The organism is TM7 phylum sp. oral taxon 349, from assembly GCA_018127705.1.
In the GTDB taxonomy this organism is placed as follows: domain Bacteria; phylum Patescibacteriota; class Saccharimonadia; order Saccharimonadales; family Saccharimonadaceae; genus Saccharimonas.
The window spans coordinates 1-57671 of the sequence record CP072328.1 but is presented as its reverse complement, the minus strand read 5'-3'; the positions used below and the strand labels follow the sequence as shown (position 1 = coordinate 57671).

Here is a 57671-nt window from a genome sequence, read left to right as displayed (position 1 = left end):
TGATCACACCCATCTCCATGAGGCTTATAACCAGCGGCTTCAAGCTTGTTATTCATGTCGGCTCTGTCTCCGCACCCCGACTGACCAATACCTGCCGCCGGAGGCAATAGCTTATTGTCTATAATCTCTTGCAGGAGCTTAACAGACTCTGGGTCGCCTCCTGTTGTCGCGCCACCGTCTATCGATATGATATCTACTGCTTCTCCAATACAGTGCACGCTAAAAGGATCCCGAGAGCAGCCACTGTAACCCGCCGAGTCATCACGTCCAAGTGCTGTTATTGAGAACTTATGATTTTTACCAAGCGCTACGATGAGCTGCAATAGGCGTGGCTGTAGGGCTACGGGTTTTGCTTCTTTGCCGTCTGCAGTGTCTTGCATTTGTTGTTGCGGTTCGTAGTCCATGCCGGGTGCGAAGGTAATGTTTGGGTTGGCAAGGATCTGCTTAGCCAGCTCTTGCGCGTTATTGTCGGTAGGTAGCGATGTGCTTGGTGATATTGAGCCGCTTGCGGATGATGGAGGATCATTGTCCATACCGTCGGCTTGACGCTTGTCAATTTGGTAGAGCCCGTATAGCGCTTCTTTCCTGGAGCTTACCGTACATTCGGACAACGATGCCGTGTCGCCGTCTGCGTTGCAGCTGTCTATCCATTCCTGAAGGTCACTGTCAGACTTAGGGCTGCCCTCGTCATCTAAATCGCCTGAGTCGTGCAGTTCGTTGACAACATCGTCGGGGTCAATGCCCATGTACTCGGCGGGAATGCCATATTGGACATCACACAATGGGCCGGATGAGACTCCTGATTGCGAAACAAGATAATCAGCTTTGCACATATTGCCTTCTATCTTTGCGGCATGCGATGCTGGCATTAAGAACCGCCCTAACGCTGAGGTTGATATTGAGGCAATTGACGATATCGTTTTAATTGGATTTGAGATTGACGACTGATACGGCAAAAACTGCGTGACGATTGAGCCAAGGAAGGTATTGGGATTTGATGCGTCAAATGGGCTGTGCGTGAGGCGATCTTCCTGCGCCCAGGCAAGCTTTACCGGATTTTTAATTTGCTCGTCGAATGCGGTTTTTTGCGCCGGAGTAAGAGGAAGGTTGCCGCCAGTATTGGCAAGATTTCCAAAATTTAGGATTGCGCCGATAGCAACGACATCGCCGAGATCAACGCCTTTCGCTAGGGCTGCAAAATTACCTAAAAAGTATTCTAGTAGCTTTTTCCAGTCGATGTTGTCGGTAAATAATTTTATAGCGCCGGATACGATTTGCGTGAAGAGAATGTCGAGTAATCCGCTTTGGTCTAAGATGTACTCAGCAACCGTCGCTGCAAACCCGGCAAGGCTGCCGGATTTTGCAGCTCTAAAGGCATCAATAGCTGCCTGCGCTTCGGAGCTTCCAAGAGCCGAACATACCCCCTTTACAAGACCGCTTGATACGATTTTTGTATATTCAGCGAAAGATTCACCTACTGTCGGCAGATACTTTGAATCACTTCCACCCGTACCGAGTCCAAGGCCGTACTTCATCGCATCCGAATCCATAGCTGATAATATTTTCGTTTTATCGGACTTCTCGTATGTTTGTGTTAATAATGATGCAACATTGCTAACTTCTGTATCTGTCGCAACCCCCTCTTTTATCCTGTCTGCTGCGGACAAAACTGCGAAAGCGATTGTTGCAAGCTGAGCAATCCTAAATACCCGAACAACTTTATTGATAAGGATAGGCGCTTTTGACATGAGGCAGGCGCCTTGTGCCCCTAACAAGACAAGATCTCCGCCTGCTCGTTTTTTTGCTTTCTTTGTTTCTTTTTTAGCGAAATCGTCAGTGGCCTCTTGCACAACCTTTTCAACGCCGTCTTTATCCTTACCTGCTGTTGTGAGTGCTTTCTCTTTTGCTTTGTCTAATTCGTCCGGTTTCTTTGCGTTTTTTATGCCGTCCGGAATATTTTTGGCTATACCGTGCTTTTTTAGAAACTTTATAGCGACATCGTCGAACCAATTCATCCAGCGCGGACTATGTGCTCGCCGAAATGCTCGCCGAAATTCAGGGTCGTCTCTAAGCGCTTGCATAAATTCAGACGCCGCCACTTTCTTGCCATCCTTTAGCTGGAATTGAGCGGGACGAGTCTTACCGCTCAAAAAGCCTTGTTTTTCAATTTCGGCGCCGTTGGCGTCAAGCGCTTTTATGCCTTCGGCATTAAGCCTTTTTAAGAGGCGGTCGGAGGGTTTTTGATACCGGCAGGCAAGCTTAATCTTACAAAGACCGCTCGTTGTTTTGCTTGCGAGCCGTTTATTTAAAAGCTTGCGACCACGAACTTCTCCTGTTACGCTCTGTTGGTCATGGTTCTGTACGAAATTTTCCTTTAAATTTATGAGCAGTGACGCTGGGCCTGTTGTGAATGTAAGTCCGCTAATACCGCCGATAAGTAGTGTTCCGATAATACCGGTTGGTCCAAATCGTTTTGCGAACCCTTTTAGTCCAAACTGCGACTTTTTTTTACCGCCATAGCGCTTATTGCCGCCTTCTTCTTTTTCCGATACGTTGTTTTTCCATGTGCCACCAGAGTTGTCTTTTTCGCGGTCGGCAATAGATTTATCGTAATCTGGCGCTGCGCTACTGTTCTCCTGGTTATTTAAATTATTTGCAGTGTTATTTGTGCCTTGAGTGTCTTGATCGTGTGCGTCAGGACGAGCGTTGCCTTCGACTGCTGCATTAAACCTGCGATCGTAGTCACGATCAATCCTGCTTCGTTCGTCAGCATCTGGTCTCTCAAGCGCTTGTTGTGCCATATGTATAGTATACCTGTTTTACATTAACTTTCCGAATCTTGTTGTAATCGTTGTTGCTGCAGGAGCGCCTGAGGATTTGTAGTGATCAGTCTCTGCTCGGTGTCGCTTGCGACAATCTGAATATGAATATGATTCTGCCCAGCGAAGAACAGCCCTTGCCCAACGGGGAAACCAGATAGACGTCGCCGTTCTTCTTCGGTGAGTTTGAAGACGTCGCCAAGCACGTCAACGGCACTTGGCGATTGTTTTAATAGTAACTGCATGCTGGAGTTTGCTACAATTGCGCGTCCCATTTTGCTACCCATAAAGTCTTCAACGTCCTGTGTAATTGTCGTTAGTCCGAGGTAATACTTACGGGCGCGTTTTGCTAAGCTAAACATAAAGTTTGCAGAATCGTCATACTTCATGAGTTGCCACGCCTCATCTACGATAAGCATGCGCTTTTTTTGCTGCGTACGTACGATATTCCAGATATGGCTCAAAACGATATACATTGCCACTGGGCGTAGCTCGTCTTCTAGGTCGCGGATATTAAACACGACCATGTTGTTGTTAATATCAATATTACTCTGTTGGCTGAAGATGCCGGCGAACGTTCCGCTTGTGTATTTGCGTAGGCGCTGTGCAAGCTGCGGCCCAGTGCCTCCCATATGAAGCAATACGTCGTATAGGTTGCTCATTGTCGGTGGCGTGGCGGTGTGCGTGAGCGGGTCGCTGGTGATGCCGGCGCGGGCGTACGTGTCAATTAGTCCTTGATCAAGATCGGCCTCTTCGGACGGACTTAAGCCGACGCCGGCGTTGTTCGCTGACGCGCCGCCGAGCATCAGGCGTAATAGCCCATGCAAGGTTACAAGATTCGCGCGTAAGGCGTCGTCGGCCTCATCGCTATCTATTACGCGAGGTAGATCAAACGGATTAATGCGCGTATCGCTACTAAGGCTTAGTCGAATATAGCTGCCGCCGACAGCATCGCTCAATTTTTGATACTCATTCTCCGGGTCAATGATGAGTACGTCTGCGCCGACCATCATACTGCGCAAGGCTTCTAGCTTGACCGTGAATGACTTACCGGCACCAGATTTCGCGAATACGACCATGTTGGCGTTCTCTAGGCTATAGCGGTCGAAAATAACTAGTCCGCTGTTATGCATATTGATCCCGTACAAAATACCGTTATCCTGCGTAAGATCGGCGCTTGTAAATGGAAAGCTTGTACTAACAGCGCCTGTATTCATATTGCGGCGAATTTGTAGCTGATCGCTCATCTGCGGTACTGTACTATTGAGTCCTTGCTCCTGCTGGCTTGATGCTGTTTTACTATAAACGAGCATTTGTCCGAACATTGATTCAATTTCATTTTGTATGAAGCTCAGCTCGTCAATACTGTCAGCGTAGATTGTCACGTAGAGTCCATAACGGAAGAATCGTTCGCTTCCAATCTGTAACTGGTCGCGCAGCTCTTCAGCGTCGGCAAGGGCTGCTTCTTTTGCCGGGTCGCGCGTGCGACCTTTTTCGGCGTTGATCGACATATCGGCCTCAAGCTGCGTCACTTTCTTGCGCAGATTATTTAACACAACTGCTGTATCAACCGGATACACAAACATACTAACGTCAATCACTTGGTCAATGTTGATGAGCGGCGATAACCATCCTGTATAAAGCGTGCGCGGGTAGCCGTACACATACATCGTCCGTCCGTATTTTGTCCCGATACGGAAATAACTTGAATGGATCTCTAAGCTGCTTGGCGCGATCAGGTCGCGCAGTGTTGTCATACCCTTAAGGAACGCTTGTTCAACTTCAGCTTGCTCGCGGGCGCGCTGCTGTGTAGCAATGTCAATAGGATCCATCTTTTTTGCGCTCATTGCCGGGCTCCTAACGTTGGCGCGTTTCCTTCGCCTTTTCGTATGTATAGCGATGTCACGTCCTCAAAATTACCAAGCGGCTCACGTACTGCTGTATCGGGATTATATATGTTGTAGTACAATTCGCCGATTTGCTTCGTGTTGAGCTGCGTTGCGCGCACGCCAATTTGTGTCAATCCGTGCACAACTGATTCAACGCGATTCCTGATCTCGTCTTTCGCCTTTTCGTAGGTGTCTTTGTCGATCTTCGTGATGGTATTCTTTTTGTTACCGCCAAATATTGAGTTAAAGAAGCCTTTACTTTGTTCAACAACATTTGTGATCTCGCCTGCGGGATAATATGGAATTACGACAAAGAAGCTCTTGTCCATAATATTTGCTTCCTGCGATAATAAATCAATAAAGTTGATATAGTCGTCCATCAATACGCCAAGCAGCATGTTGTCTTGATCGCGCCGCAGGAGTTCAAGTTTATCAAGGTACGGACCAATATCAACTCTTTGCGATCGTACTAAAATTTGAATTGGAAACCGGAGGGCATTCAAAAAATCCTGGTAGTTTGTCTCGACGCCGCCTCGTTCACGTTCGCTCATGAGGTCAAAGTTGATGGACTTGCAGGCAACGATAGCGCGGAATGTACCATCAGACATAACGACCATGCTATCACGCAACTCAGAAAGCAGCAGGCTATTTTGCGTTGAGGCTACATTTTGCTGAGTTTTTGTCTTTTGGGCTGCCTGATTTGGCGTCGCGGCTGCTTGCGCTGGCGCAGCACCAACAGTGCCGCCTGATGTAGCTGGCGGTGTCTGCGACGGATTGACCTGATTGCTCGGCGGCACACCCACTCCTTTCAATTACTCTAATGCAGCGAAATGAACACCTCGCCGTTATCGGCTTCTTGTTCTTTCTGTCGAATACGATTTGCTTCTTGCTGAATTGTTTGAATCGACAAACCGCTATTGTTTGCAAGTCCAATTATATCATCTGAGACTGGTTCGGCGCTAGTAGCTGTTGGCGTAGGGGTGGTTGGGGCGCTGGATGCTTGCTGCGTAACCGGTGCTGGTTGTACTCCTGGCGTCTGATTGCCTAGTGGCTGAACGACTGATTGATGAATCGTCGGGTATGGACTATAACGTGGCGGTACGGACGATTGATTATTTGTAAGCTGCGGTGGTATGGCGGTTTGCTGTCCGGTTGAAAGCGTGGCTGCTTGGCGCATCTGCTCTACCATGTATTGTCTTCGCGTCACGTCGGCATCGGATATTAGCGTGTCGAAATTGTGTGCGACGCTGCCGTCGTCACCGAGTGGATCTTCAGTTTGCTGTGCGGCGAAATATTGATCAGGTTCCATCGCGCTATTGATTTGTGCTTGCGGCTGTGGTGTGACATGGCGAATAGACCAACCCCCCGTGTCGGCAATGTCCGCTAAATACGAAAAGCGCTGTCTAACTTCTTCCTGTGCCAAATCTTTTGTGCGGTTAACCTCTTCAACTTTCGGCGCAGTGATCTGGATAAGTGACCCCCTACCGTCTGGAATCCATATACGTTTGCGCGGCTTTAAGTAAAACGATACAAGCGCTGCCATGTAGATTTCCATTGGCTGATCTTTGCGTAACGGTAAAGCGAGAGCACCGAAGAATAGTATAACTGGCAGTGGTATGATTGCAAGCGCGACAAATATGCGCGCTAGCCCCCATGCTAGCGCGCAGGCGACTGCAACGATAATTAAGTAAATAAATTGGCGAAAGCTGAATGGACCGAGGAGCTTGTCTTCGGCTTCGACATCTTGTGCGACTTTGTATTGAGCCATATTTAGTTAACCTTCTTATTTTCATTTATGGTCTAGGAGGTGGAGGTGGAGGTGGAGGTGCTGAAGATGATGTTCTAGGATGTTGCGAGTTTACTCCGAGCTTTGAAATGTTATGAATCTGCGCCTCTAAGGCACGATTTCCCCTCACATTAGCCATTAGCTTGTCTGAGTTCTTAAGACCGCGTGCGGCAGCTTTGGCGTTTCGAACGGCATCTACAATTTCGTTTTCTCCAGCTTTTGCGGTCATATTATTTTTATATTCATCAGATTGCGCCGCTGCGCTTAGTGATTGAGCAATCTGTCCCGCTGAGAACTCGTCTGCTTTTGATAGAGATTCAGCGGTAATCTTACCTTTTGCAGCTGCTTTCCTTATGGCGTCGTCTTTATTGAACGTTCCCGCTTGTATGTCCGCAAGAGCTGCTCCGCCTAGATATGGGCTACGTTCGCCTGCGCCAGATTGCGCAAGCGCATCAGCGATTTCCTTTCGAACGGTTGCGTCCATTTCTGGATTGGTGGACGACTCAGCAAGTTCAAGTGCGTCCTTGCTTGTGCCCATCGCTGCAGCTTTCTTTATGGCAGCCCTTTGTTCGTAGGAACTGAGTTTTGTGTCGCCAACCTTACCGGTGGTCGCTGCTTCCATTAGCTGCTGTTGGTTGAGATATGCGCCGTCAACTTTCATGTTATTTATACGCGCTTCCGCCATCTCCATTCGCTCGTGATCTTGATGAGCCGCCTCTTTCGTTCCTTCTGCAGCACGCATATCACCGTAGCCACCGCTTATCCTGCTCTGATTAAATATCCTATTTGCTCCTGACCTAAGTCTACGTATTGGGTGCTTACCTTCGTACACTCCCGCCCGTATTTGGGCATTTCGCCGCTCCTTTTTCATCTTTCTGTAATTACCAAATCTACTGCCAGGTTTACCAACCTTTGCTTTTGCCGCGCCGCCAAGAAAGCCGCCTGCTTTACCCTTAATAATCCCGCCTGTTATTGCGGCGATATTGCCGATGCTCATGGCAGTGTTCAGTACTTTTGGCACAAGCAGAAGTGGTACAAACATAAGAACCGCGGCGACGATTTGCATTGCAACTGACGATCCATCTGTGCCGCCATACTGATTTCTAATAATATTTGATGCAAGCGTGCTAGCGCCGTATATTATGCCTATGATAGGGTAGACAAACAGCATAGTCTTGAATGTTTGCCACCATTTTTTGAACAGGCTCTCGGTATTTGGCAATAGCCATGCGACGAACGCGAGCGGCGATATAATGATCGCGAATATAATAATAGCTTGGCGTACACCTAATAGTAGCAGTGTCGTGAGAGCGATCATAAGCACAGTTATGAGCCCGGCTATGAACGCGCCAAGTGCAAAAAACAGGACAGCTCCGCCTACTAATAGTGTAGTGGCTGTAGTGGCCCACCAAGCATCACCAGATGCGGAGCTGCTTGGGCTGGCTCCACCAGAGCCGGCACTCGTGCCAGATGATATGAAGTTATACGCGCTCGCCCCGATAGCGTTCGATAGGTCTACCATGGCTGCGCATAAGTAGAATGATACATTGACGAGAAGCGCTCCAACGACAAGCCTGGGCAGCATACGTTTTATGCCGTAAGTGCTAAGCCCCATACCAGAAATTTGCGAGTAAATGATGATAATGAATGCGATGACAAATAGAACGTTTGCGTAGTTGCGCATAGTAGCCCAATAGCTATAAACGCTTCCGTCGTCGCGTTTAGTTAGCTCGGACGGGTTGAATACGAGATATTCATCAATATTATCTTTCACTGTGTCTGATACTTGAGCAAGGAATGTTACAACAGGACAAACGAGCCAGCCGATACCATCTATAGCGCAGGTTTTCTGTCCCTCGCCGTCAGGTTGCAACTGCTCTCCTTGGGTCTTTCCTGTGGCTGAGGTAGCAGTCTCAGCTCCGTAATGGCAGGCTTTATTTAACTTATCTGGAGACGTGGCGGAAGTACTTGAGCCCGGAGAACCCTTCAGAAGATCGTAAGGATAGGTCTTGTCACAATATCCGTCTACTCCCTTGTTGTTGAAGCCATCAACGCAAGCTGCGTTCTCCTCCTTGTTCTTTTCAGGATCGTATCGTTCGTCACATGTACCGGCGACACCGGTTGAACCTGGTAGATGCTCTTTCACATATTGTAAGTAAGGATTTACGAGATCATCGCCAGTCCCTACCATCCGTTGTGATATTAGCGCTTTACAAGACGTTACATTGATATAATCCGTATTCTTATCGATAGTCTCTACTTCTTTGTTCCATAGTACAATGTCGTGATCCTTGTCTCCTAAAGTGAAAACATACGTCTCAGACTCCTTACCGTCTCTCGGATCTAGGGCTACAACTATTCGATAGTCATTTTCTCCTAAATTACCTGCAAGAATATCTTTCCCAAGGATACCTTTATTAGTAGCTTCGCATTGCTGACTAATTAGTTGATATGCTATATAGTATTTCGTTTCTTTTGATATTCCCGGCTTGCTGTTGATGGCGTCGCGAATTTTTTTCAGGTTAAGCGTTAGATCTCCCGTTTCTTTACTGCACTCCTCGTCTCTTTTATCTGGGGATACGACGACTCCGCTCATGTTGCAGTATATCTCTCGAATCGTTCTCCCTTTGAATTCTATCGTGTTAAACATATTTATTGCTTGGTCTCGACTTAACTGCGTGCAATTATAGTAACCATCTTCACCGCTGATTCCAGTGGTTCCAACAGCAAACCTGATGGGTATAGGTGTAGGGCTATCTTCTATCACTGCATGAGAAAAAGGGTAGTCAGCATTGAAAGCGCTTTCTTTATACTTTTTGTACGAATCAAATACATTCGAAAAACAGGTTCTTAAGATTGTCCTATATTGTTCTCTTGTAGCTTTTTCTTTTGTTCCTGGCGGAATAAATATTCCCGGAAGACCCTCTGCGTAAGCAGTTTTAATGTGAAGTACAAAAGGCAGTAACACGATTATCGATGCTAAAACTAGAAACACCCTACACTTCCGCATAGTTTAATTGTAGCAACATTAATATATAAAAGCTAGCTAAACGCTAGCTTTTATATATTAAATCCATTTAGTTAGACGCAAGGACTTGGATGATAGTCAAGGGTTTTGCCTTCTTTATTGTAGTCGCAAGCTATAAACCATCCGTCTGTAGTTTTTTCGTCAATCTGCTTTACTGGAGTTGACTGATATACATACTCAAGTGGTGGATATAACTCGGGCAAATCTTGCGTATGACACTGCTCTCGAAATGCAAACAATCCCATTATTTCGTAAATACCTGTCTTGCTTACTCTAGGGTTGCTTGCGCCATGGTAAGACGAATAGGGTAGATATTTATAGAATATTTTCTGGTCAGTCTTATCTTCACCTGAAAGTGCTTTCATTTCTTGCAAGTAGCTCTGACATGTTTTACTTGATGGATCGCTGCAGGTTGCTATAATAAGTTTCTCTGCCATATCCTTTGAGGCTATATCTTTTGCGTCGCGATTCATCAGCATTGCCATAGTTATTTGCGCAGATGTACGATACCTCACTTCTCGCAAAAGACTTCTTACTGGGAAAGAGTCATAGTCCACACCATACACTGGCTTTGGAGGATCGTTAGTTGATTCATCAGTAACAAAAAAAGGATCCCACGGATAGTTGAGCGTATCCTTACCTGAGGCTTCTAAGACATAGCCCTCAATATCTTTGATGTATGTTTTGTATAGCGCATCAGCAATGATACCGCGCTCTGCTAGACTAAGTTTAGAAAATTCTTGAGCGGACATTCGGTTGTAGTCGTAGATTTTTTTCTGCTGTTCTAACGTTAACACGTTTTTGAAATAGTTTGTATCATCGAATTTTGGTAAATTTATTTTGTTTTGTGCTTCAGTTTCATTGGCGCTTGGGCTGGAGTTGTTGTCCGCTTCGGGCACTGTTGCTGTCGGGTCAAGAACGGGGCTTTCATTTGAACCGCAGGCAGATAATAATAAAATAGCGCCTGTCAAAGCGCCCGCCCCTATCATATTTCTTCGTGATATCCCCCGCCCCTTTTCTGCTTCTGTAGCAAGCAGGTCACCTTGATCTCTCATAAAGCTTCAATCTCCTCCCGTGAGATTAGTGGTCTATGATAATAACTGTACCGTGTAATCTGATACAATTATATCTATAAACCACTTTTTTGCAAAAGTCAATATCATCCGGTACATTTAGCCCCCGCTCCCCCAACACCCGCAATAAACTCCCATATAATAACCCCCACAACCCCCATAGCTTAACCTACCACCCTCGCACGGTTGATCTACGCATACACTCACTTTAGTCAATTCATTACAACTAACTAACTCTAACCTCACCTCTTCCCTCCTCTACAACACCCGCAATAAACCCTCGTATAACAACCCTTGCAACCCCCGGATCCAACTCCAACCATCACAGCTCATCTGCATACACCTACTCTAATTATCTCACTCTAATCAATTCACTCTAGCTAACTAGCTTTACCAACTAACTCTAATCAGCTAACTTTAGCTAATCCACTCCAACCAACCCACCCTATCCACTCTCTCACCGCCCTCCAATCCCCTCCAAAGAAAGAAGCTCGCCAGAACCGCCAGAACCGCCAGAACCATCAGGCTCGCTAGTCTCATCAATACTCAACCAAATAGCAGCAGTATCTCCATTTAGCAAATCCTCAGCCATTGCAACGTATATCTCTATTTCATCATCTAAGTCAAACCGTCTCCGTACAGCGCGGGCAGCACGCTCTAGGCGCCTCTTCATGGCTGTATCCTCCAGTAGCAATAGAAGCTTTGGCAATTCGCTATTCATTTCATCCCAGCCGCCATTATCAAAAAAGTCCATATAGCCTGCTATACGGCGGTTGATAGTACTAGGCAACATATCTTTAGATACAACATCAAGGAAGAATCTCCGTATTCCAAACTGCCGTATCCCATCGCCTACTCTAAGCAATAAGAAAGCATCAGGCGGATTAGCTGGAACATAGCTACAGAGCATCATTTCGCGCCGCAATAATACTTCTAGTAACGGATACCTATGCTGCAATTGATTGATATATGCGCATACTCTAACCGTATGATTAACAAACGCCTGGCTAACAACCCTATCCCGGTAGCCCGCTTTAACGATAGCGTCGGTAACGCGTTCTCTGCCATGAATTAGCTGCAGCTGTCTAAGCCCTTTTGGCGTTACATAATACGCTGCTGGCATACCCCGCAATCTAAAGCTCTTATCATACCGCCTATCTACAAACCCATGCTTCATTAGTACATTCAACTTTTCATGCAAACTTGAGCCCGACGTAATACCAAGCCTATCTGCCAATAACCTGCAACTGCAAAACCTACACTCATACAACACCTCAAGTATATCTATCTGCCCTTTCTTAAGTGCTGCTAAACGTTTATTCATAATGCTTATCTACCTGCTTATCCATCTGCTTACTCATCCATTCGTCTATCTATCATCCATTCATCATTCATTCATCCATCCATTCGTCTATCCATTTACTAGCTAACTTAATTTACCTTAAAACTTAACTTAATTTAATTTACTTAATTTACTTCGTCTGCCTGCCTGTTTGCTTACTTCCATTATTATTTATACTAATCTTCCTAAACTCTCTTTACTTAATTCTCTCTACCTCTCTCTACCTCTCTCTACCTCTCTCTACCTCTCTCTACCTCTCTCTACCTCTCTCTACCTCTCTCTACCTCTCTCTACCTCTCTCTACCTCTCTCTACCTCTCTCTACCTCTCTCTACCTCTCTCTACCTCTCTCTACCTCTCTCTACCTCTCTCTACCTCTCTCTACCTCTCTCTACCTCTCTCTACCTCTCTCTACCTCTCTCTACCTCTCTCTACCTCTCTCTACCTCTCTCTACCTCTCTCTACCTCTCTCTACCTCTCTCTACCTCTCTCTACCTCTCTCTACCTCTCTCTACCTCTCTCTACCTCTCTCTACCTCTCTATAAGTAGTTCTTTAACAACTCCTATGCTCCTATACTCCTAACTCTCTATAGCTCTTTAATGATATTCTCTATAGTTCTATAGTTCTATAGTTCTATAGTTCTATAGTTCTATAGTTCTATAGTTCTATAGTTCTATAGTTCTATAGTTCTATAACTCTATAACTCTATAACTCTATAACTCTATAACTCCCATAGTTTCATAGTTCCATAATCCCATATAATTCTTCCTCATAATTCTTACCATAATTCTCCTCTATATATTTATATATAAAAGAAGAGAAAAAAGAATAAAAGATAACAGAGGTAAAATAAACAAGAAATACCGGATATCGATATCCGGTATTTTTAGGCTAAGAGAATAGCTAAAAGAATAGCTAAAAGACTATTGGATACTTGTAGGTAAGAGTAAGGAATATAAGGGTAAAGGTGATAGTGCTACATACCGCTACTCACTATCCACCACCACCCATCACTCATCACCCACTCCAAAGCTTTCATTGCTATTCTGATAGTAATAGTACTATTGCTATTACTATTGCTCTAACTTAAGTGAAAGTAGCTATAAGGTCAGCTTGTTATTCGTTGTTTTACTATATAGCTAGGGCTAATTTTACTGGAGTGTTTTGGGTTGGTTTAATGTACCGCCTAAAGGATTGTATGCTATTTAAGCGTAGAAGTAAGAGTGAGTGATAGAATGTGACGTCCATCCTCTATCCTTCTTGGACTCAATAGCTTTATCAACATCAGCGTTGTGGTACTGACCTCCTCTACCTTAGAATCGGATATACAGTGAAGTGATTGCTTTTTGCGCATTCTTTGATCGTATTTTTTGAGCTACGGCAGATAGTGAATCCCTTCTTACGAGCTGGCGTAATCTTAAAGCTTATTTGTCGGCAAAACACTATTTATGAGCACCTAGGAATGCAGCAGAAGTTGTTGAGCTTTACGCATAAGAGGCGTTACAGCTTATACAGGTTATCTTCTCTTTGTATGAGTAGCCTATCTTGAGCGCTGGCAGTACCGTCGCGGAGGTGTTTGCGCGCCTCGCGTAGTTCGCGGCGGCGCTCAATATCAGCTCTACCTTGGGTGCTTGTGCTGTATTCAGTAACACCGCGGCGTAGCTGGTTGAGCGCTTGCCCGCTAGCGAGCTTGCTGAGATTCTCATTTGCTTCAATTTCGTCATGAGCTTCAATCAAGTCGCTGTAACGTACGCGGAACATATCGCGGATATTTTGTTCGATGTTCATTAGACGTGCGTTATCGTAGCCCTTAGTGTCGCGGAGGTAATTAAGATACGAGTTAACCAGATTTTGCCAGTTGCTGCCATTTTGGCTGTAGTCTTGGAAGACCTTGTGTAGGTGCGCAATACCGCCATCGCTTGATCCTGCCAACTTCTCTGACTTGAGCCGTCCTTCCATGATTTCGCGGAATGAGTGGAAATCAACACTGTCTTTAGTGACCAAGCCGCGGCTCATTAGGTCGATTGTGACATCATTCGCCCATGGTTCTAGAGCGCCAAAGCCATTTGCCATGAGTTCGCGTGTGATGAATCCAGCCCAGCCGCTGTTTGCCGCACCATCTGCGCCGCTAAACGAAAGATCAAGTTTTTGCCCGCGCGATCCGTTCTTTGCTATCCATGAGATGGCAGCGGTTTTAACAGCTTCATCGTTAAAGTTAAAGGTGATCGTGTTACCGTTCTTGGTGCGCGTGACGGTTGCGTCTTTGGTGGTGGCAAGCGCATGATAGTCGTTTGAACTGAGGTCAAAGTGCTTCATGAGCGTGAATGCTGCGGCCGATTCAGCTTCTTGATCTTTGGCGTGCTGCGCTTGGGCGCGTGCGAGCATCATATTGCTTGAGCCAACGCCGGTTGCGTAGGTGTGGAGCTCAATATTGCCGTCTATTTTGCGCTGGCTGATCACGATCGGCTGACCATTGGCGTCATTAACAATATTGCCGTTAGCATCCTTCTGATATACTTTACCGTTGCTGAGCAGCTCGGTGTTTATCTTAGCGTTGAGTACGCGCGTCGCTTCAGCTTCGCGACCAGCACTGGCAGATACGATTTGGGCAGCATCAAAGGCGCGCTGTTTGAGCTGCGACTCAACTGCTGCGTTGAGACGCGATCCAACGATTTGCCCCTGGACGTTCGCCTTCAAGTCCTTATAGACTGCTTCAACTTGCGATTTCTTGGCGGCAGCTTCGTCGGTACGTACGCGGAGCGTCATTTCTTGCTCTTGGTTTCCTGGATCGCGCAGATTTAATTCATGCCAGCTCGTTTCCAAATCCTGCTCTGTGATTTGCTTTGCGCGTTCTGCGGTTCGACGCGCTTTGTCTATCTGATGTCCAATGTGGGTAGCGTTGAACTCAGCTTGTACGTTCGTCTTGTCGATTTCGGCTGCCTGCTGGCGTGCAATGAGGTCTTTATTGACACGATCAAATCTGTTATCAATCTCAGTTTTTTGTATTGTCGCTGAGCGTGTTCGGCGTTCAAGCGCGAAACCATGGTCTGTGTTATAGAATGCGTTATCAATTTCAGATTTGCGTGCTGTTTCGTTGCCCTCTATGTTACGCGCCGAACTGCTGCCGAAGCGTTTGTTGTCCCAATCGGTAGCGTTGTTATTCGCCATTGATTCATAGGCAGTAGTTAGCGCTTGCTGGCGTACCTTCTTGTGGTGCCGGCGGCGAATCGCGTTGTTCATGTGGCTGTTCGGATTCAGTTTGCTCGTATGAACGCGATTGAGTCCATCCGCGGTGCGCTCGGCGGCTTTTTTCAGCTTCGCCGATCGGCGCGTTAACGCATTGTTGGTTAAGCGGCCGTTCTTTTTATCAATGAGCGGTGCGCCGGCGCGGTTTTTAGCAGCTTGGTATTTAGCACGATCTTGCGCCCAGCTACGCGTGCGGTCTACGAGCCCGCGGCTTGGGTCGTTTACGATGCCGGCGATCTTGCCGAGCAAGTTGCCGCTAATACGAATCAAGAATGGCGTAACGGCGATTGGCGCGATTTGTACTGCCATACCGATAATGATCTGGATTGGTGAATCGCCGGCGTTCACAATGATAGCGTAGCCGGCGAGCTGGGCAGCGCCGAAAACGAACGATACGATCGGGAACATCAGAAGCATTGTTAAGAATAAATCTTTCCATTTGTCGAAGTATTTATTTGTGCTTGGTAGGATATATGCGACAAATGCTAATGGCGCGATCAGAATACTAAGCGTGATAAGTGCTTGTCGTGCCGCAAGAATGACAACGGCAACCGTTGCTGCTAGTAGCGCACCGACGAGCGCTGGAACGAGCAGTGTAAGTGACGCGCTGACACCGCCATTTGCGGCAATTGTTGCGCCGAGGATGCCACCACCGGTGAGGGCTACTCCTGTTAGCTTGCCCCAGCCGAGGTCTGTCCCCACCTTGTCGTAGCCGGACAAACCTTTTCGTACGGCAGTGAACATATCTTGTATGTTTGTACCAAGGAGGTTTGATACGTCAATTGCTAAACCGGCAATCCAATACGATGCGTTGACGAGAATCGCGGCAACAATTAGGCGCGGCAGCATAACCTTGAGACCGTAGCTGCTGATGCCGAAATTTGTCACCTGAGAGTATACGATGATCAAGAATGCGATAATAAAGCAGATGTTAGCGAGGTCGCGTACTTTTTCCCAGATTTCATACACGGGATTGTCGTGCGTATTGGTACTCAGGGCACGCACGGTCAAAAAATTGCGCAAGATGTCCATAATCTTGTCCATGAAATCTGCCAGAAAGGTCATCACGGGGCAGACCAGCCAGCCGACTTGAAGCAACTTGCAGGTTCCAGAGTTATCAATCTCGCCTGTTTCGATTGAAACGTTCTTAATCTCGGATTGCGAGGTGGGATCATATACGCCATTTTTGAGCGTGTAGGTAACGGCTTTCCCGGAAGTTGCTTTTGTCGCGTCGCCATCGGTAAGAATGAGGTGCAGCACGTTCTCTGAGTCGATAAACTGGTAGCCGTCAAAATCTCCTGAGCTTGCGATTGGCAGCCCTTTCGTTTTCTCGTCTGAAGTAAATGACTCTTTATTGATGCGCGAATAATTATTACCGTCGTACGATAGCGTACTGCCATCTTTATCGCGCGTCGCGTCGGCGGCATAGGCGGTCTGGGAAAATGTGGCGGTAATGACAAATACAGCCATCATTACGGATGTGGCTAATAACGAAAAACGACGCCAGGATATGTGCCCTCGCGTGATATGTCTCCACAAATCCCACATAACTTCTTTATGTTAACACTTTTATGCTAAAAAGTCAATTATATGGAGGAAGTTAGCACGCTGTGAATACGTGGACTAGTTGCGTATAGTTGTATTTATGAGTACACTATAGGGTGTAGAAAGATTATATACCATCGTGAAGCAAAGACTAATAGCTACTGGATTATGTATCGTTGCCGCTATGGGCATATACTATGTTATTCTTGCGCCATTCACAGCGAGGGCATTGGAGTGTGCAGCGCTACCCAAGAGTATTTGCGATGCTGCCGATAAGAAAGCAGGAAGCAGCGACGTGTCTAATACTGCTATTTGGAAGCTTCTAATCTGGGTTCTCAATATCATGATCGCCCTTGTGGGGCTGGCGGCGACCGGAGCGATTATTTATGCAGGTATATTATATTCAAGCGCCGGCGGAAATGCCGATATGATTGCAAAAGCAAAAAAAATCATTATGAACACCGTGATTGGAATCGTGGCGTTTGCATTAATGTATCTTGGGCTTAACTGGCTCATTCCAGGAGGGATATTTACCTGATGAAACGTACTATTATTTTGTTGGCGATTGTGCTGGCGGGAGGTGGCTTATGCAGCACTTCCTTATCAACAGCTGCGCATGCCGAGGAGCCAATAGCAATAGCAAAGCCAAAGAGCGGCGGCTGCGACGCATCGTTGTTTGGCATGCCAGCGTGGTACAATGGTCTATCAGGCGGCAGCGGATGCGAGTTTGCGCCGATAAAAAACGGCGAAGAGGTAGATGTTGTGAAGACCGGCGCTAAGATAGGCGCAAATCTGCTCCAGGCTGCTCTCATGCTTGCGGCGTATGCAGCGGTGTTTTTCTTGATACGCGGCGGCTTTGAATATATGACGAATTCTAGCTCGCCTGATGGCATGGCGAAAGCCCGAAAGACGATTACGAATGCTTTGATCGGTATGGCGATTGCGATTCTGGCTGCATCAATAGTGAACGCAATAGGAGCGGCAATAAGATGATGATTCCATCTTGGCTGATATTAGCGGCGACGAAGATAACGACTGGAGGGGGTGATAACACGTCGTCGGTTGCAATTTCTGAAGAAGCAAAAAATATTAAGCTGTCTAACCTTCTGGATACGGTATATTTTTGGTCTGGCGTTATCGCTGTTGCTGTGGTCGTGATCGCCGGGTTTTACTATACCCTCTCGCAAGATAATGAGCAGCAAGTGGCGCGTGCGAAGAATACAATTCTCGGTGCTCTTATAGGGCTAGCAATTATATTCTTTGCATTTGGCATTACGCACATTGTACTGGGGGCGCTAAAATTATGATTCGCCGGTGGCTGCTATGTACTGTTTGCTGTGCGGTTGCTGCGAGTGCTATGCTTGCACCGGTGTCGCATGCAATTAAGCTTACAGACTGCCAAACGTTGGGCATAGATAATATTGCCTGTGAGAATAATTTAAGCAGCGATAAAGACGGAAAAAACGTTGCTGGGCAAGCAATTCGCGTGGCGATACAAGCGTTAGCGTCAATTTCTATTCTTATCATTGTGATCGCAGGATTTCAAATGGCTCTGTCGCAGGGCGACCAAACGAAAGTAAAAAAGGCTCGTCAAGCGATCATTTATGCGGTTGCCGGACTTCTCGTGGCTCTTTTCGCGACGGTCATAGTAAGCTATGTGATAGATAATGTAAAACAAGGAGTGTAATGATGAAAATACGACAAGTGATAATAGCGCTCGCTCTGGTATTAGCAGGAGGTGCTGTGGCGCCATCGCTAGCATATGCCGCCGATTGTGGGACAGCAGAGCAATGCGTTAGAAATGGCGTTAACCAGGTTAGCTCTACTGGTGCAAGTATGACGGTAGGTGACATTATAAAGATAATTGTTGGTATTCTGTTGTTTGTCCTTGGGGCAGTCTGTGTTGTTATGATTGTCATTGGCGGTATTAAATATGCGACGTCGCAAGGTGACCAGACAGCCGTGTCTAGTGCGAAGAACACGATTCTTTATGCGGTCGTTGGGCTTGTTGTGGCGATTGCTGCTTATGCGATCGTAAACTTTGTGCTTCTACAATTTGGCATCGCCTCTGCGCCGACATCTCCTACGCTGGTTGCGCGTTCTAGATAGTATATAGTTTCTTGAGAAAAATTCTTTCCACAGTATGGTATTATATGGTATATAATGAAAGTAAGCGTAATTTTGTATAAAGAAAGGGATATAACTATATGAAGTTAAGAATTACAAAAGACCACGTTCTCGCACTGCTTGCAGTGCCTGCATTGGTGCTGTCTGTCGGTTCGGCGCCGGTATTCGCTGTTGAAGGACTATCGGTTAAAAATGGCGCCAGCTCGGCGAGAGGTAACGATCAAGGTGAGTGTCTATTTGGTACGGAGGAAGGCTGCGAAGGTAAGACGGCTATATTTCAAACAATTACGAATGTGCTCCTCTTCATCATTGGCGCTGTATCGGTGATTATGCTGATTATCGGCGGTATTCGCTATACGACGTCGCAAGGTGACCAGACCGCCGTGCAGAATGCGAAAAACACGATTCTCTATTCGATTGTTGGTATTGTTGTGGCGCTTCTCGCCTACGCTGCGGTTAACTTCGTTCTTACAAGCTTTGCCTCAAATTCAACGAGTTGAGCTTATTACTTGCGGCATAATAAGCGCTTCAAACGAAGCGCTTATTTATTACGGTTAATTTTTGAGTCCTGTTTAATTAAAAATAGCCTTATCCAGAAGGCTATTTTTATATAATTCTTACAGTACTTGCATTACTGAATCGCGATCTTCTTCGCTTGCTCTTGTTTGACTTTGACGAAGCTGATTGTCAGGACGCCGTCTTTTAATATTGCTGATACCTCATCCTCTTTTACGGCAACAGGCAATGCGAGTGTGCGGCTAAATTCACCCCAGTAGCACTCTTGAATGTGCCAGCGTGATACGGTTGTGTCGTCTCCGCTTGATAACGTACCGCTGATCGTGAGAATACCGTCGGAGATACTAACGTCAAGATCTTGTTTATTGACGCCGGCAGTGCGCGCCTTAATAACTAGACTCTCGTCTGTCTCGTATACGTCAACTGCGAGCTGCCCTGGGAATTCCTCTTCTTGATCATTCCAGGCTGCATTCGCGTCGGTTGCTGTTGGCGCTGGTGCAGTTGCTGTGGCCTGCGGTGCAGCAACCGGCTCTGTTAGATCCATGCTGTCATCATTCAAAAACGCTGCAGCCAGCTCGTCTTCAATCAACAAATCATCATTTTTCTTGCGTGCCATGATATCCTCCACTTTACTCATCGGCTATTTGACAGATTGTATGACTACATTATAGCTAATGGTTGCGGTATAATCAACTATATCGTAACAGTAACGTAAAAATTACAATGAAGGGATTGCTCTGTGCTGTTCCGTCTTTCACTACTGTTGTTTCTACGGTATGATTGATGCAATTTTATGTGATAATTGTAAAAATAACATCGTATCGAAGTGATGCTGTTGCTGTATTGCATATGAAAAGTCAGCAATGAAGCGCTGATTATGCTCCAATACCATATTCTATTGATACGGGTGCGGCATGTGAGCGAATACCGATTATAGTTAGCTCAGTAATGAATACGCTCTTTGAGTATGTCTGGACGCTATGAAATATGGTTTTGACATACTTAATCTGATCGCTATTATAAGACTTCCCTACTATAGGCTTAAATTTGCAACAGAGTCGCGGGGCATGGCTGTTCTTACGTTTAATCGTTTTCTTGTATGGTAACTATTTGATATAATAAATCGGTACGGAGAGGTGACCGAGTGGTTGAAGGTACCGGTCTTGAAAACCGGCGTGGGCTAATACTCACCGTGGGTTCGAATCCCACCCTCTCCGCCAAATAAGAGTAACCAATGTTTAACTAGTGTTACTCGTTTTTTATATCATGAAGCACCGTCAAAGAACAGCGAAATATCCCTGGTGGCTACGCCTTTATGTATTACCGGCGTGGTTTGTGTATGGAGTCGTATTTGCGTTATTCTTTGTGCGCGGGTTTGGAATTATTGACCCGGATTTTGGCTGGCATTTAGCGGCGGGACAGTATTATTGGGTGCACGGTATCCCTACGCATGATATTTTTACATTTTCGGCGCAGCATTTCCCGTGGATTAATCATGAATGGCTCAGTGACATGGTACTTGCAGCGACGCATCATCTTGGCGGCTATACGCTCGTGGCATTCCTCTATGCTGCGGTATGGACGATAGCGCTTTGGTTAGTAGCGCGGCGGTGCCGGCTGTCGGCGATCGTGCTTGTCGGGGCTATTACATGTTTGCCGTTTGCGGGCGTACGCGCGATTGCATGGACGGTGCTGTGCACTGCGATACTATATGAGCTATTTAGGGCATCGCGACGTACGCACTGGCTTATTCCCTTTTTAATGCTAGCGTGGGCAAACTTACATGGTGGATTTATTGTTGGGCTTGCATACATTGCATACCGGCTAGTTGCGCGTCCGTCGTGGCGGTCGGCGGTAATTATGGTTGTGAGCGTACTTGCGACGGCAGTGACGCCCTATGGGGCGGCGATTTACATTGAAATTATACGTACACTTGGCGACCGTTCTCTGCATGGGCGGATTAGTGAATGGCGGTCGCTGGCGTTTAGTATTGAAGTTGCGCTGCTAGCAGCGGTATGGGCAACGTGCCGTTATTGTTATACGCGCTCGGTATGGCGAACAGCGCTGGCCTTCCCTACGTTTTTGATCATTGGAACAGTGATGAGCGTACGCAATGTGCCTATTCTTGTTGTATTTGCGGTTGCGGATATTGTGCATATGATGGCGGTGGCGCCATTGCCCTGGGCGCATATTCGTGAACGCCTGCAGGCGATTCGTCCGTTGATGATAGCGCTCGCACTTATCATTGTTAGTTTTGGGGGTTATTTAATGTGGCGGGATCTCATGGATGTACGCGTGGTGGCGGAGTCGCGGTATCCGCGTGAAATTGCGCAGTCGTTGCAAGCTGGCGTATGCAGCCATGGCAATTTATACAATGATTACAATATCGGCGGCTATCTGATATGGCGTGCGCCGAGGCAAAAAGTGTATATTGACGGACGGATGCCGAGCTGGCGCTACGGTGGTGCGAAATTAATGGATAATTATTACCGTGTTGTACGTGACGCGTCATTTCGCCAACGCGAATTTGCGCGGTTCCATATTGTCTGCACTGCAGTCTTAACAGATACAGCGTTCGCAAAGGAGCTGCGACGCAATGGATGGAAGCCGGTTGTTGCCGATTCAGCCGGTTTTACGTTATTGAAAACTAGCGAGTAGATGCGCCGTATGGACCGGTAGCGCCACCTCCGGTACCGCCAGTTAGGTTTGTTGCGCTTGGTATGAAGCTGCCGATAACGAAGTTAACAGCTGCGTACGCTAAAATTGCTACGACGATACCAACGAGTGCGTATAAAATCGTATTCTTAGCATCTTGTACTTTTGATGCGTCGCCACCCGAGACGACATAGCGCAGACCGCCAATAATCAGCATAATAACGGCAACGGCGCCGATAATGAACAATAAAATACTGCTAATTTGCGCGAATACGCCAGTATCGCCAAACAAATTTGCCGGTTGATCTGAACCGCGTGCAGAAAGTGCACCGCCGGCGATGCCGCCTCCGATCGCTGCTGCAATTAAGTTATTTGCGAGGACGATTGCTCCTGCTGCGACGAGTGATCCAAAAATGATGCGAATATATTTCATGATAGATGTACATCTCCTTAGCGAATTTACGTATACGCCTATCTCATAGTATACGACGGACTATTCCCCTAGGCAACAGCCTGAGATTATGCTACACTAGTGAGGTATTTTATTTTGCAAATGGAGGAGTACCCAAGTGGCTGAAGGGGACGGTTTGCTAAATCGTTAGTGTGGGGAGACCTGCAGCGGGAGTTCGAATCTCCCCTCCTCCGCCAAGAGCAGAGAGAATGACCTAGCGTGGGTCATTTTTTGGTGTAGTGGCGACGTAGGTATACGAATAGAACCTGCTCATGGTACAATGAATACATGCAAGACCAAGAGTCACAAACTCAAGATTGGCAACAGCCAGCGCAATCAACTGCGCATGGGGCGTATCAGCCGATTCAAGATACGGCACAAGCGGTACCGCCGGCTGAACCTACAGCGGCATCTGAAGTGTCGCCGGTAGTGGCAACTTCGTCCACCGAATTTTCTGCAGTACAAGAAGAGGCGCCGATGGCAGCAGTACCGGAGACCCAGCTAGCACCGCAGGCTGTTTCCTCTGAAGTACCTGTGACTTCTTCGTCCTCTTCTGAACTGCCTGACCCTGCCGCTGCAGCGGTGTCGCAACAAACTGCTGAACCGCCTACTCAAGAATTACCAGATCAGCCTGATGCTACAGATGACACGACAGCTGACGATCTCCCTGACGATGAGATTCTTGTTCGCTGGCAGGCGCTTGAGTATATGCAGCACCAACACGAGCCAATTTGGTATGTCGGATTCGGCGTTGTCGTACTTGCGCTCATTGCGGTAGCAATTTTTGTATTCAAATCGCCAACATTTGCGGTGCTCGTACCGGTGATGGCAGTAGCATTGGCGTTGTATGTTCGCCGCCCGCCAGCGACGATCGACTACATAGTAAGTCGCAAAGGAATTTACGTAAATGATCGGCTATATACGTTTGATCAATTCAAGTCGTTCAGTGTTGTGAAGCAGGAAACGGCAAATCATGTTGTACTCATACCGCGAAAACGCTTTCAGCTAGGACAGAATATTTACTTCCCAACTGAAGTTGGTGAAAATCTTGTTGATATGTTAGCAGCGCGTTTGCCGATGAAAGAAGCGAGTCCGGATATTGTCGATAAACTGCTCGCGAAACTTCGTTTGTAATACCTGGTACACTTACCCAACCCAAAACACCCTACCCATAGATAAGTTAATAGATCCTTAAATAACTCAGAATAGTTAGCATTACGGCGTTTCCCCTATTTATCCCTATTGGCGACGTGATTTTGATAAACTTCTTAAAAAATCTTCAGATTATTGTAAAAAACAAGAAGTGCCCGTGAGGACACTTCAAGGGCTAATCATACAACATGGTACGTTAACGCTGTTATTGTAACATACCTAAAATTTACGCTTGTTCCATGTTAGTTGACTGTACCTAATTCGGCGTAGTTTACAAAATTGACACAATACTGTCTAGTCTAGAATGCGCTTCATAAGCGGCACGTTGCAGCGCTGAGCCCTTTTGACGACCAGCTTCTTTCCAAACCCCAGATCCACGAGGAAACTCCTGCTCCACCTTCCGTATTTCAGCTATTACATCCGGCGTTATACGTAACTCATTATTCCTAATCCTCCTTACAAGGTCCTTCCGAGCCCCTGCACTCAAAAGAGGCTCGTATGATTGAAAGAAACTATAAACTTCCCTGCCAGCACTCCTTTGGTCAAACTCTGCGCTACTCTGCTCTTGACTAACGGTATTCTTTTGCGCCTCCTGTATAGTATTCTCAGTCTCGACCGCTGCTGCTTCTGTACTTTCCACGATTTATTTTTCGTCCGTCCCTTCTTCGCTGGCGCTAGCCATCAGCTCTTCAGGAGTGGTGTCTCCTTCTCTTTCCTCGTCATTCGCCACTGGCATTTCTTTGATTTTTTCTGCAACTGGGCGTACTGCCGCCGCCGTATGCGCCTGCTCTAGATTTGATTTAGATTCAGCCGCTTGCACAGGATCTGTTCCCGTTTCAGCGCCATCTGCAACTAGTTCAGTTGCCTCTTCTTCCGGTTGATCTATGGGGTTACCGTCTTCTACTGTCTTTGAGGAGAATACTTCTGCAGGTTGCCGGTAATCTACTGAGGCGTCAGGAGCATGTTCTGTTGGTTGGACTTGCTGGTTTGAAGCAAGCTCAATTGCATTATCGCTAGTGCTATACGCGCGCATAACTTCAGCCATTGCCATCTCTACGGGCGTGCCCTTTGCCTCTAGCTCCGCCTGGCGTTTAAACATTTTGTCTAACTTTGACATATTTCGCTCGTCCGAAGATGAACTCTCATTCTTCCTGAATCGTTCACCTGTACCGTCTATGATAATGTCTCGTCGCCGTTCAGCACGTATGACGCCCGTAGCTCGTTCACCGCCCGAAGTCACTGCTTTATACGCTTCACCAACAAGCAATTGTCTTCCTCTATCATTAGCCGGACTATCAAAAGCTGCTGCGACGTCAGCCCGCGCCTTATCAATCATATCGTCTCTCGTATTATCTCCGCTTGAATCAAGCGACGACGCAGCATTGCGCTCCTCCAACGACGCCGTCAACTTCCTTGACAACTCCTCGCCGAGCTGCGATAACTCCTGCTCCCTCAACTTAGTATATTGATCGCCAGATTCTTGATTTTGACCTAGAATTTCACGCATTTTTGTTTTTGCACTTTATAATTTTACTCTAGCATAGAGTATACATTTTGTCAACCATTGTATACTATATTCGCTACATCAATAAGCTCAGAGTCTCATAGTAATATAAAAACTCCCTAGTCTCGTTACTTGGCTAGGGAGTTTTGCAGGTTGCGTAAACTATTTGCGCAAGCCTAATGTTTCAAGCGTCGCTTTGTACGCGTCAAAGTTCGTATGTTCAAGGTATTTCAGCAGGCGCTTGCGCTTACCTACCATCTGAATCAATCCGCGGCGCGCCATGTGGTCGTGCTTGTTGGATTTTAGGTGTTCAGTCACCTCTTTGATACGAGCCGTCAAAATCGAGATCTGCGCCTGCGGGCTACCGACATCGTTTTTATTGACCTGAGTCAAAGCAATCGCTTTCGCTTTGTTATCCTTTGATATCATAGGCTTTGATTATACCAGGCTTCTAGTGCTGCGTCAATGTAGCCGTACCAACCCACTACCTTTGCAACATCTCCGCAGGTGTTCGCATCTGTATACCTAAGTGTACTCTATGGTGGTTGTAATAATCCAGGTACGACGTTAGTCGTGCCTGGATTGCCTGTGTGTTTGTCTGGTAAGAAAGGGTTCTACTAGTACATTCGTCTTGCAAAGTACGATTAAACCGTTCTATGTGAGCGTTATCGTTCGGCCTGCCGAGGCGGCTGTGGCGAGTAACAATGCCATATTGAGCAAGTGTCTGCTCGAAGTGACGACTAAACTCAAGTCCATTGTCAGCCTGCACCATCTTGAAATGGAAGCCAAAAAACTTTTGGGCATCCAAGATGGTTCTCGCGGCCTCTTGGGGTATTATTTGCCTAGCCGCCCTAGCATAGGCCATGCGAGTATATAGGTCAATGACAGTATAAATATATGTGCGCTGGCGGGTATACGGACACACAAAGTGAATAGTGTCCGTCTGGACAAGTTCGCCTGGGGCAGTCGCTCTTGGTCGATGCGGATTACTTCTTATGATCCGTGGCTTTCTGGCGCCGTCAAAGCAGTGGTGTCGCCTGAGAATGCGACGCACGGCTACTCAAGCTCACTACATAGCCTAATACATAGCAGACATGGTGCCACACTACCTCAGCGCATCGCTGTAGTTTCTTCCTCGTCTCCAGCACTGCCCGAACAATATGTGCGGGAATAGCCCGAGAATGACTGTGCGGGCGAGACGATACGGTAGGAATCTGCCACGAGCAGGCACGTAATCGAAACTGAGAGACAGCACCCACTCCAGGAATATATCCAGCAGGAGTAACTTTGCGCTGCTGTCTATTAGCATTGACAAAGCAGACACCGCTATTCTGCTGCCGCCACTTCTGCAGCCAGCGCCAAATAGTACTACGATGCGCACCAGAGCGTAAAGCTACTACGTTGACTGGCAACTGGTCGCATATGAGTAGTTTCATTGCCGAAGCTCTAGCTTTTGGCAGGTTAGGATTGGTAGAATAGGCCACAGCAGGCCCTCCTTTCTGTAATTAGTGGTTTAACTACAGTCTACGAGGCCTGCTTTTGGTTGCAAAGGTTTTGAGGGGTGTACGTGTAGCGTTGCTTGAGTTTCCGCAAACTGCAATAAAAGTGTGAATGCTATTCATTATAAGGATCAATTCAATGATTTTTATGTTGATATTGTAATTCAACATAAAAAAAAGAAAAGGATTCCTTATATATTTTGGCGTTTTTTAAGGATTTATTTGTTTAGATATAGGCGATATTAGGGACGCATGAAAATTTGCGGAAACTCAACAGCGTTGCGCTAGAAGCATAGGCGGCTGTGTTTATTGTTCTTTTGCCTTATCTAATTTATCCAAATGCAGCAAATGGACGATAAGGTAAACGACTAATGCTGTCGCGAGCAGCGTGATAAGCGAGCTAACAAACGCCCCATAGAGAAATACACCTTGCCGATTACCAAACTTCACAGTGAATGAAGCAGCTTGCAATCCTGCTTGCGAACCGACAATTAGCTGCACAAGCGGATCAATAAACGCTTGTACGAGTTTTTTCACCGTGTCGCCAGCGGCCGCACCGATTGCCAACCCGACCGCTAGCCCAACCACGCCTTGCTCACGGATAAACGTTGCAAACCCTGCTAGATGGCTCTTTTTTATGACATCAGCTGCTCTTAGTTCCGTCTCTTTGACGATTTTCTTTGCTGTCGGTTTTTTTGCTGATTTTTTGGTCGCTGTCATAGCCAATCTCCTCTTGCTGTACCTTAACTAAACGCATTAACTTTATATGCCAATGCTACATCTCGTTTGGCGCACTGATGCCAAGAATTGCCAACCCGGCTTTCAAAATGTCAGCATAGAGAGCAATGATGGCAATGCGATGCGCTTCTTTGTCGCTGCCAATCACCTGATGGTGTTCATAGTAGCGGTTAAATTCCTGCGCCAACTCAAAGAGGTAGGTGCAAATATGATGCGGCTCCAGGCTCTGCGCTGCCTGCTCAACAGTCTCACGATACTCGCTAAGCTTGCGGATAAGCGTACGATCTTCATCGTACATAACCTGCGGAAATACCGGTGTTTGTGCGCTCTTTTCGAGAACGCGCCGCGCTCGAGCGTGAGTATACTGCAGATAGCTTCCGGTGTTACCCGTCAAGCTCACTGCGTCGTTGATGTCAAAAATCACATCGCCGCCAATTTTTACTTTCAGGAACTGATAGCGCAACGCACCCGCTACAATCTCGTCGGTCGGTTTGCCGCCGCGCGTTGTAATTGCTTTACTGAATTCATCAAACAACCAATCAATTGTCACAACGTCACCTGTACGCGAACTCATTTTTCCTGTCGAAAGTTTAACGAGGCCGGTCGGATAATTAAACAGTTTACCCTTGAGCTTAGGAATCGCCAATTCGCTTGCTGCAATAACACCCTTGAAATACGCCGCCTGCTCGCCACCTGTCACGACAATAGATTCGTCCATGTTCGGGTAATTTTGATATTTCAGCTGGATTAACCCCATGTCATGCGCGCCATAAAGACCGTTACCATGCGAACTGATATAAATGTTGTCAAAGGAGCTATATTTGCTGCCTTCAAAAATATATGCACCATCCGACTCAGTAAATACTTCCGGCGTCTTCTCTTTGATAAGCGCCTTTCCTGGTGCTTCCGTCTCGCTTTCAACGTAGCGGCGTTCAATCGGCGCGTTGCCTAAACGGCGTACAATGGAGTCAATTTCATCGAAACTCCATTTTTTGCAAGTTTCGTAAACTTGCTTATACAATGGATCGTCAAGTGTAAATGACTGTTTCGCTAACGCATTGATCTCTTCTTTTGCCTCCGGCGATTCTTTCGCGGCGCGCGCTCCTTCAACGTACATGCGGCTCATGAATTCGTTATGCTTTGATTCAGGAATTGAATCAAGCACATGGATATCGCCTTTTATCTCGCGCAAAATTGCCCACATACTTTTGCCGACGTGCGTACCGACATCGCCATGGTAGCTGACGCGGTGAACTGCCGCACCATCTACCGCCAAAAGATTTGCCATCGTGTCGGCGACGACCGCGTTGTATGCATGCCCGATGTGCATTGCCTTAAATGGATTTGGATTGTTTGTTTCTATAACCGCCACTTTTCCTGCTCGGTGCGTGTGCGGTTTATCGTATAGAGATTGCAGTATAGCTGTATCGCTCAGTCGTATATTGATAAATCCCGGTCCTGCTACTATAGCATCAGCAATATTCTCATTTTCGCGTAGCTTTTCGGCAATTGTTTCGGCAATATCGCGCGGCTTTTTACCAAGCGGCTTAGCGAGTTGCAGCGCGGCATTAGTCGCCCAATCGCCGAATTTCGGGTCGGGACGACTCCATTCAACGGTAATATCTTGATTGAATTGTTCTTTGACTATTTTATTAATATATGGCAGTATATCATCCATACACTCCATTATACCAGACACGAAAAGTGCTCGAGAACAACCTCGAACACTTTACTCAACGGCAGTAGCTACCCGAGTACTTCGCCGTCTTCATAGTCTGCCGGACGATACACTGATACTGGAGCGACGCCACGCGAGTTGCAGTCGCGCAAAACGGCGCGCAACATGAGTGTATCTTCTTGAGACATCATGTCGTCGACAGACCTTACTTCTAGTGTTTGTTTTTCTTCTGCCATAGTTTTATATTAGCATAAGCTCTATTTTTTGTCAATAGCAGCACGAATAAGCCCTACAAATAACGGATGCGGGCGCATCGGACGCGAACGAAATTCCGGATGCGCCTGCGTAGCAACAAAGAAATCGCATGCCGGCGCTTCAACAAATTCTACGAGCGAACCATCAGGCGACGTACCGCTTACAACAACGCCGCCCGCTTTAATTTGCGGCAAATAATACTGATTTACTTCGTAGCGATGACGGTGGCGCTCAGTTGCATGATCATTTTGATACAGTTCTGCAACTTTTGACCGCGCCGTAAATACTGCTGGATAATTGCCAAGCCGCAATGTACCGCCTGTCGACTCTTTACCTTCTTGCCCGGGCATAATATAAACAACGTCGTGTGTCGTTGCGGAATCAAATTCTGTGCTATGCGCATCCGTTAGCCCTGCGCGCCGCGCCGCCGCGATCACCGCCGTTTGTAGCCCTAAGCAAATCCCGAGGTATGGCGTATTGTGCTCAAGCGCATAGGTTGCCGCTGCAATCTTACCATCAACGCCGCGTACGCCAAAGCCTCCAGGCACGAGTAGCGCATCAACATTCGCAAAATCACGTTTCGTCGCCGTCTCGGCATTAATCCACTTAATTGTTAGCCCGACATTTTCCGCCCAGGCAGCAGCCCGCAACGCTTCCGTCACTGATAGATAGGTATCCTCGTTATCCATATATTTTGCAACAAGCCCAACGATCACGCTTTCGCGGTGCGTTTTGTTTTGCCGCTGCGCCAAATCTGCCCATGCATCCAACTGCGGCAGCGCTGCATTGCAGGTAAATGTATTAAGAATTGTCATGAGCGAACTTTCGGCAATACGCGCTGGGATTTTGAATACGCTGTCTACGTTCGGTAACATTAGCACGCCTGCTTCGTCGACGCCGCCAAATAATGCGATTTTACGCGCGATTGAGGCTGGTGCCGGCTTGTCGCTGCGTACAATTACAATTTCCGGCACAATACCAAAACCGCGCAGATCATTCAAAGCGTTTTGCGCTGGTTTACTCTTAAATTCCTTGCTTGTGCCGATAAAAGGTACGTACACAACATGCGCATACAAGCAGTGCTCTTTGCCAACTTTATGAGCAAATTCACGGATTGCTTCAATGAAGCTCAGACCTTCATAGTCACCTACTGTGCCGCCAATCTCAACGATATGAACATCGCTGCCCTCAGCGGCTGTTATGATTGCCTGTTGAATCGCACCGGTTAAGTGCGGAATCAATTGCACGGTTTTGCCGCCGAACTTGCCGGCACGCTCGTCGGCAATCAGGTTTGATAGTAAACGCCCCGCCAACGTTGCGTTCTGCTGCGTTAATTCAATGTCAAGAAATCGTTCGTAGTGCCCCAGATCAAGGTCAGTTTCGGCACCATCTTTAGTAACAAAACATTCACCGTGTTCTGCCGGATTCAAAAGACCCGCATCAACATTGAGATACGGGTCGCATTTTTGAATTGAAACCGACAAGCCCTTGGACTTAAGTACCGCACCGATGCTTGCCGCGGCAATTCCCTTTCCTACCCCCGAAAGAACGCCGCCGGTAACGAAAATAAATTTTGTCTGTTTGCCCATGTGATCTGTTATCTCCATGGAATTTTATTATAGCATGGTTCTTATCTGCTACGCTACATGTAGCGTAGCAAGGATATTACAGACACTAAATAACAAAAATTGCCTCTGTCAACTATCACAAAAGACAATTTTTGATTACGCTAAAATCAAAACGATGTTTACTGGCAGCCAATGCACATCGTCAGATCAGCCGGATCAACGGGCGCAACAATTTCCCCGGTGGCTTTTGCTTTCATGTCAGCTTCTATCTGCGCTTGCTGCACCATTTGCTCAATCGCTTTCAGTTTATCTTCAAGCGATGCGTTATCGTCTGATAACACACGTTTTACCGACGCCGTATCATCGTCTGCCATATCTATCCCCCTTTTTATACTATCTGCTTATGTTTATCATACAGTACTGCGTACCGTTGATTCAATCAAAATGCGACCATCGTACGTTGTAGAATATGCTACTTTACGCGGTCGACAGCGTAGACGAATGCGCCTGGTAATTTTGGCGAATCGCCAAGTTTTTCGCGGAAGGCGCGCGTCAACGCTCTAGCTTCATCACCCGATGCTACGCGTGCTGTGCCATCAATACGCAGCGCAATCGTTGGACTCTTCCACATCGTAAATGATACGCGCGGATCGCGACTGATATTCTGCGAGTGAACCGCCGTTTCAGATGACAGCCAGACCAGTTGCGTATCAGTGAGTGCAAAATGGAGTGGCGTTGCACGCGGCGAGCCGTCGGCATTCGTCGTCGCTAAACAACCAACCCGCACTGAGTCAAAATTGTTCATGGCACCTCTACTTTACCGAGTTAACTTCGTAGCTTGTATTTGTACTTTCAAAGAAGTTTACCAATTCCAACGTATCATTCGCCGCTGCCATCCACTTGGCAGGATTCGATACGTGGTATTCTTTCTCAAACCCAAGCTCTTCAAGCCGCCGGTCGGTCATGAATTTGACATACTGATTAACATACTCTGCGTTCAAGCCCAAAATTCCCTGCGGCAGCATATCTTTGTTGTACGCTTCCTCGAGTTCAACGGCTTTCAGAATCAGCCCGCGAATTTCCTCGGCAAACTCTGGGTCTTGCAAATCTTCATTCTCTTCCATAATAGTGAGCAACAGATTGATGCCGAATGTTAAATGCAAATTTTCGTCGCGCGTAATCCAATCTAATAAGCTGCCAACATTACGCAATAGATTACGCCGCCGAAAGCTCATGCCAACCATGAAACCTGAGTAAAACCAGATACCCTCCAGTACAATATTGTATGCTACAAGATTACGAACAAAGTCTTTTTTGCCTTCAGTCGTAGTAACATCAAGCTTATCGTTAAGCATGCGCCCGACATACTTCAGCTGAAAGTCAGATTTATCTTTCAGGCTTTGCTTGCCGCGCCCGGCTGCGTAAATCTCTTCGCGATTAAATGGAAACGTCTCAATGATATATTCAAATGTCATGAAATGATTTGCCTCTTCCCACATCTGCTTCGAGAGGTAACAATGCGCTTCAGCGGCATTGACATATGGGTAGATTCCAAAAGCGAGGCTTTTGTTAATAAGCAGTTCATTTGGATTGAGATAGCTAATAACAGTCTTGAGCGCATGCTTTTCCTCGTCTGTCATTTTCTCAAAGTCAGTTAAATCCTGCACAAGCTGCACTTCGTTCGGGAACCACGTATTCGCTACCGCTTGATTATATAGGTCATATGCCCACTGGTAACGCACCGGCTTCAGCTGCAGCCCGTCGCGCAAGCCTGAGCCTAAAATTCCCTTTGGTTGTGTTGATACTGCCATAGCTCCTCCTCTTATTTTTTCCGTGCAAAGCCGAATCCAACTTTGCGTTGATTTTCTTTCTGAATTTTCTCTGCCTTGTTTGCAGCAACAGTGGTCTGTTCTGATTGATGACGCGGTTTCACATGCAAGTAATACGTCGTCTTAAGGCCGCGGCGCCAGGCTTCACGGTAGATCTTTTCATACTCATCAATATCGCGCGTTTCCAAATACATGTTGCGGCTAATTGCTTGGTCAACCCATTTTTGCGCCCGTGCCGCTACTTCAATAAACGCGTACGGCGACAATTGAAAGCTCGTTTTGTAAACATCACGCACTGCTTGCGGAATTTGTTCCATACCTTGAATGTCGCCTTGATTGATGAGTAATTCGTCTTTTAGCTCATCCCATAGCTTTAGCTCTTTTAATTTTGCTACTAAGTTGTGATTAACCTCAAGGAATTTACCGTTTAACGTACTGCGGCTAAAAATTTGGCTAAATTGCGGATCAAGTCCCGGCGTCGTGCCAGTCACATGCGATATGTTTGCGGTCGGCGCAATTGCCATAAGCGTCGCATTGCGCATCCCTTTCTTTACTTTAGCGCGCAATGTTTTCCAATCTAAACGCTGCTTAGTTGAGATGTTCACCGTTTGTTGGCGGCTCTCGCTAAGTGCTGCAATCGTATCAATCGGTAATAACCCTCTACTCCAGCCGCTGCCTTTGAAATTCGGATAACTGCCGCGCTCCTTTGCTAGGTTTGCCGATTCGTCGATTGCATAATAACTGATAAACTCGCTCAGCTGATCAATCAGCTCGTATGCCGTATCTGATTCATAGCTGATCTCAAGCTTCTCAAGAATATCTGCAAATCCCATATAGCCAAGCCCAACCGCGCGATTTTGCATATTTGAATGCATAGCTTCTTCAACTGGCGTGCTAGTAATATCAACAAGGTTATCCAGTTGACGCACTGCCGAGCGGGTCGCCTGCTCAAGCCGATCCCAATCCCATGTCTTATCGCGCCGCAAAAACGCCGACAGGTTTAAACTAATGAGGTTGCATACCGCAATATTTTTGCTGTCTTGCGGTAGCGTGATTTCGGTACAGAGGTTGCTCAGGTGAATTGTACCAGAGTTATTATTGAGCGCTCGCACATTGATCGCGTCTTTCCAGGTGAGCCACGGGTGGCTCGTGGCCTGTAGGCTCATCAGAATCTGGCGGTATTGCTGCCGCGCCGATAGTTTCTTAAACGTACGCAGTTTACCGGCTTCTGCCAGTTTAATATATTCGCGATAGCGTTTGCTAAACGCCGTACCATACAATTCAGTTAAATCGCTCGCCTCTGCTGGGTCAAACAAATACCAATCCTGATCATTTTCGGCGCGCTTCATGAACTCGTCTGATAAAAATACCGCTGTGTTTGCGAAACGCGTACGCAGATACGGGTCTCCTGAGTTTTGGCGCAGGTCTATAAATTGCGGAAAATTAAGATGCCAGTTCTCCATATAGAGTGCCGCCGCCCCAGCCTTCTTGCCCTTGCGACTAACGGCAAACAGTGCCGTATCGATCATCTTCATAAACGGAATTGGACCGGTCGATTCCGTGTTCGTAGTCTTTACCGGACTGCCGGCAGCACGCAGCTTACTCATGCTAATGCCGATACCGCCTGTACCTTTAGCAATCCACATGGTATCGTGAATACTTTTTGCGATTGACTCCATGTCGTCGTTAACGTCAATGACGAAACAATTACTTAACTGCGGGAATGTACCGCCAGCGTTGACACGCGTACTGCCGCCCGGACTATATTCTAAGTTGCTCATGTGGCGGTAGAAGCGAATCGCTGCTTCGGTCGGGTTCGGTTCGTTAAAGCTTAGACCCATCGCGATGCGCATGTTCGTGAACTGCGGCACCTCAAGCGGCGAACCGTCATTTTTACGCAGTGCATACCGATTTTTGTTCGTGATGACACCGAGATATTTGCTCAAACGATCGCGCGTTGGATCAAGCGCTGCTGCCAATATGTTTAAATCAAACACGTTTGTATCTGCCATGCGCACATCAAGCAACCCATCTTTTACCGCTTGCTTGATGTATTTTGGAAACTCGCGCGCATGCAGTGCTTTTAGTTCATCGTCCGTTTCGTAGTCACCGAGCAGCGTTTTATACATTGTTTTGAGCAACAGCCGTGCCGCAATTGTATCAAAGTCTGGATCGTCTTTAACGTTTTGCAGCGCTGTCTGAATTACCGCTTCATCTAATTGCTCCGTCGTCATACCATTGAATAGCGTCAGTCGCAATTCGCTTGCAACTTGTACAACTTTCGAGATTTGATCTGGCAAACCCTCACTCGCTTTCATAAGTGAACGATTAATTTTGTTCGCGTCAAACGGCTCTTTACTGCCGTCGCGCTTGATGACTGTAATGTCGCTCATATTCCCCCGTTTATTATTGATGCCTATTAGAGCGCAAAAACAACCCCGCTCCTACCCCCGAGCGGAGTAACTACTGCCGTGTTTAGCGCACCTGTCTATATTACGCGACTACTATATATGTAGCGTCTGCCTATAAACTATAGACACTATATATGGATATTGCAAGCATTTTGCTTATGTATTTTTTACCACGCGCATTAACGTGTCGCTGTGCGACAAGCTTCATATAGTCTGTCGTTCGGAATGAAATTATCGGTATAAAGCGTACCGCCGAGCGACTGTAGCGGAGATAATGCTGCAGGCATCGTTCGCGGTTTCTTACTATAAGCGACAACGTAATTGCCGCGCGATAAATCGCGGTGCTGCGTTCCGTACCAGGCGTATGGCCAGGTACGACGGTACACGGCATCAAATGCTGCAAATAGCTCGCGGCATGGCGCATTATTAAGCCCGGCGATGAGATTCGCTACTACAAGACCATCCTCGCGTGTAATTCGCGCCAATTCGCTGCCATACTCTGCCGTCAATAGCGAGTACGGAATTTCACCACCGTTGTATACGTCGATTAATACGACATCGTAGTGCCGATTCGTCCGCTGGATGTACGTGCGCGCGTCATCAAAGATCAGCTTCACGTTCGGTAGCGACTGGTAGCTAAAATACTGACGCGATATATTTTCCAGCTCCGGATCAATCTCCACTACGTCAATGTGCGTATTTGGCAATTGCCGCGCCATATACTCTGCCATCGTAAATGCGCCACCACCAAGCAATAACACCGTACGCGGCTTAGCGGCGATCGTCACTTCAACCATACGCCGCGTATACCAAAACGGCAAGTCTTTTGTGCCATCAAGATACACACCAGACTGCACGCCGGTCGGCCCAGTCACGAGACCGCGGATTTGCCTGCCGTTACTCGTGTAGTTCACGATGGAATAATGCGCGCTTGGCGTTTCTATTGACACGTCACCATGCTTTGGCGTATATAGTCCGCTCAATGCCGCAACAATCACTGCTCCAATCATTAACGTCCGCAGCTGCCATTGCCACTGCGGCATAAATAACCAGCTCGTTGCCAGTAAAATACCCGTTATCAGTGCCAATGTTTCGTTTAGCCCAATCATGCCGAGTAGTACAAACCCAGTGACAAACGTTCCGGCGATACCGCCCACCGCATCAAGCGCGCTCAAATTCGCCACCGATCTCCCCGCTGTATCAAGCGACGATACATTTAACTTTGCTAAGTACGGCGATACCGCGCCAAGCACGAAGCTTGCTGGCGCGAACAGCGCTAGCGCCGCAATAACTGCCTGTATACGCGGCTCGTCTAGAACTGTCGTTAGCCAGCGCAGCGTATTGTTCGCGCTCAACATCGTTGCCACGACCAGCACCGCAGCGATTATTAGCAACAGTCCAACGTCCTGCGGCGCATGCCGATAGTCTGCGACGCGTCCGCCCAGCCAGCAACCTGCGCTCAGCGCAATAATAATCACGCCAATCACACCCGTCCACACGTATGTCGAACTGCCAACCGACGGCGCGAGTAACCGCGCCGCTACCAACTCATACGCCATCAGTGTAAAGCCGCTAACGCATGCTGCCGCGCCTAACCTCCACGATGATTTCATATCTTCTATCATATCGCATCCCGTTCATCTATTGCTACGGGTAGCTGCTGCATATTACAATATACGTATGAACGAAGCAATCGTAGCAGTCGACCACTTCAAGATGAAATTCGGCGACATTGAAGTAATAAAAGATCTGAGTTTTACTGTGAAGCGTGGCGAAACGTTCGGGTTTCTCGGCAGTAATGGATCGGGTAAAACGACGACAATCCGCGCATTACTTGGCATCTATGCGCCGACAGGAGGAACACTGTTAGTAAACGGCAAGCCGTACAGCGTGTCGGGCGGTGTAAAGCTCGGTTATCTGCCAGAAGAGCGTGGGCTGTATAAAAAAGAAACCGTCATTGACACAATGGTGTACTTTGGCCGGCTGAAAGGATTTAACAAAAACGAAGCGCGAGCGCGCTCAATGGCATTCTTGCAACGCGTAAATCTGGCAGACAAAGCGACAACCCGCCTTGATAAATTATCAGGCGGACAGCAACAAAAAGTACAGCTTGGTATTACAATTATGAATGACCCCGAACTACTCATCTTGGATGAACCAACGAAAGGTTTTGACCCAGTAAATCGCCGATTGCTCATGGAGATCATTGAGGAACACCAAGCTAAAGGTGCGACCGTTATTATGATCACGCACCAAATGGAAGAAGTTGAACGCTTGTGTGACCGCGTTATCCTGCTGAAAGATGGCGTAGCGCGTGCTTACGGAACGGTCGCGGCAATACGCAAACAATTTGGCGGCAAATCGCTTGACGACATTTTCCTAAGCGTATACGGCAACGAGAATGATCAAGAACAGGAGGCGCGCCATGCATAATTTATCAACCGTTATTACTTTTGAGGTCATTCGCGTGCTTAAAAAGAAATCGTTTTGGGCGATGGTGTTCGGTTTCCCAATTATGATCGGTGCGGTATTCGGCATCGTGTTTTTGTCGAACAAAGCCACGCAAGATGCCGCTGATAAGCTAAAAGAGCAGCCATTCAGTATTGCTATCACCGACGATTCCCGTCTATTGAATTCACAGATAACAAACACGTTCCATGTCAAAATGGTGACTAAAGAGGCTGGCATCGCCGCAGTTAAGAATGGTACAGTTGATGCCTATTTTTACTATCCTGCTGATGTAAGCTCTCGCCATATAGAGGTTTACGGCAAGAATGTCGGCCTATTTGAGAATGGACGATATAGCTCGGTAGCATTAGCGTTACTTAGCCAGTCGGTGCAAAACACCGTATCGCCACAGATTCGCACTGTTTTACAGAACACAGTAACTAGCGACACGACGATTTACCGCGACGGGCATACGTACGATCCGCTCAAAGAGATGGTTTTACCAGGCGTGTTCCTTGTACTGTTTTATGTGCTGATGTCATTCTTCGCTGGACAAGCGCTTACCAGCACGACTGAAGAGAAAGAGAACCGCGTGATCGAAATGATCCTCACGACAATTGAAGCGCGCACGCTAATCATCGGCAAAATTATTTCGCTCATTGTCCTCATGCTAATCCAAGGTGTTCTTGTGGTAGCGCCCGTACTAATCGGCTACCTGCTGTTCCGCGATCAGCTTAATCTGCCGAATATTGATTTGTCAGGCTTACCGGTCGACTGGGCGCGGATTGGAATTGCTGCGGTAATTTTTATTCTCAGTTTTGCATTTTTCACTGGCGTACTTGTGCTAATTGGCGCCACTATGCCAACCGCACGCGAGGCAAATCAATTTATGGGATTTGTAATGATTGCACTATACGGGCCGCTCTATGCCGTATCGCTGTTTATCTCAATGCCAGACGCACCGATCGTACGATTTTTGAGTCTTTTTCCGCTTACTTCGCCAATTCCCCTGCTCATGCGCAACGCTGCCGGTAACCTGCAGCCATGGGAAATTGCTGCAGGCGCGCTCATTTTGCTTGTCTCATCAATATTTGTACTAATACTCGCCGTACGCGTATTCCGCTTCGGTGCACTTGAGTACAGCCGCAAGGTGTCACTTAAAGAAATGTTCGCGCGGCGGTAAGAGGGTTTTAGTTATGCTGCAAAAATAATACGCGAGCAAGTCTCGCGTATTATTCATGGCGGAGAGGGAGGGATTCGAACCCTCGATGAGTTGCCCCATACCGCTTTTCGAGAGCGGCCAGTTCAACCACTCCTGCACCTCTCCATGTTGCCTACGTATTATACCAGATGCACGGTGTATAATATAGTTATGGAAGATTCGATTTTTACTAAAATTATCAAAGGCGAACTACCTTGCCACAAAATCTACGAAGACGACAGAACGATTGCATTTCTTGATATTCATCCGCAAGTTGAGGGGCATACGCTCGTCATTCCAAAAAAACAAGTTGATAGTTTATGGGACTTAGACGACGACACGTACACTCACCTCTGGAACGTTGCAAAGCGTCTTGCTAAACACATTGAACGCCTCAAGATTCGCCCGCGCGTTGCCTCGGTCGTGATGGGGTATGGCGTGCCGCATGCGCACATCCATCTAATTCCGATCGGCAGCGAAGCGGAATTAAAGCAGCCGCAGGATACAGAATCGCCAGTTGATCATGATGCGCTTGCGGCTATGGCAGAAAAACTGCGAACTAATGCTTAAAATCATTGCTATCGGTAAAAAACACGAGCCCTGGGTTGCTACCGGCATAGAGCGTTATCAAAAACGCTTGCAGCGCCCGTGGAATATCGCGTGGGAATTGTTACCGCATAGTCCATTCGATAGCAACAACGCTCGCCGTGATGAGTCTGAACGTATATTGTCTCGCTGTGGCGCAGACGAGTTCATTGTCGTCCTTGACGAGCGTGGGAAATTGCTTAACTCCCCCGCCTTGTCGCGGTCTCTTAGCCAAGCATTCGCAAGTAACCGCACACCTACCTTTGTTATCGGCGGCGCATATGGCGTTACCGATGCATTACGTTCTCGTGCTAATCTAGTATGGTCGCTTAGTCCACTGGTATTTCCCCACCAGCTAGTACGACTTATTCTTGTTGAGCAATTATACCGTGCACAGGAAATCGCCCAAGGTGGAAAGTACCACCATGAATAGCTATCTTTTTCAAATATCTCGTTCCTCGCAGCAACGCTATCAAGTAATATGCCACCTCTCAAACAAAAAACCATCCAACACCACAACACCGGTGTGTACTCAGATGAACACCTCTCGTGCTCATATTATCAAGCGCGGGAATTGCGATACGGTAATATAACAAACGCGTGATTATGCTGCTTTTAGTGTAGCACTAGCTTGCACTCATTATACGCCTCAACGCTAGCCCATCCACCGATCTTATAACTAAATTTCGGGTCAGTATGACCGAAATCCAGGTTAGAGACTATCGGGATATCCAGGTTGATTTTCTTGCAACAGACCATAGCTATCAAGCTATCGTCTGTTGCTATTGACTCACGCTGAAAACGACCAAACAAAATGGCTTTTACCTGGCGAAAATACGGCTGCTGAATTAGTGATTGTAGATTGCGCTCGAAAGTTGCCGGGATAGAATCATAGCTGTCATCTTCTAGGCATAAAATAATATCACCCTCTATGCGCGGAAAGTATTCTGTGCCGTTGAGCAAATTCAAGCTACACAAATTACCGCCCAATAGCGTACCGCTCGCTTGCCCAGGTTGAATTATCTTTATACCGCCATTCACGATTTTAGAGCGCGGAGATTTCTCGTCATAATACCAACCATAATCATAAAACACTTTCGATGCTCGAACTCTGTACGTTTCAGGCTGACCAGCGAACAAACAGCGCCTGAAATACTCCAATGAATAATCAGCCTTTGGCGGTAAACCGAAGCAATAAAAATTCGGCGTGGCAAAAGTCGCCAAGCCGGTTTTTGCCAAAATCGCATGATTCAGCACCGTAATATCCGAAAAACCTGCAAAAATTTTCGGATTGGCACGAATAATATCCCAGTTGATTCGCTCAAGCAGCTGGTTAGAATTAAATCCGCCAATTGCCGCTAAAATTCCCCTGACATTCGGGTCAAGAAAAGCCGCGTGCAAATCATCAACTTTCTCGGTATCCGTTGGACAACCGCGCTGCGAACGCGAAAACGCGTATTGGCTGAAAGAGACTTTCAGGCCAAGGGACTCTAGTGCTGTCTGCGCCCGCGCAAGCACGGCCTCGTCAATATCGCTAGCCGAACGCGCTGGTGCAATAACTCGTATTTCATCTCCTTCTTTTATTTTTTTGGTAGCATATTATCCTTTCAAAATTTTACAATCAAAAACCTCCTAACGCAGGAGGTATATCACAACATCAACACACCTCCTGCGTCAGAGATGGAAATGATGATGGATGCTAGCGAATAATGCCATGTATATATCATAGCAGGTGGCCTCGTTTAATGAAAAAAGAGGTTCAGCCAACTAACGTGGAACAAGTGTAAAGCGCAAGTAATCTGATGGATCGTTAATTAGCTCTGAGTAGTTAGCTCTTGCCGTCCATTCATTTGCATAGTTCATGTAGTTAGTTGAGTGGTTTAGCTAAGCCACTACGTTACCCATAGAACTTTCTCATATGGTGTTTATCTATGCTATACTCTCAGCTGGCAGTATAGCATTGAGGGGATATCTAGTACGGTATCTGATAGACTACTACGAAAGCCAGGAGAAACTATCCCAAATAGTCTACCATGCAACCATCTAGCTACCATATGATGACTTACACTAACTAATGACCTTATGATCTATTTACTGTAGTAATCAATACTTTTATTGTTGCTAACCTTTGGCATGGTAGACGTAAGGGACTTTCTTACAGGTAAAGCGGTTGGTGTTATGTTTTATGCAACGTTTAGGTGTACTCTGATTTTATGTTATTTACGGAGTTGGGGCTTACTGGACTCTGCCCGTACAAGAGGCGCTATCCAGCAACAGATAAACGAAGCAGGCATCGTCTCGCTGTACTGTTTTTTCTAAACTCATCAACAAATTAACCATATCATGCTATTGACTTTTAATAAAGTTTATGCTAAATTAAATATCACACCACTACTAAACAAAAAAACAATAGATTATGACATATTTTGACTACATAGCCCGAATATTCATCGCCACACTGAGTCTGTGTATCACTAGCGGTGTTGCAGTGCACGACAGCCATGTTGAGCATGTCATCGAAACAGCGAAGCAAGCAAAGATAAGCAAACTAACCTCGCTAGATGTAAAAGCAATTAGTGAGGCGCGTACGCCGCATACACACTCCGACCACGATGCGAGCAGCTCAATGCTATCACATAGTTTCACGTACCAGTCGCCGAGCATCGCGCCGGATCGCCGCCATCACAAGCGTATTCTTGCCGTTCTTGAAGAAGGCGGACGCCACGCGTTTGACAACGCTAATTTACCAATTCTTGACTAACTGCGCGCAATAACCTGCAGCTCGGTCTGTAGACGCTTTATAAGCGCCTGCTCTTCAGCTAACTGGCGACGAGTTTCTTCTACTAGATGAGCCGGCGCTTTTGCTATGTAATTTTCATTTGCTAAGCGTGTCTCGAGCGTCTTTACCTGTTGACGCACGTTTGCTAAACGCTTCTCTAAATTTGTTTGATGCTCGTACAGCGTATCATCGTCTAAATCAAGCCACGCGTCACGCCCGCTTGCTGCTAAGCGTAATCCCCTCGCCTGATCGACGTGCTCAACTGATTTCACGCGCGCAAGCTTTTGAATCAACTCAGCATTATCTGCTACGAGCGAGTCATCCATATATAGCATGCCATACCGCTTATTACCCGGCAGCTCGCTCATCACATAGCGTGCTTCACTTACTAAATTTTTCAGCCGGCCAAACTGCCCAGCGGCGATATCATCGTATTTGGCAGGCTTTATCCACGCTTCACCCGCTAGGATCGTATCATGCCATGGCAATGCTTGCCAAATTGTCTCAGTCACAAATGGCGCAAATGGGTGCGATAAGCGCAGAACAGCGTCAAGAACATACGCGTTCATGTTGATATTCTGCTCAACTTTGCTTACTTCAACGAACCAATCGGCGACATCATCCCATACAACATGGTAAATCGTTTCAGCAGCTTCAGCGAAATGATAGCTTTCGAGTTGTTTTTCAACCTGCTGCTGCGCCTCACTAAGTTGGCTCAAAATCCAATGATCCGCCAACGACTGCGGAATCGGCTCAGCCGCGGGCGTTTCGTCCGCAACAGATGCTTCAATGTAGCGTGCAATGTTCCATAGCTTATTGCAGAAATTACGCGCCGCGACAACTTTACCAGTATTAAAGGCTTGCGGCTGCGCAGCGCTACGACTCGAAATCACACCCATACGCAACGCGTCAGAGCCATACTCCGATACGTATTCCATCGGATTGATGACATTACCTTTGCTTTTACTCATCTTCACGCCCTTTTCATCAAGTACAAGCCCGTGCAAGTACACGTGACGGAACGGTACCTTATCGGTGCGATACAGGCCCATCATAATCATGCGCGCCACCCAAACAAACAAAATATCACCAGCCGTCTCCATGACCGCCGTTGGATAAAAGCGGCTTAAATCGCCTTTTGCTAGATAGTCGGTGGTGATGTACGGCCATTGGTTACTGCTAAACCACGTATCAAGCGTATCCTCTTCGCGACGATATGTTGTACCATCTACAACAATCTGCTTTTGATTAACACGGCGATCGAAGCGCCAATCATCTAAATTATCCTGCGACTGGAACATTGGGATTGGAATTCCCCACGGAATTTGGCGACTAATGTTCCAATCCTTAATATCCTTTAGATAATTAATAACAACCGAACCTTTATTTGCTGGCGTGAAGGTCACGTCGCTGTTTTGAATCGCTGCAATCGCCCGATCGGCCAACCCGCGCATTTTCACGAACCATTGCTCTTTAACGAGCGGCTCAATCACTGTGCCGCACTTATAGCAGTGCCCAACTTGATGCTCAATGTTCTCTTCACCGCGACGTAATTCGTCAATATCAAGTGCTGTTAGCACGCGTTTACGCGCCTCTTCAACGGTCAACCCTTTGAACTGCGCCGGTACATTTATCATAGTACCGTCAAAATTAATTACCTGCACTGTTTTAAGGTTGTGCCGCTGCCCAATTTCAAAGTCGTTCGGGTCGTGCGCCGGCGTAATCTTCACCGCGCCCGTCCCGTAAGTACGGTCGACGTATTCGTCGGCGATGATCGGAATTTCGCGATGTACAATCGGCAACTGCACTTTGCTGCCAATTAGATCTTTATAGCGCTCATCATCCGGATGAACCGCCACCGCCACATCGCCTAATAATGTTTCTGGGCGCGTTGTTGCGATAATAATCTCCCCTACCCTATCAATTAACGGATAGGCAATTTTCCAAAGCTTACTCTTTTCATTTTTATAGACAACTTCATAATCCGAAAAGCTTGTCTGGTGTTTGGTGCAATAATTCACAATGCGCTCGCCACGGTAGATAAGTCCATCGCGCCACATCGCTTCAAACGTATCATATACTGTGTCGATCACCTTTTCATCCAGTGTAAACACTAAATGATCCCAATCGGCGCTCACGCCAATTGCGCGCAGCTGCAATTCCATATCGCCGCGCCGCGCCGCCACAAAGTCCCATACTTGGGCGTACAAATCTTCGCGGTCAAAATTAAACCGTGTCTTTCCTTGCTTCTCAAGTTCGCGTTCGTACACTACCCACGTCTCAAAGCCCGCATGATCTGCCCCAGGAATATACACAGCATCATAGCCGCGCATTCGGTGATAACGTACTAAAATATCCTGGATCGCCGACCCGAGCGCGTGCCCAACGTGCAAATTGCCATTCGCATTTGGCGGCGGCATGACGATCGCATACGGCTCGCCCTCGCCTTTTGGCGCAAAAACACCCGATTTCTCCCACATCGCATAGATTGTTGGTTCGTAGTCATTCGGTGTATAAGCTTTTGCTAAATTCATATCGGCTCTTCTTATTCATTAGGTTATTCACGTGAAAAATAAAAACCAAAAAGATAACCCAGGATTCGCTCGTCACAAGCGTCCTCACCTCTGTTATCCCTGTACCGTTTATTTTCTCACGTGTTTGTGTTCCTTTTCATTATACCATAACTCCGTGTATACTGGGTGTATGCTACAAGGGAATGAATGTGCCGAGTCAACGGTGTGGAACGAAGTGATATACGACCTAGGCGGACATCCGCTTCAGCTATGGGGATGGGGCGAAGTGAAATCAATGCACAACTGGCACGCGCATCGCGTACTATTTACCGACCAGCAGGGAGGGATTGTCGGTGCCGCGCAAATTTTAGAGCGAATATTGCCAAAGCCCTTTCGCCGCCTCTGTTACGTACCGCGCGGTCCAGTGTGTAGGGAAGGGGATGCTGCGGCAGTATATGAAGCGCTTACGGCCTACGTATCGCACCATCTGCCCGGTACGCTGCTAACTGTTGAGCCTGATACGAAATCAGTTCCAGGAGTAGCGGGATGGCGGCGATCATCAAATACGATCCTGATTCCAAAAACGTTAATCTTAGATTTGCACCACAGCGAAGAGGAATTGCTTGCTGCAATGACGAAAAAGACGCGCCAGTATATCCGTAAATCAGAACGCGCGGAAATTACATTGCGCCGCATCAAAGCAATGGATGATGTCGAAAAATTACTTAAAATTTATCACCAAACAGCAAAGCGTGCCAATTTTGCCCTTCACGACGATCAATATTACCGTGATGTCCACATCAATCTAGGTGACTCGTCTCTTATTTTTGCCGCCTATGAAGGCAGCGAGCCGATCGCATTCGTCTGGCTCGCCGCCAGTCAGGAAACGGCTTTTGAGCTATACGGCGGCATGAATGAGCGCGGACAGGCACTACGTGCAAACTACGCGCTGAAGTGGTTTGCCATCCGCAAGTGCAGGGAGTGGGGGATTAGCCGTTACGACATGAATGGGCTGCTCAATGACGGTATCAGCAATTTCAAGCGCGGCTTTGCTAATCACGACGACATGCTCGCTGGTACATACGATTATCCGTTAAGCCCCTTGTACAGTATTTGGGCAGGGTTATTGCCGACCGCTAAAAAGATAATTCGACGTATCAAACACTAAACATCACCAAGCGATCGTACCGGCACAGCTCCATCGCGAAGTGCCGTTATAGTTCCGCGGGCGTCTACCATAACAATCGTTGAAGGCGGGCGGTTACTCAAATCGCCGCCATCAACATAAAAATCAACGGAATCGCCAAAAATACGCTGTGCTTCCGCGATAGTCGCCGCCGTCTTTCCACCGTGTTTATTCGCGCTTGTTGTCATAAGTGGACCAGTCTCACGTAAGAGCGATCGCAATACTTCATCTTCTGGTATCCTAACCGCAAGGCTGCCACGTTCCTCACGCAAGAACTCAGGAATGTGCTGCGCCGCAATCACTACGCTCAGAGGCGCCGGCCACAAATGCGAAACATGCTGTAAGGCTGTCTCATCAAGCCCAAGTGCGATCAAATCATCAACCGACGCTGCAATAATCGTACCGGCGTGCGACTGACGCGGTTTTGTAGCATATAAACGCTCGATCGGCTGAGGGGCAATAACTGACACTAAGCCATACACCGTATCGGTTGGCAATACGCCAATCGCACCACCGTGCAACAACGTAGCTAATTTCTTATCGGTAACAGAGGTAAATAGTTGTGCCATTTACAACACCTTTGTAGAGTTCCAAGCTGTATTTACCATAGATAAACTTGGAATGACATCAAGAGCGTAAGGATCGGCAGGCGTGCCGTACTGAGCATGGAAAAACCCGAGCGTAGCAATCATCACTGCATTATCTGTACAGAATTTCATCGGCGCATATTCAATCGCAATCGGCAAGCGGGCTGATAGTTGACGCCGCAGTTCCTGATTCGCCGCCACGCCGCCAGCAATCACGACCGACCGCGGCGCAAAGTCGCTATACGCACGCAGCGTACGCTCCACTAGAGTTTCAACCGCTACGCGCTGAAAGCTCGCCGCAAAATCTGCCCGCTGAACGTCATTTACGAGCCTTGGTAGCTCGTGTGATGGAAATGTGAAGTCTTTACCTACTGCGTGCTGCACTGCCCGTAGAACGGCCGTTTTAAGCCCGGAGAACGAAAAATTATACGGATTATCAAGCTTTGCCTTTGGCAAATGATATTTTTCGGGGTCGCCATGCTCAGCAGCAGCGGCAATTGACGGGCCGCCAGGGTAGGGGAGTCCAAGGATTTTCGCGACCTTATCAAAAGCCTCGCCAACAGCGTCGTCTTGCGTCTGTCCAAGCAATTCATAATCGCCATGGCCATGAAACAGCACCAGTTGCGTATGCCCGCCCGATACGATGAGTGCGAGCAGGGGAAATGCCGGCTGCTTTGACGGTACATGTAATGCCGGATCTTTGCTTGCAGTAACAAAATTTGCATACACATGCGCTTCAACATGATGAATCGCATAGAGCGGCTTGTTATGTAAGATTGCTAGCGTCCGAGCGGCAAGTACACCGACCAGTAATGAGCCAACTAAACCGGGCGCGTAGGTGACAGCGATCGCATCAATATCATCCCAACTACACTGTGCCCGCGTTAGCGCCTCGCGGATAACCGGATTTATCACCTCAATATGACTGCGCGCGGCTATTTCTGGCACAACACCGCCGTATTGCGCATGAATGTCAATTTGCGAGTTTACCACGCTGGATAGCGCGCAAAAACCGTCCTCGACGACCGCCGCCGCCGTTTCATCGCAGCTTGACTCAATTCCCAAAATTTTCATCAACCTTATTATACCACCCCGAGAGACGCGCCGGGACGCTAGCGGTTTCGCGGTAAAAAGTGGTACGATGGGACTATGAAGCAGACGTTAGTGAGAGGCGTACGGACAATGCTGCCTGCTCGTTCGGTGCATCGGCTGGAGGAATGGTACCGCAAAATGCGCGTCCGGCTGGTACGTATACAGTATGGCAATCCGGCAAAACACCTTCGTGTCATCGCCGTGACCGGCACGAACGGCAAAACAACGACGGTTAATTACCTGAACGAAATTTTAAAAGAAGCCGGCTACACGACAGCTATGTTCAGCACTGCAACGATTGAGATTGCAGGGCAAGCAAAGCGCAACGACTTGAATGCCACTGTCGCGAGCACGGCAACAATGCAGCAATTCTTCCGCCACGCGAAAAAAGCACACGTTGATTTCGTAGTGATGGAATTTCCAAGCCATGCAATCCATCAGCATAAGCTTGAAGGCGTACCAGTTGAAATGGCAATTATGACCAATCTGACGCAAGATCATTTAGATTACCACAAAACGATGGATGCATACGCCGAGGTAAAAAGCCGCCTGTTTGCACAAAATCCAAAATATATCGTGTTAAACCGCGACGATGAATGGTTTAAATATTTCAATGCATTCCCCGCACAAGCTCAAAAAATTACCTACGGCGAACACGCTGATGCTGAAGCGCATATTGATCGCGTGAAGTTGTACCGCAAAGGGACAGAAGCGCACATTACGATTGACCATCAAACCAAGCTAGAGCTGGCCACAAATTTACCAGGCAAATTTAATGTATATAATATGACCGCCGCGGTGTGTGCCGCATATTTGCTCGGTATATCATTGAAGGATATTATTGAAGGTGTCGCAAACCTTGAAAGCATACCGGGACGATTTGAACGCGTTAATGTCCGCATGCCGTATGACGTGATCGTTGACTATGCGCACACACCAGATGGACTTGAGAAAATTATCACTGCCGTTAAAGCAATTACAAAAAACCGCGTAATACTCGTCTTCGGCGCAACGGGCGACCGCGACAAGGAAAAACGCCCAATTATGGGAGAAATCGCTGCACGCCTTGCCGATCGCATCTTTTTGACCGATGAAGAGAGTTACAATGAGGATCCAGCAACAATTCGTAAAATGGTTTACGATGGCATAGAACGCGTAAGAAGCGGTGCAATAAAAACAATCGAGGTTCCCGATAGACGTGATGCAATCGCAAAAGCGCTTCACCTCGCCACGAGAGGCGACACGGTGCTTATCACTGGTATGGGACATGAGGTGTATCGCGTTGTTAACGGTAAGCGCGTCCCATGGAATGATACCGGAGTCGTAGAAGAGCTGCTCAAGAAAGACTAGCATAACGCTTTAATGTTTCAACGACGCCATTACGACGCATGCAAGTTATTCAACAAAACGTTGCTATAATTTTGCTCACCGTGAGTGCGCCGATAATAGATATAACCACTCGATAGACGCTGAATAATCACATCACCAAGACGCTAAGTCTGAATATGGTGCTTAGCTCGCGAATTGTTTCGAGAGCTTAAAAGTCAAGAGTTACCGCGCATAGTTTTACTAAAATAGCCTCATCGCATAGCCATCATCGCCACAGTCGTCACTATCGCCATCATCGCCACAATCATTCTCAGCATCACTGTCGCCACTATCATAGCCATAGCCATAGTCACTGCTGGTGTCATCGTCATCGCTACAGCCATCATCATCGTCATCACCATAGTCACTATAGTCACTATAGTCCCCGTAGCCACTGCTGTCGGTATTGGTATCATCATCCCCGCCAAGGAATGATGAATCAACCACTGAAATTGTCGTATTGCCTTTATCCTCAAATACCGCAATAACAACATCGCCCTTGTCGCTGACGCCAACTGCTTCGCTGCCTGTATCATCAGGGAGCCTACGGTACTCTGACCATGATACTGCGAGGCTCCCTAAGGCACCTGCAATCTTTGATAGCATAGCTTCTTTATCCAATAGCTCTATAGGCTCTATAAGATCTGACGGTGTATCTTCTTTAGCTACTAGCTCTATAGACTCTATAGAGCCTATAGAATCGATAGAATCTGATAGTATAGCCTTTCTACCTGATAACTCTATAGAATCGAATACCTTTGTATACTTTCCCGTACCAATACTATCAACAACTCCCATGAGGATACTAAAGCTTTCAGAGTTGGGTATTGATATGGTACTAGGGTTAAGGTATTTCTCGTTTGGCATAATCCAGCTATCCTACCACACCAAGGATTAGCTCGTCTAGATTACGCCGCTATTTGGTACTCTAAACTAAAACGGAACATCCCATATACTTAGAGATGTAAAGCAACTAAGTACAGAAAGGACGCTCCGTATGTCTAACATACCAAACTTTGCCAGCAATAAGAAGTGCTGGAGGCTTATCAACAAGCTTGTCTTTGGGGAGGAGGTGTCGTGCCCGCTCTGCGGGTGCGAGCTGCAAGAAAACTACCTCTCAAGATATCTCTGGTGCAAAATATGCCGCAAAAAGCTCAGAGCCACTGCCTGGCATGGTTCCTGGCTGTATGGCATGAAGCTGTCGTCCAAACAACTATTCAAGCTAATCTGGTGCTGGCAGAATCGTAAAAGTGTTGAGGCGGCTATACTGTTTGCTGGCGTTAGTTATCCAACTGTAGCTAGATGGTTCTCCCGCTTTCGAGAGAACCTGCCAGACGCTGCAACAATGCTAGAAGGCTTAATCCAAGCCGACGAAAGCTACTTCTCAAAGCTCAAGAGTAAACAAGCTACCTACATAGTTACTGGCGCCATTGAGCAGGATACCGGGCGCTTAGCCTTGCGTATAACCGGCGGCTTCCATGACGGACGAAGCCAAGATGTGCTTGAACAGTTCATCCAAGACAGCGTAAAACCAGGCAGCCTAATTATTACCGACAAATGGTACGGTTACGACGAATTACCGCTCCTAGGCTACGAGCATGAAAGCCACAACCACAGCAGAGGCGACTTTGCTAATACCAACAAAGCTGAGCTAATTTGGAGCGTAGCCAAGCGCCACATGCGCAAACTCTACGGACAACGCATCCTAACCCACCAACTAGAAGAACTCTGCAAAGAATGGATGGCAAGAGCCAACCGCCCCAAGCTATTCGAGGACCCGATGACTTACCTGCGCTTTACTTTGGATGTTCCGGGTTAGTTGACTGAACCCCGCTATTTCTTAGAGATTGTTAAACCCGAAGCGCAACTGCTTCTGGGTTCTGCGGTACAAGCATTGTCTTACCTGTTTTTGGATCAACGAAGTCCTCTGGCTTTATGCCTGGACAGACGGCTATTACATTGCTGCCATACATAGTATTACTATACTAGTAATTTGATTTATTATAAAATTTATGCTATTATACAACACATGGTTAGAGCATATTTTGATTTTGATGATCCAAATCCAGGTTATAAAATTATTCAAGCTAGCGGCGAGTTAGATACGAGAGTCACTGGGTATGACGAAAATGGTTCAGCGATATACGGTAATCTCAGCAAAGATAATTTACTGCCGCGGGGCGTAAGTAACGTTGAAGCTCAGTACATCACTGATACCGATGCCTTGGCAGGCATTTTTACAGGTGACGTCAAAAAATCAAAGCACTTTCTTTTTGAAGAGGCACGTTATCCGGATGAGCCTGTCACGCATGCCGTATATCTAGACAAATCAGCGCGCAATGTGAACAATATCATCCATGAGCTGTGGAGTCCACTTACGGGAAGACAGCCAGAGGAAATTCCTGAAGCGTCGTTTCTTAATATAGACAAAAAAACGTACTTAGTTGCGATGGGACTTTCTCGTCGTGACGACGATGAAGGGTATCAGAACCCAGATATTGATAAAATATCGTTAGATAGGTTACATCCAAAATTTCGCAAAAACGTTACCCAGCAAATCCGTGCGCTATATTTGTATCCTGAAGATCTTGATAAAATAGACGAAAATGATCTTAGTGATGTTTGGAATTATCCAACCGTACTTGACGGACAGCGCGTTGCGATAGTTGACGAGACCAGGTCATCGTCAGCGACGTTGCGCATCGCAGACATGCTGTTGCGGGAAGCGTTCCCAGACGCACACATTGAGCCGGTTACTTGGTCTGTTCCTGGGCTGTTTAGATGGAATACAATAAACGAGGATGGCTTAGTTGAGGATCATTTTGCCGCTTATTACGTACCGGTTTGGTATGATGAACATTCGTCAGAAGGCCGTGGTGGTATTGATGACATCGCACCAGAAATTCTCGCAAAATCAAGCGAGAAGGCTAAGCGGATTGGACGCTATGTGTTAAGTGCTATGCGCGATGAGATGGATATAACGTCGCGTGAGTTATTAGATGATTTTGCATTCTTAGCAGAGCGTTTCATAAACGGATATATCCCATATCGCCCAGACCCAAGTTCACACGGAGGGATAGAGGGCGCAAAGAAGCGATTAGAAGAGTTTTATGGTATACCGCACAAGGATGTTTTACCGTACCTACGAGGAGAGATGTCTCCCGAAGAGTTTAAGAGGCTTCTTGCTCGTTCCCGCGCTTAGTTTTGAATACAGCGAAGCCATCACCGTTATCGCACGAAAATAATCCTGCAGACATAATAACCTCTTTCTGTCCAACAATACGACCTATCGCACGGATAACATTACCCATGTAATCGTCTACGCCTTCAACCTCAACACGAACACGATCGTCACCATCATAAAACTCAACTGTTTCTCCGACAGCCAGATTGCCCGTATACGAGTTAAACACGACCTCGCGTCGCTCTCCTAAACTAAATTCCATAGACTCGTCATTCTAGCATACTGCTACGACTACGTCAAAGTACTTAGCTCTGCGGATTTGAAAGGTAGTCAATCTCCTTAATAATGTCAAGCAGTGCTTGAGCCCGACGACCCTCATCAGGAATCGCTTTAGCGGCTTCGTGCGCCGGCGCGATGAGTGAACGATCGTCGGTGGAGCGGATCAGCAGGAGATAGGTATCAAATTTTTCGTCGGGAGCAATGTTGAGTTTATCAACAAGCGGACGCAACTCATTGATAGCATCTTTCTTGACAGCATCAAGCGAGGCGTCGCCTGATGTAGCAGGCGCTGTTGGAGTTTTTACTGAGTCTGCAGTTTTAGCGGGAGTGTTTGTTGGCGCAGCGTCATCCGTCGGCGCCGGCGGCATCGGCGGTGGAGTTGGGGGCAGGGCGGTCTGCGGCTGCACGGCAGTAGCATCATCACTTACACCAGCCAAAACCTTTGCAAGTTCTTGATCGTCGCTAATTGGTTGTGTTGTCTGCGGTTTTATATTCATTCCCACCTCATTACTCTATCATTCTTGTTATGCTTTCTCATATACTGTATCATAGATAAAGAATGTATCGCAAGTGGAAAAGGCAGTTTTAAGAATGCTTGATGACGCACAGATTTTGAAACAGCGCGACCACTTAGGGGCGCTTGATGTTGCCGCAAAATTGCATGCGCAAATTTCTCGCGAAATTCCAGTGATAAATGAAGATCACGACGGGCGAGAGCTGCGCCATGTAATCGTTGCTGGTATGGGTGGTTCGGCGCTTGCTGCCGACGCAGCGAAGGTGCTGCTGCGCGATACGCTACCAATTCCGTTTGAAGTCGTGAAAGACTACACATTGCCCGCCTATGCCACAGAACACACGCTAGTAATTGCGAGTAGCCATTCTGGCAATACTGAGGAAACCGTAGCGTGCTTGCACCAAGCAATCGAGCGCGGTTGCCAGATCGCCGTCACTACAACAGGCGGGGAAGTTGAGCGTATCGCTGAGCAACGCCAAATTGCATTTGCGCGCATTCCAAATGACACGCAGCCACGCATGGGTATGCTGTATAATTTACGCGGATTATTTACTTTACTGCATAATTTCAATCTGCTATCAAGTTCCTGGTTCAAGCAGCTTGACGATACTGAACCGTGGATTGCGCGTGAAAGCGCTCTCTGGTGTAAGGGCATCCCGACTAAGCGCAATTATGCCAAGCAACTGGCACTTATCGCCGTTGGTAAAACACCAGTATTTTATGCAGGCAGTTTGATGGCGCCAGTTGCGTATAAATGGAAAATTAGCTGGAACGAAAACGCAAAAAATGTAGCATTTTGGAATTATTTTCCGGAATTTAGCCACAATGAATTTATCGGTTGGACGAGCCATCCTGTTGAGAAACCGTTTGCAGTATTTGACCTGATTAGTAATTTAGAAAATCCACAAATCCTAAAACGATTTGCACTGAGCGATAAAATGCTGTCAGGCAAACGCCCCAAATCAACTGTCGTGCCGCTGCAAGGTGAAACTGTTCTTGAGCAAATGCTGTGGGGGAGTGTTCTTGCCGATTTCGTCAGTATTTACGTTGGTATTTTAAATAACGTTGATCCGACGCGCGTTGATTTAATTGAGAAATTCAAAAAAGCGCTAACTGAATAATGGCACCTTTGCTGCATAGACTATACGTACACAATCTAGTAGCCAACAGATATAAGAGGTAGGCCATAGCAGCCTGCCTCTTATATTGAAGCACAATTGAAATAAATACTTTTAATGATATTGCCGCAATGATTCAATTGTATCCTTGCGCGCTGCCTTAACTGCTGGGTATGTACCGAATACAACACCAACGCCAACTGCCATTAAGACCGCCATCAACGCTGTTTGCAGCGTAAATGCCGGCGAGAAATACAAAAACGTGCTAGCAATAAACGCGAGGACATAACCGCCAATATAGCCAATGATACCGCCAAGGATACTAATCATCATCGATTCAACCATAAATTGCCCGATGATATTGCGATGGCTTGCGCCGACCGCTTTGCGAATGCCGATTTCACGCGTACGCTCAGCTACACCAACGAGCATGATGTTCATAATACCAATACCGCCGACGACAAGCGAAATTGCAGCAATCGCTGCCATCGTTGCGATGAGCGCCGTAAAGAGCTGATTAGTTGGCTGTCCAATCTCCCGACCAGTGAGTATCGAGAAGTCTTCTTCGCCTAGGTGCAGTTTATTGATTTTGTTTTTCAGCTCCGCTACGACACCACTGCTTGACTTTGCCTCGTCAACTAATACGTCAATCTGCTGGATTTGCGTATTTCCTTTCAGCAACTGTTTGCCCTGATCATACGAAACAATCACAGTATTACCGTAGTCGATATTGTTGTAGTTGACAGCACTTGTTTTCTGCTTCATTACGCCAATTACCGTGAAACGCTGCCCATGCATAGTGAAAACTTGTCCGACAGAGCTGTCGGTGTTGAATAGTTTAATTGACAGCTGATCGCCAATTACCGCCGTTGTGTCCTTCGTCTCTTCACCTAAAAACTGTCCAGCGGTGATATCAGCGTCGGATATTTTTGCGAATCCAGGTGTCGTCGCAAGCACAACATTATTCTTTGCCGTTTGTCCTTTCGCCGTAATCGTCGCGTTCAGCGTCATCAACGGCGCAACAGATTGCACATGCTGCGTTTTCGCTACCGCATCAACGTCGGCGTCGGTTAGGGTGCTTGCGCCAAACATCTGCTGAGACATGGCGCTCAAAAGCATATTTGGATCACGCGACTGTATACCCGGACGCACCACGATAAGCCTACCGTTGTAATGTGATATTTGCTTATCGAACATGCGCGTTACGCCGTCGCTAATCGCTAAAATACACGTCACACTTGCGACGCCGATCGCGATACCAAGCGTCGTCAAAACGGTACGTGCCCGCGTTCGGCGCAAAGTTCGGTACGCACCACTAATATGCTCAGAGAGTAATCTCATGATTCCGCCTTCTTTCGTTCAGCCTGGTCTGATGATTGACTAGACGATGGCTCAACATCATCTGATCCAGACGACTCTCGCTCGTCCGCAGCAAGATTGCTGTCATTTTTTGTCTCTTTCGCTGACTTTTTCTTTGCAGAACGCACATTGTCCCTTTCTTCTTTAGCGGTACGTCGCGCGTTGAGCGAGATTTTTACTGATTTCTCACTCTCATTACCGCTTGCGATGCGTATTTTAGTATCACTCGCAATCTTACCATCAAGCATGTTAATAACGCGGCTAGCGTAACTCGTAAGATTCGGATTGTGCGTCACCATGATAATCGTATTGCCTTGTTTATGAAGCTGCGCTAATTCTTCCATAATAACGTGGCTGGAGCGACTGTCTAGGTTGCCTGTCGGTTCATCTGCGAGGATAATGCTCGGTTTGCTGACGAGTGCCCGCGCGATCGCAACGCGCTGCATTTGTCCGCCAGACAATTGCCACGGCATGTAGTACTCGCGTTCTTGCAGATGAAACGTCTTCAAAATTTCACTTGCGCGCTCCAATCGTTTTACGCGGGAAGCGCCTTGATAGGTGAGGGGAAGCGCAACGTTTTCGAGTACCGTCAGGCGGTTTATTAAATTAAAACTTTGAAAGACGATGCCGATTTGCGTTGCCCGCGCCCGCGCCCGCTGCGCACCTGACAACCGCGCCGCCGACGCGCCGTTCAAAGAATATTCGCCACCATCAGGTCGGTCAAGCAGGCCAATGACGTTAAGTAGCGTCGTCTTACCGCAGCCAGATGGCCCCATAACGGCAATAAACTCACCTTGTTCAATTTTCAGGCTCACCGAATCAAGAACATCACGTGCTGTGTCGCCGATACCGTAGCGTTTAGTGAGACCCTTCAACTGAATAACGGGCACTGTGTTAGTTTTCGCAACCATCTCTTTTATTATAAAAGTGTCATGCGAAATAAGGCAACTGCTAAATCGTGTATAAAATACAACTTTACACAAGAGAGCGGAAGATTTGCAGCACAATGCGTTATACTAAAGACATACGGAGAGGTGACCGAGCGGTTGAAGGTGCACGCCTGGAACGCGTGTGTGCGAGCAATCGTACCCAGGGTTCGAATCCCTGTCTCTCCGCCAGAACTTCTATCTATACATTCGAATCCATAGCTTAAATCGGTTAGTCGTCATTGTTTTTTAATTTCTCAACAATTGTTGGTTTTTTACTATGGACGCAACGGATTCATTCAACTAATCCGGAACAACTAATTTCAAAGTAGCCTCTAGGTAGTTTAGCGGAGACTGAAAGAGACTCCGTTGGTTATGTCTAGCCATCCATTCATTTAAGATGTTTTGTAAGTGGTTTGTTGGTATAGAACCATAGAGCTTTCTCATGTGACGTTTCACAGCACTCCAAATGCATTCTATGTGGTTAGACATACCAAAGCGTCCCCCGGCTGTGGTTATATATATCTCTTGTATAACCTAACCACTCTACACCTAGATAACCAGTACCAGCGTCTGTAATGAGATGTGAGTCTCTAGTTACTTTAGTGTTCTAAGAATAGTTCAATACTGTCTTGTTCTGTGTCTGGAATAATTTGTAGTCTTAGTTTTCTAGTGTCAGTTTCAATAGCACCAATAACTATCTTTTGTCCACCAAATCTACGTTTACCAAACCAAGCCTCATCCACTGCTACAATCCCAGAGAGCATCTCACCACCATCTGGAGGTATATGAGTGCGAAAGCGCTCAATACCACCTTTGAATGGTTGGATAACTCTGGGCCTGTAGCAATCTTTGCAGACCCGGGGCTTTAACAATATTGCCAAGGTAGCTATAGCGTGCAAGCAAGGGCCAAAAGATCTGTTGATACTTTAGTTTACTGTTACGTAACCAACAAAGAGCTTTAGGACGAACCTTTACTCTACAGTCTTTACACCAACCATAGTCTTTATTACGCTTCCAGGAGATGTTATTTCCGTTAAGAATGAGTCTTTTGTTTTGTTAATATTTGATATATTAGCTGTTTACACCGAGCTTCGCTCGGGTATACGTCTAGCTAAACTAGACATAACGGAGCAGTCCTTTCGTAGAGTATTAGTTTGTTATTTTTCTAACCTATATTCTACTATTTATGGGCTGGTACGGTTTAGTTTAGCGTATCGACGCGATATACTATTGACAAACGATGCGTTCAGCAGTATAATACACAGCGGTTATGTGCGAGGTGGGTCGTGTAAACGAGATATAGGTTACACATAATATTTAATGTTGCGGGATGGTAAACATACGCTGATTAGATTGCTGACGATTCTAGAGGTCAGCAACCTGATCAGGCACTTTTTAGTCTTATCAGGAAAAAGCGA

Annotated in this window: 50 protein-coding genes and 4 tRNA genes (1 of these 54 running past the window's edge); 21 read left to right on the top strand and 33 right to left on the bottom strand. The window is 47.0% G+C overall.

Annotated features, from left to right (window positions below):
- The 8 genes from J5A52_00270 to J5A52_00235 form a co-directional block, all read right to left on the bottom strand.
- Window positions 1-2801 carry the 5' portion of a hypothetical protein gene (locus tag J5A52_00270; protein ID QUB37544.1) on the bottom strand. Its footprint begins 49 nt before the window's first position, so 2801 of the gene's 2850 nt are visible here — the first part of the coding sequence; its start codon is at window positions 2799-2801; the stop codon falls past the left edge of the window.
- A gap of 23 nt (window positions 2802-2824) precedes the next feature.
- Window positions 2825-4666 carry a DUF87 domain-containing protein gene (locus J5A52_00265; GenBank protein QUB37543.1) on the bottom strand — a complete coding sequence of 614 codons (1842 nt, stop codon included), beginning with the start codon at window positions 4664-4666 and terminating at the stop codon, window positions 2825-2827.
- Window positions 4663-5088 (bottom strand): hypothetical protein, encoded by a 426-nt coding sequence (locus J5A52_00260; GenBank protein QUB37973.1) that lies wholly within the window; start codon window positions 5086-5088, stop codon window positions 4663-4665. Before J5A52_00260 ends, J5A52_00265 begins: the two co-directional genes overlap by 4 nt.
- Before the next feature lie 437 nt (window positions 5089-5525).
- On the bottom strand, window positions 5526-6476 hold the full coding sequence (locus tag J5A52_00255; protein ID QUB37542.1) for a PrgI family protein: 951 nt from the start codon (window positions 6474-6476) through the stop codon (window positions 5526-5528).
- Between the two features lie 25 nt (window positions 6477-6501).
- Window positions 6502-9144: a hypothetical protein gene (locus J5A52_00250; GenBank protein ID QUB37541.1), complete on the bottom strand. Its 2643-nt coding sequence runs from the start codon at window positions 9142-9144 to the stop codon at window positions 6502-6504.
- Between the two features lie 431 nt (window positions 9145-9575).
- Window positions 9576-10577: a hypothetical protein gene (locus tag J5A52_00245; protein ID QUB37540.1), complete on the bottom strand. Its 1002-nt coding sequence runs from the start codon at window positions 10575-10577 to the stop codon at window positions 9576-9578.
- Window positions 10578-11052: 475 nt separating this feature from the next.
- Entirely contained in the window at window positions 11053-11919 is an 867-nt protein-coding gene (locus tag J5A52_00240; GenBank protein QUB37539.1) for a replication-relaxation family protein, read from the bottom strand.
- Between the two features lie 1518 nt (window positions 11920-13437).
- Entirely contained in the window at window positions 13438-16656 is a 3219-nt protein-coding gene (locus J5A52_00235) for a hypothetical protein (protein QUB37538.1), read from the bottom strand.
- Window positions 16657-16912: 256 nt separating this feature from the next.
- Here J5A52_00235 and J5A52_00230 point away from each other — a divergent pair, with 256 nt between their 5' ends.
- The 6 genes from J5A52_00230 to J5A52_00205 all read left to right on the top strand — a co-directional run bounded on the left by J5A52_00230 (window position 16913) and on the right by J5A52_00205 (window position 19355).
- A complete protein-coding gene (locus J5A52_00230) occupies window positions 16913-17266 on the top strand; it encodes a hypothetical protein (protein ID QUB37537.1) in 354 nt (117 codons plus the stop codon).
- A complete protein-coding gene (locus J5A52_00225; protein QUB37536.1) occupies window positions 17266-17721 on the top strand; it encodes a hypothetical protein in 456 nt (151 codons plus the stop codon). Before J5A52_00230 ends, J5A52_00225 begins: the two co-directional genes overlap by 1 nt.
- On the top strand, window positions 17718-18035 hold the full coding sequence (locus J5A52_00220) for a hypothetical protein (protein ID QUB37535.1): 318 nt from the start codon (window positions 17718-17720) through the stop codon (window positions 18033-18035). The genes J5A52_00225 and J5A52_00220 overlap by 4 nt, the downstream gene beginning before the upstream one ends.
- A complete protein-coding gene (locus J5A52_00215) occupies window positions 18032-18415 on the top strand; it encodes a hypothetical protein (GenBank protein QUB37534.1) in 384 nt (127 codons plus the stop codon). The genes J5A52_00220 and J5A52_00215 overlap by 4 nt, the downstream gene beginning before the upstream one ends.
- Complete coding sequence (locus J5A52_00210; GenBank protein QUB37533.1) at window positions 18415-18837, top strand: hypothetical protein; 423 nt, start codon at window positions 18415-18417, stop codon at window positions 18835-18837. Before J5A52_00215 ends, J5A52_00210 begins: the two co-directional genes overlap by 1 nt.
- Before the next feature lie 98 nt (window positions 18838-18935).
- Window positions 18936-19355 carry a hypothetical protein gene (locus tag J5A52_00205; GenBank protein QUB37532.1) on the top strand — a complete coding sequence of 140 codons (420 nt, stop codon included), beginning with the start codon at window positions 18936-18938 and terminating at the stop codon, window positions 19353-19355.
- Window positions 19356-19486: 131 nt separating this feature from the next.
- On the opposite strand, the gene J5A52_00200 is transcribed toward J5A52_00205, so the two are convergent.
- Window positions 19487-19987: an Hsp20/alpha crystallin family protein gene (locus J5A52_00200; GenBank protein ID QUB37972.1), complete on the bottom strand. Its 501-nt coding sequence runs from the start codon at window positions 19985-19987 to the stop codon at window positions 19487-19489.
- 514 nt (window positions 19988-20501) lie between these two features.
- Between J5A52_00200 and J5A52_00195 the strand changes: the two genes are divergently transcribed.
- Window positions 20502-20591 (top strand) — tRNA-Ser (locus tag J5A52_00195).
- 46 nt (window positions 20592-20637) lie between these two features.
- Window positions 20638-22029 carry a hypothetical protein gene (locus tag J5A52_00190; protein QUB37531.1) on the top strand — a complete coding sequence of 464 codons (1392 nt, stop codon included), beginning with the start codon at window positions 20638-20640 and terminating at the stop codon, window positions 22027-22029.
- Here the strand turns inward: J5A52_00190 and J5A52_00185 are convergent.
- Window positions 22019-22459 carry a hypothetical protein gene (locus tag J5A52_00185; GenBank protein ID QUB37530.1) on the bottom strand — a complete coding sequence of 147 codons (441 nt, stop codon included), beginning with the start codon at window positions 22457-22459 and terminating at the stop codon, window positions 22019-22021. The genes J5A52_00190 and J5A52_00185 overlap by 11 nt on opposite strands.
- A 122-nt stretch (window positions 22460-22581) precedes the next feature.
- Here J5A52_00185 and J5A52_00180 point away from each other — a divergent pair.
- Window positions 22582-22674 (top strand) — tRNA-Ser (locus tag J5A52_00180).
- Between the two features lie 91 nt (window positions 22675-22765).
- Window positions 22766-23611 (top strand): hypothetical protein, encoded by an 846-nt coding sequence (locus tag J5A52_00175; protein ID QUB37529.1) that lies wholly within the window; start codon window positions 22766-22768, stop codon window positions 23609-23611.
- Between the two features lie 661 nt (window positions 23612-24272).
- Here J5A52_00175 and J5A52_00170 read toward each other — a convergent pair.
- From J5A52_00170 to J5A52_00110, 13 genes are all read right to left on the bottom strand, one after another.
- Complete coding sequence (locus tag J5A52_00170; GenBank protein ID QUB37528.1) at window positions 24273-25136, bottom strand: hypothetical protein; 864 nt, start codon at window positions 25134-25136, stop codon at window positions 24273-24275.
- Window positions 25137-25295: 159 nt separating this feature from the next.
- A complete protein-coding gene (gene rpsO, locus J5A52_00165; GenBank protein QUB37527.1) occupies window positions 25296-25562 on the bottom strand; it encodes a 30S ribosomal protein S15 in 267 nt (88 codons plus the stop codon).
- Window positions 25563-25617: 55 nt separating this feature from the next.
- On the bottom strand, window positions 25618-26187 hold the full coding sequence (locus tag J5A52_00160; protein ID QUB37526.1) for a transposase: 570 nt from the start codon (window positions 26185-26187) through the stop codon (window positions 25618-25620).
- Window positions 26153-26617: a hypothetical protein gene (locus J5A52_00155; protein ID QUB37525.1), complete on the bottom strand. Its 465-nt coding sequence runs from the start codon at window positions 26615-26617 to the stop codon at window positions 26153-26155. The genes J5A52_00160 and J5A52_00155 overlap by 35 nt, the downstream gene beginning before the upstream one ends.
- Before the next feature lie 321 nt (window positions 26618-26938).
- A complete protein-coding gene (locus J5A52_00150) occupies window positions 26939-27352 on the bottom strand; it encodes an MscL family protein (GenBank protein QUB37524.1) in 414 nt (137 codons plus the stop codon).
- Window positions 27353-27407: 55 nt separating this feature from the next.
- Window positions 27408-29048, bottom strand: a complete 1641-nt coding sequence (argS, locus tag J5A52_00145) for an arginine--tRNA ligase (protein QUB37523.1) — start codon at window positions 29046-29048, stop codon at window positions 27408-27410.
- Window positions 29049-29116: 68 nt separating this feature from the next.
- The gene (locus tag J5A52_00140) at window positions 29117-29284 is read right to left on the bottom strand and encodes a hypothetical protein (protein QUB37522.1); all 168 of its coding nucleotides are present in this window, start codon (window positions 29282-29284) and stop codon (window positions 29117-29119) included.
- A gap of 21 nt (window positions 29285-29305) precedes the next feature.
- On the bottom strand, window positions 29306-30910 hold the full coding sequence (locus J5A52_00135) for a CTP synthase (GenBank protein QUB37521.1): 1605 nt from the start codon (window positions 30908-30910) through the stop codon (window positions 29306-29308).
- Between the two features lie 140 nt (window positions 30911-31050).
- A complete protein-coding gene (locus tag J5A52_00130) occupies window positions 31051-31245 on the bottom strand; it encodes a hypothetical protein (GenBank protein QUB37520.1) in 195 nt (64 codons plus the stop codon).
- A gap of 98 nt (window positions 31246-31343) precedes the next feature.
- A complete protein-coding gene (locus J5A52_00125; GenBank protein QUB37519.1) occupies window positions 31344-31676 on the bottom strand; it encodes a pyridoxamine 5'-phosphate oxidase family protein in 333 nt (110 codons plus the stop codon).
- 7 nt (window positions 31677-31683) lie between these two features.
- Window positions 31684-32682 carry a ribonucleotide-diphosphate reductase subunit beta gene (locus J5A52_00120; protein QUB37518.1) on the bottom strand — a complete coding sequence of 333 codons (999 nt, stop codon included), beginning with the start codon at window positions 32680-32682 and terminating at the stop codon, window positions 31684-31686.
- An 11-nt stretch (window positions 32683-32693) separates the two neighbouring features.
- Window positions 32694-35093: a ribonucleoside-diphosphate reductase subunit alpha gene (locus J5A52_00115; GenBank protein QUB37517.1), complete on the bottom strand. Its 2400-nt coding sequence runs from the start codon at window positions 35091-35093 to the stop codon at window positions 32694-32696.
- 197 nt (window positions 35094-35290) lie between these two features.
- On the bottom strand, window positions 35291-36724 hold the full coding sequence (locus J5A52_00110; GenBank protein QUB37516.1) for a fused MFS/spermidine synthase: 1434 nt from the start codon (window positions 36722-36724) through the stop codon (window positions 35291-35293).
- 103 nt (window positions 36725-36827) lie between these two features.
- Here J5A52_00110 and J5A52_00105 point away from each other — a divergent pair, with 103 nt between their 5' ends.
- On the top strand, window positions 36828-37544 hold the full coding sequence (locus J5A52_00105; protein QUB37971.1) for an ATP-binding cassette domain-containing protein: 717 nt from the start codon (window positions 36828-36830) through the stop codon (window positions 37542-37544).
- Window positions 37537-38742: an ABC transporter permease gene (locus J5A52_00100; protein ID QUB37515.1), complete on the top strand. Its 1206-nt coding sequence runs from the start codon at window positions 37537-37539 to the stop codon at window positions 38740-38742. Before J5A52_00105 ends, J5A52_00100 begins: the two co-directional genes overlap by 8 nt.
- Window positions 38743-38798: 56 nt before the next feature.
- Here J5A52_00100 and J5A52_00095 read toward each other — a convergent pair.
- Window positions 38799-38886, bottom strand: a tRNA-Ser gene (locus J5A52_00095).
- Between the two features lie 45 nt (window positions 38887-38931).
- On the opposite strand from J5A52_00095, the gene J5A52_00090 reads away from it, so the two are divergent.
- Both J5A52_00090 and J5A52_00085 read left to right on the top strand, forming a co-directional pair.
- Complete coding sequence (locus J5A52_00090; protein QUB37514.1) at window positions 38932-39330, top strand: HIT domain-containing protein; 399 nt, start codon at window positions 38932-38934, stop codon at window positions 39328-39330.
- Window positions 39323-39778, top strand: a complete 456-nt coding sequence (locus J5A52_00085) for a 23S rRNA (pseudouridine(1915)-N(3))-methyltransferase RlmH (protein QUB37513.1) — start codon at window positions 39323-39325, stop codon at window positions 39776-39778. Before J5A52_00090 ends, J5A52_00085 begins: the two co-directional genes overlap by 8 nt.
- A 182-nt stretch (window positions 39779-39960) precedes the next feature.
- On the opposite strand, the gene J5A52_00080 is transcribed toward J5A52_00085, so the two are convergent.
- Window positions 39961-40863 carry an LD-carboxypeptidase gene (locus J5A52_00080; GenBank protein QUB37512.1) on the bottom strand — a complete coding sequence of 301 codons (903 nt, stop codon included), beginning with the start codon at window positions 40861-40863 and terminating at the stop codon, window positions 39961-39963.
- Window positions 40864-41761: 898 nt separating this feature from the next.
- On the opposite strand from J5A52_00080, the gene J5A52_00075 reads away from it, so the two are divergent.
- Window positions 41762-42106 (top strand): hypothetical protein, encoded by a 345-nt coding sequence (locus tag J5A52_00075; protein ID QUB37511.1) that lies wholly within the window; start codon window positions 41762-41764, stop codon window positions 42104-42106.
- Here J5A52_00075 and J5A52_00070 read toward each other — a convergent pair.
- The gene (locus tag J5A52_00070) at window positions 42103-44658 is read right to left on the bottom strand and encodes a valine--tRNA ligase (GenBank protein ID QUB37510.1); all 2556 of its coding nucleotides are present in this window, start codon (window positions 44656-44658) and stop codon (window positions 42103-42105) included. The genes J5A52_00075 and J5A52_00070 overlap by 4 nt on opposite strands.
- A gap of 169 nt (window positions 44659-44827) precedes the next feature.
- On the opposite strand from J5A52_00070, the gene J5A52_00065 reads away from it, so the two are divergent.
- Entirely contained in the window at window positions 44828-45805 is a 978-nt protein-coding gene (locus J5A52_00065) for a peptidoglycan bridge formation glycyltransferase FemA/FemB family protein (GenBank protein QUB37509.1), read from the top strand.
- Here the strand turns inward: J5A52_00065 and J5A52_00060 are convergent.
- Together J5A52_00060 and tsaD are read right to left on the bottom strand one after the other, a co-directional pair.
- Window positions 45802-46392: a Sua5/YciO/YrdC/YwlC family protein gene (locus tag J5A52_00060; GenBank protein ID QUB37508.1), complete on the bottom strand. Its 591-nt coding sequence runs from the start codon at window positions 46390-46392 to the stop codon at window positions 45802-45804. The genes J5A52_00065 and J5A52_00060 overlap by 4 nt on opposite strands.
- On the bottom strand, window positions 46393-47484 hold the full coding sequence (tsaD, locus tag J5A52_00055) for a tRNA (adenosine(37)-N6)-threonylcarbamoyltransferase complex transferase subunit TsaD (GenBank protein QUB37507.1): 1092 nt from the start codon (window positions 47482-47484) through the stop codon (window positions 46393-46395). It lies immediately after the preceding gene.
- A gap of 75 nt (window positions 47485-47559) precedes the next feature.
- On the opposite strand from tsaD, the gene J5A52_00050 reads away from it, so the two are divergent.
- Complete coding sequence (locus J5A52_00050; GenBank protein QUB37506.1) at window positions 47560-48852, top strand: UDP-N-acetylmuramoyl-L-alanyl-D-glutamate--2,6-diaminopimelate ligase; 1293 nt, start codon at window positions 47560-47562, stop codon at window positions 48850-48852.
- 219 nt (window positions 48853-49071) lie between these two features.
- Here J5A52_00050 and J5A52_00045 read toward each other — a convergent pair whose 3' ends face one another.
- Window positions 49072-49737 (bottom strand): hypothetical protein, encoded by a 666-nt coding sequence (locus J5A52_00045; protein ID QUB37505.1) that lies wholly within the window; start codon window positions 49735-49737, stop codon window positions 49072-49074.
- 130 nt (window positions 49738-49867) lie between these two features.
- Here J5A52_00045 and J5A52_00040 point away from each other — a divergent pair, with 130 nt between their 5' ends.
- Window positions 49868-50689 carry an IS1595 family transposase gene (locus J5A52_00040; protein ID QUB37504.1) on the top strand — a complete coding sequence of 274 codons (822 nt, stop codon included), beginning with the start codon at window positions 49868-49870 and terminating at the stop codon, window positions 50687-50689.
- Between the two features lie 210 nt (window positions 50690-50899).
- A complete protein-coding gene (locus tag J5A52_00035) occupies window positions 50900-52072 on the top strand; it encodes a hypothetical protein (protein QUB37503.1) in 1173 nt (390 codons plus the stop codon).
- Here the strand turns inward: J5A52_00035 and J5A52_00030 are convergent.
- Both J5A52_00030 and J5A52_00025 read right to left on the bottom strand, forming a co-directional pair.
- Entirely contained in the window at window positions 52041-52316 is a 276-nt protein-coding gene (locus tag J5A52_00030; protein ID QUB37502.1) for a hypothetical protein, read from the bottom strand. The two genes, J5A52_00035 and J5A52_00030, sit on opposite strands and share 32 nt — an antisense overlap.
- 43 nt (window positions 52317-52359) lie before the next feature.
- Window positions 52360-52830: a hypothetical protein gene (locus J5A52_00025; GenBank protein ID QUB37501.1), complete on the bottom strand. Its 471-nt coding sequence runs from the start codon at window positions 52828-52830 to the stop codon at window positions 52360-52362.
- Window positions 52831-52924: 94 nt separating this feature from the next.
- Here J5A52_00025 and J5A52_00020 point away from each other — a divergent pair, with 94 nt between their 5' ends.
- A complete protein-coding gene (locus tag J5A52_00020; GenBank protein QUB37500.1) occupies window positions 52925-53968 on the top strand; it encodes an SIS domain-containing protein in 1044 nt (347 codons plus the stop codon).
- Window positions 53969-54079: 111 nt separating this feature from the next.
- On the opposite strand, the gene J5A52_00015 is transcribed toward J5A52_00020, so the two are convergent.
- Window positions 54080-55306: an ABC transporter permease gene (locus J5A52_00015; protein QUB37499.1), complete on the bottom strand. Its 1227-nt coding sequence runs from the start codon at window positions 55304-55306 to the stop codon at window positions 54080-54082.
- Window positions 55303-56235, bottom strand: coding sequence for an ABC transporter ATP-binding protein (locus tag J5A52_00010; GenBank protein QUB37498.1), 933 nt, complete (start codon window positions 56233-56235; stop codon window positions 55303-55305). The genes J5A52_00015 and J5A52_00010 overlap by 4 nt, the downstream gene beginning before the upstream one ends.
- 117 nt (window positions 56236-56352) lie before the next feature.
- On the opposite strand from J5A52_00010, the gene J5A52_00005 reads away from it, so the two are divergent.
- A tRNA-Ser gene (locus J5A52_00005) sits at window positions 56353-56442 on the top strand.
- The last annotated feature ends 1229 nt before the right edge of the window (window positions 56443-57671 follow it).

Coding starts and splice junctions, on each gene's coding strand:
- J5A52_00265 (QUB37543.1), bottom strand. CDS start 4,666: ATGAGCGCAAAAAAGATGGATCCTATTGACATTGCTACACAGCAGCGC.
- J5A52_00260 (QUB37973.1), bottom strand. CDS start 5,088: ATGGACGACTATATCAACTTTATTGATTTATTATCGCAGGAAGCAAAT.
- J5A52_00255 (QUB37542.1), bottom strand. CDS start 6,476: ATGGCTCAATACAAAGTCGCACAAGATGTCGAAGCCGAAGACAAGCTC.
- J5A52_00250 (QUB37541.1), bottom strand. CDS start 9,144: ATGTTTAACACGATAGAATTCAAAGGGAGAACGATTCGAGAGATATAC.
- J5A52_00245 (QUB37540.1), bottom strand. CDS start 10,577: ATGAGAGATCAAGGTGACCTGCTTGCTACAGAAGCAGAAAAGGGGCGG.
- J5A52_00240 (QUB37539.1), bottom strand. CDS start 11,919: ATGAATAAACGTTTAGCAGCACTTAAGAAAGGGCAGATAGATATACTT.
- J5A52_00235 (QUB37538.1), bottom strand. CDS start 16,656: ATGATGGCTGTATTTGTCATTACCGCCACATTTTCCCAGACCGCCTAT.
- J5A52_00230 (QUB37537.1), top strand. CDS start 16,913: ATGGGCATATACTATGTTATTCTTGCGCCATTCACAGCGAGGGCATTG.
- J5A52_00225 (QUB37536.1), top strand. CDS start 17,266: ATGAAACGTACTATTATTTTGTTGGCGATTGTGCTGGCGGGAGGTGGC.
- J5A52_00220 (QUB37535.1), top strand. CDS start 17,718: ATGATGATTCCATCTTGGCTGATATTAGCGGCGACGAAGATAACGACT.
- J5A52_00215 (QUB37534.1), top strand. CDS start 18,032: ATGATTCGCCGGTGGCTGCTATGTACTGTTTGCTGTGCGGTTGCTGCG.
- J5A52_00210 (QUB37533.1), top strand. CDS start 18,415: ATGATGAAAATACGACAAGTGATAATAGCGCTCGCTCTGGTATTAGCA.
- J5A52_00205 (QUB37532.1), top strand. CDS start 18,936: ATGAAGTTAAGAATTACAAAAGACCACGTTCTCGCACTGCTTGCAGTG.
- J5A52_00200 (QUB37972.1), bottom strand. CDS start 19,987: ATGGCACGCAAGAAAAATGATGATTTGTTGATTGAAGACGAGCTGGCT.
- J5A52_00190 (QUB37531.1), top strand. CDS start 20,638: ATGAAGCACCGTCAAAGAACAGCGAAATATCCCTGGTGGCTACGCCTT.
- J5A52_00185 (QUB37530.1), bottom strand. CDS start 22,459: ATGAAATATATTCGCATCATTTTTGGATCACTCGTCGCAGCAGGAGCA.
- J5A52_00175 (QUB37529.1), top strand. CDS start 22,766: ATGCAAGACCAAGAGTCACAAACTCAAGATTGGCAACAGCCAGCGCAA.
- J5A52_00170 (QUB37528.1), bottom strand. CDS start 25,136: ATGCGTGAAATTCTAGGTCAAAATCAAGAATCTGGCGATCAATATACT.
- rpsO (QUB37527.1), bottom strand. CDS start 25,562: ATGATATCAAAGGATAACAAAGCGAAAGCGATTGCTTTGACTCAGGTC.
- J5A52_00150 (QUB37524.1), bottom strand. CDS start 27,352: ATGACAGCGACCAAAAAATCAGCAAAAAAACCGACAGCAAAGAAAATC.
- argS (QUB37523.1), bottom strand. CDS start 29,048: ATGGATGATATACTGCCATATATTAATAAAATAGTCAAAGAACAATTC.
- J5A52_00140 (QUB37522.1), bottom strand. CDS start 29,284: ATGGCAGAAGAAAAACAAACACTAGAAGTAAGGTCTGTCGACGACATG.
- J5A52_00135 (QUB37521.1), bottom strand. CDS start 30,910: ATGGAGATAACAGATCACATGGGCAAACAGACAAAATTTATTTTCGTT.
- J5A52_00130 (QUB37520.1), bottom strand. CDS start 31,245: ATGGCAGACGATGATACGGCGTCGGTAAAACGTGTGTTATCAGACGAT.
- J5A52_00125 (QUB37519.1), bottom strand. CDS start 31,676: ATGAACAATTTTGACTCAGTGCGGGTTGGTTGTTTAGCGACGACGAAT.
- J5A52_00120 (QUB37518.1), bottom strand. CDS start 32,682: ATGGCAGTATCAACACAACCAAAGGGAATTTTAGGCTCAGGCTTGCGC.
- J5A52_00115 (QUB37517.1), bottom strand. CDS start 35,093: ATGAGCGACATTACAGTCATCAAGCGCGACGGCAGTAAAGAGCCGTTT.
- J5A52_00110 (QUB37516.1), bottom strand. CDS start 36,724: ATGAAATCATCGTGGAGGTTAGGCGCGGCAGCATGCGTTAGCGGCTTT.
- J5A52_00105 (QUB37971.1), top strand. CDS start 36,828: ATGAAATTCGGCGACATTGAAGTAATAAAAGATCTGAGTTTTACTGTG.
- J5A52_00100 (QUB37515.1), top strand. CDS start 37,537: ATGCATAATTTATCAACCGTTATTACTTTTGAGGTCATTCGCGTGCTT.
- J5A52_00090 (QUB37514.1), top strand. CDS start 38,932: ATGGAAGATTCGATTTTTACTAAAATTATCAAAGGCGAACTACCTTGC.
- J5A52_00085 (QUB37513.1), top strand. CDS start 39,323: ATGCTTAAAATCATTGCTATCGGTAAAAAACACGAGCCCTGGGTTGCT.
- J5A52_00075 (QUB37511.1), top strand. CDS start 41,762: ATGACATATTTTGACTACATAGCCCGAATATTCATCGCCACACTGAGT.
- J5A52_00070 (QUB37510.1), bottom strand. CDS start 44,658: ATGAATTTAGCAAAAGCTTATACACCGAATGACTACGAACCAACAATC.
- J5A52_00065 (QUB37509.1), top strand. CDS start 44,828: ATGCTACAAGGGAATGAATGTGCCGAGTCAACGGTGTGGAACGAAGTG.
- J5A52_00060 (QUB37508.1), bottom strand. CDS start 46,392: ATGGCACAACTATTTACCTCTGTTACCGATAAGAAATTAGCTACGTTG.
- tsaD (QUB37507.1), bottom strand. CDS start 47,484: ATGAAAATTTTGGGAATTGAGTCAAGCTGCGATGAAACGGCGGCGGCG.
- J5A52_00050 (QUB37506.1), top strand. CDS start 47,560: ATGAAGCAGACGTTAGTGAGAGGCGTACGGACAATGCTGCCTGCTCGT.
- J5A52_00045 (QUB37505.1), bottom strand. CDS start 49,737: ATGCCAAACGAGAAATACCTTAACCCTAGTACCATATCAATACCCAAC.
- J5A52_00040 (QUB37504.1), top strand. CDS start 49,868: ATGTCTAACATACCAAACTTTGCCAGCAATAAGAAGTGCTGGAGGCTT.
- J5A52_00035 (QUB37503.1), top strand. CDS start 50,900: ATGGTTAGAGCATATTTTGATTTTGATGATCCAAATCCAGGTTATAAA.
- J5A52_00030 (QUB37502.1), bottom strand. CDS start 52,316: ATGGAATTTAGTTTAGGAGAGCGACGCGAGGTCGTGTTTAACTCGTAT.
- J5A52_00025 (QUB37501.1), bottom strand. CDS start 52,830: ATGAATATAAAACCGCAGACAACACAACCAATTAGCGACGATCAAGAA.
- J5A52_00020 (QUB37500.1), top strand. CDS start 52,925: ATGCTTGATGACGCACAGATTTTGAAACAGCGCGACCACTTAGGGGCG.
- J5A52_00015 (QUB37499.1), bottom strand. CDS start 55,306: ATGAGATTACTCTCTGAGCATATTAGTGGTGCGTACCGAACTTTGCGC.
- J5A52_00010 (QUB37498.1), bottom strand. CDS start 56,235: ATGGTTGCGAAAACTAACACAGTGCCCGTTATTCAGTTGAAGGGTCTC.